Origin of the sequence: Ruminococcus sp. J1101004sp1_RTP21198st1_B9_RTP21198_201120, assembly GCF_040924245.1 — a bacterium.
In the GTDB taxonomy this organism is placed as follows: Bacteria; Bacillota; Clostridia; order Lachnospirales; family Lachnospiraceae; genus Blautia_A; species Blautia_A faecis.
The window spans coordinates 115,343-166,522 of sequence record NZ_JBCOMI010000007.1; the positions used below are offsets into that span (position 1 = coordinate 115,343).

Annotated in this window: 41 protein-coding genes, 1 other RNA gene and 2 other annotated features (1 of these 44 running past the window's edge); of the genes, 30 read left to right on the forward strand and 12 right to left on the reverse strand. The window is 39.5% G+C overall.

What is annotated here, in order from left to right; translation table 11 throughout:
- The 10 genes from pheS to AB5618_RS06525 all read right to left on the reverse strand — a co-directional run.
- Window positions 1–788 carry the 5' portion of a phenylalanine--tRNA ligase subunit alpha gene (gene pheS, locus AB5618_RS06480; protein WP_148462629.1) on the reverse strand. The gene continues 232 nt to the left of window position 1, outside the view, so the window shows 788 of its 1,020 coding nt (coding positions 1–788); the start codon lies at window positions 786–788; the stop codon falls past the left edge of the window.
- Between the two features lie 9 nt (window positions 789–797).
- Window positions 798–1,058 (reverse strand): DUF6783 domain-containing protein, encoded by a 261-nt coding sequence (locus AB5618_RS06485; RefSeq protein WP_148462615.1) that lies wholly within the window; start codon window positions 1,056–1,058, stop codon window positions 798–800.
- Window positions 1,059–1,111: 53 nt separating this feature from the next.
- Window positions 1,112–1,331, reverse strand: a binding site (T-box leader).
- A 42-nt stretch (window positions 1,332–1,373) separates the two neighbouring features.
- Window positions 1,374–2,369, reverse strand: a complete 996-nt coding sequence (locus AB5618_RS06490) for a YihY/virulence factor BrkB family protein (protein ID WP_148462616.1) — start codon at window positions 2,367–2,369, stop codon at window positions 1,374–1,376.
- 255 nt (window positions 2,370–2,624) lie between these two features.
- Entirely contained in the window at window positions 2,625–3,806 is a 1,182-nt protein-coding gene (locus AB5618_RS06495; protein WP_148462617.1) for a SpoIID/LytB domain-containing protein, read from the reverse strand.
- A gap of 132 nt (window positions 3,807–3,938) precedes the next feature.
- Window positions 3,939–4,997, reverse strand: coding sequence for an aldose epimerase family protein (locus AB5618_RS06500; RefSeq protein WP_148462618.1), 1,059 nt, complete (start codon window positions 4,995–4,997; stop codon window positions 3,939–3,941).
- A gap of 21 nt (window positions 4,998–5,018) precedes the next feature.
- Window positions 5,019–5,196, reverse strand: a non-coding RNA gene (ssrS, locus tag AB5618_RS06505) — 6S RNA.
- 73 nt (window positions 5,197–5,269) lie between these two features.
- Complete coding sequence (gene thrC, locus AB5618_RS06510; RefSeq protein WP_118578462.1) at window positions 5,270–6,760, reverse strand: threonine synthase; 1,491 nt, start codon at window positions 6,758–6,760, stop codon at window positions 5,270–5,272.
- A gap of 218 nt (window positions 6,761–6,978) precedes the next feature.
- The gene (locus AB5618_RS06515) at window positions 6,979–7,908 is read right to left on the reverse strand and encodes a cell wall hydrolase (protein WP_148462619.1); all 930 of its coding nucleotides are present in this window, start codon (window positions 7,906–7,908) and stop codon (window positions 6,979–6,981) included.
- A gap of 466 nt (window positions 7,909–8,374) precedes the next feature.
- Window positions 8,375–10,030, reverse strand: a complete 1,656-nt coding sequence (locus tag AB5618_RS06520) for a 2-isopropylmalate synthase (RefSeq protein WP_173718951.1) — start codon at window positions 10,028–10,030, stop codon at window positions 8,375–8,377.
- Window positions 10,031–10,198: 168 nt separating this feature from the next.
- Window positions 10,199–10,467, reverse strand: a binding site (T-box leader).
- A gap of 194 nt (window positions 10,468–10,661) precedes the next feature.
- On the reverse strand, window positions 10,662–11,939 hold the full coding sequence (locus AB5618_RS06525) for a tyrosine-type recombinase/integrase (protein ID WP_173770855.1): 1,278 nt from the start codon (window positions 11,937–11,939) through the stop codon (window positions 10,662–10,664).
- 374 nt (window positions 11,940–12,313) lie between these two features.
- Between AB5618_RS06525 and AB5618_RS06530 the strand changes: the two genes are divergently transcribed.
- From AB5618_RS06530 to AB5618_RS06625, 20 genes are all read left to right on the forward strand, one after another.
- Window positions 12,314–15,358, forward strand: coding sequence for an SrtB-anchored collagen-binding adhesin (locus AB5618_RS06530; protein WP_002347269.1), 3,045 nt, complete (start codon window positions 12,314–12,316; stop codon window positions 15,356–15,358).
- Between the two features lie 238 nt (window positions 15,359–15,596).
- A complete protein-coding gene (locus AB5618_RS06535; protein WP_032684675.1) occupies window positions 15,597–15,923 on the forward strand; it encodes a YdcP family protein in 327 nt (108 codons plus the stop codon).
- 15 nt (window positions 15,924–15,938) lie between these two features.
- Entirely contained in the window at window positions 15,939–16,328 is a 390-nt protein-coding gene (locus AB5618_RS06540; protein WP_002347262.1) for a YdcP family protein, read from the forward strand.
- A gap of 69 nt (window positions 16,329–16,397) precedes the next feature.
- Entirely contained in the window at window positions 16,398–16,814 is a 417-nt protein-coding gene (locus AB5618_RS06545) for a DUF523 domain-containing protein (RefSeq protein WP_002322983.1), read from the forward strand.
- 73 nt (window positions 16,815–16,887) lie between these two features.
- A complete protein-coding gene (locus AB5618_RS06550) occupies window positions 16,888–18,282 on the forward strand; it encodes an FtsK/SpoIIIE domain-containing protein (protein WP_002347261.1) in 1,395 nt (464 codons plus the stop codon).
- Window positions 18,283–18,465: 183 nt separating this feature from the next.
- The gene (gene mobT / locus AB5618_RS06555; RefSeq protein ID WP_002322986.1) at window positions 18,466–19,662 is read left to right on the forward strand and encodes a MobT family relaxase; all 1,197 of its coding nucleotides are present in this window, start codon (window positions 18,466–18,468) and stop codon (window positions 19,660–19,662) included.
- A 12-nt stretch (window positions 19,663–19,674) separates the two neighbouring features.
- Window positions 19,675–19,809, forward strand: a complete 135-nt coding sequence (locus tag AB5618_RS06560; RefSeq protein WP_002322987.1) for a DUF3789 domain-containing protein — start codon at window positions 19,675–19,677, stop codon at window positions 19,807–19,809.
- Window positions 19,810–20,550: 741 nt separating this feature from the next.
- Complete coding sequence (gene ltrA, locus AB5618_RS06565) at window positions 20,551–22,461, forward strand: group II intron reverse transcriptase/maturase (RefSeq protein ID WP_003436850.1); 1,911 nt, start codon at window positions 20,551–20,553, stop codon at window positions 22,459–22,461.
- Window positions 22,462–22,564: 103 nt separating this feature from the next.
- Window positions 22,565–22,789, forward strand: coding sequence for a hypothetical protein (locus AB5618_RS06570; protein WP_032548346.1), 225 nt, complete (start codon window positions 22,565–22,567; stop codon window positions 22,787–22,789).
- Window positions 22,790–22,867: 78 nt separating this feature from the next.
- Complete coding sequence (locus tag AB5618_RS06575; RefSeq protein ID WP_002322989.1) at window positions 22,868–23,374, forward strand: GNAT family N-acetyltransferase; 507 nt, start codon at window positions 22,868–22,870, stop codon at window positions 23,372–23,374.
- A gap of 60 nt (window positions 23,375–23,434) precedes the next feature.
- Window positions 23,435–23,854, forward strand: a complete 420-nt coding sequence (locus AB5618_RS06580; RefSeq protein ID WP_002322990.1) for a nuclear transport factor 2 family protein — start codon at window positions 23,435–23,437, stop codon at window positions 23,852–23,854.
- Between the two features lie 91 nt (window positions 23,855–23,945).
- Window positions 23,946–24,242 (forward strand): hypothetical protein, encoded by a 297-nt coding sequence (locus AB5618_RS06585; protein WP_032544498.1) that lies wholly within the window; start codon window positions 23,946–23,948, stop codon window positions 24,240–24,242.
- A complete protein-coding gene (locus AB5618_RS06590; RefSeq protein ID WP_002322991.1) occupies window positions 24,161–24,664 on the forward strand; it encodes an antirestriction protein ArdA in 504 nt (167 codons plus the stop codon). The genes AB5618_RS06585 and AB5618_RS06590 overlap by 82 nt, the downstream gene beginning before the upstream one ends.
- 17 nt (window positions 24,665–24,681) lie before the next feature.
- Window positions 24,682–25,185 (forward strand): antirestriction protein ArdA, encoded by a 504-nt coding sequence (locus AB5618_RS06595; protein WP_008977178.1) that lies wholly within the window; start codon window positions 24,682–24,684, stop codon window positions 25,183–25,185.
- Between the two features lie 109 nt (window positions 25,186–25,294).
- Entirely contained in the window at window positions 25,295–25,693 is a 399-nt protein-coding gene (locus AB5618_RS06600; RefSeq protein ID WP_003061368.1) for a conjugal transfer protein, read from the forward strand.
- Window positions 25,671–28,121 carry an ATP-binding protein gene (locus AB5618_RS06605; protein WP_368366588.1) on the forward strand — a complete coding sequence of 817 codons (2,451 nt, stop codon included), beginning with the start codon at window positions 25,671–25,673 and terminating at the stop codon, window positions 28,119–28,121. The genes AB5618_RS06600 and AB5618_RS06605 overlap by 23 nt, the downstream gene beginning before the upstream one ends.
- A complete protein-coding gene (locus tag AB5618_RS06610) occupies window positions 28,121–30,319 on the forward strand; it encodes a CD3337/EF1877 family mobilome membrane protein (protein WP_021390039.1) in 2,199 nt (732 codons plus the stop codon). The genes AB5618_RS06605 and AB5618_RS06610 overlap by 1 nt, the downstream gene beginning before the upstream one ends.
- On the forward strand, window positions 30,316–31,323 hold the full coding sequence (locus tag AB5618_RS06615; protein WP_368366589.1) for a lysozyme family protein: 1,008 nt from the start codon (window positions 30,316–30,318) through the stop codon (window positions 31,321–31,323). The genes AB5618_RS06610 and AB5618_RS06615 overlap by 4 nt, the downstream gene beginning before the upstream one ends.
- A 15-nt stretch (window positions 31,324–31,338) precedes the next feature.
- On the forward strand, window positions 31,339–32,241 hold the full coding sequence (locus AB5618_RS06620; RefSeq protein WP_032544460.1) for a conjugal transfer protein: 903 nt from the start codon (window positions 31,339–31,341) through the stop codon (window positions 32,239–32,241).
- A gap of 102 nt (window positions 32,242–32,343) precedes the next feature.
- Window positions 32,344–32,574: a hypothetical protein gene (locus tag AB5618_RS06625; RefSeq protein ID WP_002322999.1), complete on the forward strand. Its 231-nt coding sequence runs from the start codon at window positions 32,344–32,346 to the stop codon at window positions 32,572–32,574.
- A 57-nt stretch (window positions 32,575–32,631) separates the two neighbouring features.
- On the opposite strand, the gene AB5618_RS06630 is transcribed toward AB5618_RS06625, so the two are convergent.
- A complete protein-coding gene (locus tag AB5618_RS06630; RefSeq protein ID WP_003436079.1) occupies window positions 32,632–32,955 on the reverse strand; it encodes a helix-turn-helix domain-containing protein in 324 nt (107 codons plus the stop codon).
- 125 nt (window positions 32,956–33,080) lie between these two features.
- Between AB5618_RS06630 and AB5618_RS06635 the strand changes: the two genes are divergently transcribed.
- The 10 genes from AB5618_RS06635 (at window position 33,081) to AB5618_RS06680 (ending at window position 41,492) form a co-directional block, all read left to right on the forward strand.
- Window positions 33,081–33,599 (forward strand): nitroreductase family protein, encoded by a 519-nt coding sequence (locus AB5618_RS06635; RefSeq protein WP_003436077.1) that lies wholly within the window; start codon window positions 33,081–33,083, stop codon window positions 33,597–33,599.
- Window positions 33,600–33,798: 199 nt separating this feature from the next.
- The gene (locus tag AB5618_RS06640; protein WP_002323002.1) at window positions 33,799–34,569 is read left to right on the forward strand and encodes an ABC transporter ATP-binding protein; all 771 of its coding nucleotides are present in this window, start codon (window positions 33,799–33,801) and stop codon (window positions 34,567–34,569) included.
- Window positions 34,559–36,538, forward strand: a complete 1,980-nt coding sequence (locus AB5618_RS06645; protein WP_002323003.1) for an ABC transporter permease — start codon at window positions 34,559–34,561, stop codon at window positions 36,536–36,538. The genes AB5618_RS06640 and AB5618_RS06645 overlap by 11 nt, the downstream gene beginning before the upstream one ends.
- A gap of 58 nt (window positions 36,539–36,596) precedes the next feature.
- Window positions 36,597–37,256, forward strand: a complete 660-nt coding sequence (locus AB5618_RS06650; RefSeq protein WP_009264385.1) for a DNA-binding response regulator — start codon at window positions 36,597–36,599, stop codon at window positions 37,254–37,256.
- Window positions 37,253–38,254 (forward strand): sensor histidine kinase, encoded by a 1,002-nt coding sequence (locus AB5618_RS06655; protein ID WP_002323005.1) that lies wholly within the window; start codon window positions 37,253–37,255, stop codon window positions 38,252–38,254. Before AB5618_RS06650 ends, AB5618_RS06655 begins: the two co-directional genes overlap by 4 nt.
- A 47-nt stretch (window positions 38,255–38,301) precedes the next feature.
- Window positions 38,302–38,676 (forward strand): GntR family transcriptional regulator, encoded by a 375-nt coding sequence (locus AB5618_RS06660; protein ID WP_002323006.1) that lies wholly within the window; start codon window positions 38,302–38,304, stop codon window positions 38,674–38,676.
- Between the two features lie 291 nt (window positions 38,677–38,967).
- Window positions 38,968–39,387, forward strand: a complete 420-nt coding sequence (locus tag AB5618_RS06665) for an RNA polymerase sigma factor (protein ID WP_002322726.1) — start codon at window positions 38,968–38,970, stop codon at window positions 39,385–39,387.
- A 3-nt stretch (window positions 39,388–39,390) separates the two neighbouring features.
- Window positions 39,391–39,645: a helix-turn-helix domain-containing protein gene (locus AB5618_RS06670; protein ID WP_002322727.1), complete on the forward strand. Its 255-nt coding sequence runs from the start codon at window positions 39,391–39,393 to the stop codon at window positions 39,643–39,645.
- A 374-nt stretch (window positions 39,646–40,019) separates the two neighbouring features.
- A complete protein-coding gene (locus AB5618_RS06675) occupies window positions 40,020–40,223 on the forward strand; it encodes an excisionase (RefSeq protein ID WP_002322728.1) in 204 nt (67 codons plus the stop codon).
- Window positions 40,224–40,301: 78 nt separating this feature from the next.
- Entirely contained in the window at window positions 40,302–41,492 is a 1,191-nt protein-coding gene (locus AB5618_RS06680; RefSeq protein ID WP_002322729.1) for a tyrosine-type recombinase/integrase, read from the forward strand.
- A gap of 223 nt (window positions 41,493–41,715) precedes the next feature.
- On the opposite strand, the gene AB5618_RS06685 is transcribed toward AB5618_RS06680, so the two are convergent.
- A complete protein-coding gene (locus AB5618_RS06685; protein ID WP_368366590.1) occupies window positions 41,716–50,019 on the reverse strand; it encodes a phage tail tape measure protein in 8,304 nt (2,767 codons plus the stop codon).
- Between the last annotated feature and the right edge of the window lie 1,161 nt (window positions 50,020–51,180).

Genomic DNA, 51,180 nt, shown 5'->3' on the forward strand with positions numbered 1-51,180 from the left:
CAGGAAACATCAACCTCTGCACTTGGCTCTGTAAACGGGAAGTGATGTGGTCTGAATTTTGTTTTGGTTTCTGGTCCGAAAAGTTCTTTCGCAAATACTTCAAGAGTTCCTTTCAGGTCTGCGAACGTAATATTTTTATCTATTACAAGGCCCTCAATCTGATGGAAGGATGGAGAATGAGTTGCATCTACTTCATCAGAACGGAATACTCTTCCAGGTGCGATCATACGGATCGGCAGTTTGCCTTTTTCCATGGCACGTGCCTGAACCGGAGATGTCTGGGAACGAAGAAGTATGGAATCATTGATAAAGAAAGTATCCTGCTCGTCTCTTGCCGGATGATTCTCCGGAATATTCAGCTTAGTAAAGTTGTAATCTGCATATTCAACTTCCGGTCCTTCTACAACTTCATAGCCCATTCCAATAAAAATGTGCTCAACCTCTTCCAACGCAATGCTGTTGGGATGGCGATGACCGATTCTGGATTTCTTTGCAGGAAGGGTAACATCGATTACTTCTGCTTTCATCTTCTCTTCTCTGACTGCTTCTTCCAGTTTCTGTCTGGACTCTTCAAGAAGAGTTTCAATCTTAACTCTGGTCTCGTTTACAAGCTGGCCAACCTTCGGTCTCTCCTCCGGGGAAACGTCTTTCATTCCTTTTAAGATTGCGGTAAGCTCTCCTTTTTTTCCAAGATATGCCACACGCACATCATTTAATTTATCCAGGCCTTCGGATTCTTCAATCCGTACTCTGGCGTTCTCAGCCAGTTCCTGAAGTCTTTCTTTCATATCCATGGTTTATTTCTCCTTTATTTTTATAATCTGCCAGGTGAGGGAAGGCACGGAAGGGAAGAAAATATCTACATAGCAGATTTTTTCTTTCGTAAAAGCGGATTGTTCCACGCTAGAGCGTGTTTGAAAAAGGCTTTCTGCAAGATGTGCGTCACAATTTGTGGGAGATTTTGTCCGGATGAGGGCGTCGTAGCGGGCTACGACAACCGAATTCGGGCAAAATATACCGCAAAGTGGGGCTTGCAGATTACGGGAATGATTTTTCAAACAGGCTCTAGCGCTCCCAGGACTTTACAACGTAAAAAAGCTCCGTCCCCAATAAAAGGGACGAAGCATATTCCGCGGTACCACCCTGATTCCTGTATATACAGGCTCTCTCGCCGCTTAACGCGCAGCTTCACGTCGCTTCCTACTGAAAATTTCAGAAACGCGGCTCCGGTGCGAAACTCAGAAACTATCTGAACTTAAGGAAGCTTACAGCCGGTGGCTTCCTCTCTCTGAAAGAAAATAATTTCCTAAAAACACCTTCCTGGCTTTTTCTCTTTTATAACTATGCCACATCAGAGTAAATCTGTCAAGAGGTTAATTTGTCTGTTGCTCTTCCTTCTTTTTCTCAGCTGAAACTTTCATCTCAGTCTTTTTCTTTCTTCCATTCTCTTTTTCCAGATATTTTTTCTTCTCCTTATTAAGCTCTTTTTCCGCCTCATCACGCTCGCGGCTGAGCATTTCCCTCATGGATGCCTGGGCCATTCTGAATTGCTTTTCAAAGTAAGCGTTAATCTCTGCTCCATATAGCAGAAGATTCATACAGATATACAGCCACAGCATCACCATGATCAACGCTGTCAGGCTTCCATACATATTGCTGAAGCCTGGAAACATGTCAAAATAAATAGAAAAGAAATAGGAAAACAGGGACCACCCTGCTGCGATCAGAAGAGCTCCCGGCACCTGACTTTTAAAAGTAGCTTTACGGTTTGGAAGCATTTTATACAAAATCAAAAAAATCAGAAACAATCCAGCAAATACAAGCGCCGTCCTGGCTCCAATGATCTTTCCGATAATTCTCCCAAGGAATGGAACGTACTTTCCCGCCATAATCTGAATCTGATTTCCAAGAACCAGAAGCAGAAGACTTGCAATAATTGCAATGCTGAACAGAAATGTATAAACAACTGCATACATTCTGGTAATCAGCCAGTTACGGGTCTCATGAACGTGATAAATGCTATTCAGTCCATTCGTAAGGGACTGCATGGCTTTTCCTGCAGACCACAATGCCATGATAGCAGAAATCGGAACTACCGCCGTGCTTCTGCCATATACTTCTGATACAATGGTAAGCACAAAATTCTGTATATTATGGGGCACAAATGCCCGGATGGTTTCGCTGACCATATTGTATGTTAAAGGTGTATATCGAATTATAGTCGTGAGAAACAGAATAAACGGAATAAAAGACATAATCAGGAAATATGCTGCCTGTGCCGCATAAGCTCCCACATGGTCTCCATTTGCCCTGTCCATAAAACCGAACAGAAGCTGGAGAACGCTCTGTTTTTCTTTCTTCTTATCCATATGATTGCTCCTGTTACATTTTCGTAATCATTTTTTGTATCATATCACGAAACATGCTTTCTGTCTACTTTTTCCTGGTGTTACTGTTCTTTCCGTTCACAGCAACAATTACTGTTCACTCCATAATCAGTAAACGCTTCGCGATGCACAAAAAGACGAACCTTCCTGTGACAAGCACAAACAGCAGCGTTTGCTGCGCAAACTTAATTCTCGGGTTTTCTGTGAACTTTGTTCACAAAAATACCTTGCAAAATGTCATGTTTCCCGCTTTGACAGGTTATTCCCCACCACTTCCAACGTAATATCCTTAAAAAAATAATTTAGGATTTCCTGCCAGCCATAGCCTTCCCTGGCCATTTCATTTGCCCCGTTCTGGCTCATTCCCACACCGTGTCCATACCCTTTCCCTTGAATCTGTACTGCCTTACCTGATTTCACGTTCAGCTCAAAATAGGCACTTGGCAGAAGATTACTGCCGTTCACAATACTTCCATCTTTTTCTGTAATCAAACACCCTGCCGGGGAAAGAAATTGCCGTATTTCATATTCGCCTTCCAGCTGTATACTTTTATTTTCCGTCACAATCTCCATTCCCGTAACTGCACCACTGATATTCTTTTTAATAACCTGAAGTCCTATAAATTTCCCACTGCCTTCCAGATTTCCCGATCGTTTCTCCAAAGTTTCCCAGGGAATTTCCACGCTCCAGCTGCTCCATGGCATATTCTGGTCAAAATCACATTCTACACTTTTCAGATAAGCTGCCGACCTGTCTGCTCCCCATATCTCATCTGTGCTTGTCCTGCCTGCTGATGTAGAAAAATAATAAGCCGTGATCGGTTCTCCATTCTGGCATAGGATCTGACCTTTTGTATCCTGTACTGCTTTATTTGTTCTTTTATCTGCCCCAAAATTGTTGTAAACCTGATAATTCACGCTATCATCTACATCCGCCCCATATTTTTCCAGACTGTTTTCCTGTATCTGGCAAACTGCATAGGTTCTGGCACATACTGCCTGGGCCATTAATGCCTGTTCTTCATAGGATGCAGGCATTTCACTTGGAACTACACCTTCCAGATAAGCTTCCAGAGACAATTCATTAATAACCAACAGCCCCTGCGCTGTCTTTTGAATTTCCAGAGTACCATAATAAACAGGAGGATTCTGAGCTCTTTCAATAGAGGGAATCGCAATGCCATCAACTCCCCCGTCCAGAAGCAGACTATCATTCTGGAGTTCCTGTGAATCCGGGGTGTAGGTATGTTCTTTTCCTTTTTGTTCTATAGTTACTGATGGGTGATAACAGGATTGCCAGGACGAGTCTGTGAGAAGGACACGAATGGAAGGCTCTTGTTGTTGCACCTTATTTTCGGCAGTCTCCTTTTCTTTTTCTTTCAGCTCCCTTTTGGCACCTTCTTCACTCCTCTTGTTCATTTCTGCGGCTTTTCCAAACAGAAGCAGCCAGCCCAGCAGTACAAGCAAAAAATAATTCAATTCATAAAAAAATCTGGTCTTCTTCATACAAAAGTATATGAAGAAAACCAGACAAAAATATCTGTATTATAATTATTTTCTTACGTCAAATTTATATGCGGTAAAAGACTGATATTTCTCACCAGCTTCCAGTACTGGTGAATGGAATGCTTCCACATTTACTGCATTTGGTTCAACCTGTGTCTCAAGGCAGAAGCCTTCACGCTTATTGTAAACATGTCCATTCTTACCCTTCTCGTCAATAACAAAATTACCAGCATAGAACTGCACACATGGACAATCCGAAACCACATCCATCGTAATACCAGAGGTCTCATTGTATGCAACTGCAACCGTTCTCCGACTGCCTTTCGCGTAATTGTCAGTCACATAATTGTGGTCATATCCGCCAGTGAACTTCAACTGCTGGAAGTCTGCCTCGATTTCCTGGCCAATCTTTTTCGCCTTATTAAAATCCATAGGAGTACCCTCTACTGCTGCATATTCGCCTGTAGGAATAGAGAACTCATCCACCGGATTATAATCTCTGGCATGGATCGTAAGATATGTATCAAGAACCTTGCCGCTTCCCTCCCCTGTAAGGTTGAAGTAGGAATGGTTGGTCATATTTGCCAGTGTCGCCTTGTCACTGATTCCGCTATAGTAAATCTGCAAGGTATTGTCCTCTGTAAATTCATATGTAACAGACACCTGGAATTCTCCCGGGAATCCATTCTCGCCATCCGGGCTGATTCTGGAAAAAGTAATGGCATTTTTGTCAGAATCTGTATTCTTAACAGTCCAAATCTTCTTCTCGAAGCCATTGGGGCCGCTGTGAAGATTATTGTCATTCTCATTCTTGTCAAGCTGGTATTCCTGTCCATAAAGGGAAAATCTGGCACCTGCGATACGGTTTCCGCTTCTTCCTATGATTGCACCAAAGAAGCAGCCATTTACTTCGTACTGCTGAACATCGTCATAACCAAGCACTACATCTGTAAGCTCCCCATCTTTGTCCGGAACGCAAAGCTTCACAAGAATGGCACCGTAATCCATCACTTCTGCATATGCACCGGATTTATTCTCCAGATGGTATAAAGTAATCTCTTCCCCAGAGGTTAAGTTTCCAAATTTCTTTGCTGTAACACCCATATTACCTACCTCCCTGTTCTAAAAAATCCCAGAATGCCGTTCCCTTTCTTTTGACGCCTAGCTAACCGCTAGGTGGGTATCCTCAACAGGACTTCTGCCTACCACAACGAGAGGTCTGACATCCGCACTGCGATATTGGATTCCCTTGATGTCAATGTAGGTTCAAAAATAAAAGGGGCCTCGCACATCCCAGGATTCATTTTCTAAAAATAATTATACTCTAGTATATACTGTTTTTCAACAGAAAATGCACAAATTCTTTTTACTGATTTTTAACTGATTTTTAGAATCTCTTTCACAGTTGCAGGCATATCTTCTGCATCTACTACCCGGTCATGAAGTACTGGTGCAGTACGGATATCGTTGACTGCCTTCGGAACTGCCACCCCGGAAAGCTTCTCAAGTGCGTCTGCAAGCCCGAAATCGTCCAGATTCTCATGTCCCTCGGAGATTGCATCCATAACACTTCTGGTAAACTTGTATGGACTTGCTGTAGAAGCAATAACTGCCGGAATCTTATCTCCGGTATCTTTCACATATTTTTTGTATACGCCAGCAGCAACTGCAGTATGTGTATCAATCACATAATCACTTGTCTTATATACTTCGCGGATAGCTTCCTTCGTCTCTTCTTCGGAGCAGTAGTTTCCATAGAAATCCTTCAGCTGGGCTTTCATCTCAGGTGTAATAGTGTATTCACCACCCTTGGAAAGATTTTCCATAAGTTTTGCACACTCCTCAGGATTTCCGCCTGTAATGCGATAGATCAGGCGCTCCAGATTGCTGGAAATCAAAATATCCATAGATGGAGAACTGGTAAGGATAAAATCTCTCTTTCTATTGTATGTACCTGTGGAGAAGAAATCAAACAGAACCTTGTTCTCATTAGAAGCACAAATCAGCTTGTTCACCGGAAGTCCCATCTGTTTTGCATAAAATGCTGCCAGAATGTTTCCAAAATTTCCTGTAGGAACTACTATATTGATCTCCTGTCCGGCTTCGATCTTGTTCTGGCGCACCAGCGCAGCATATGCATATACATAATAAACGATCTGGGGAACAAGACGTCCAATGTTAATGGAGTTTGCAGAAGAGAACTGGAATCCAGCCTGGGAAAGCTCTGCTGCCAGTTCTTTATCATTGAACATTTTCTTTACAGCTGTCTGGGCATCGTCAAAATTACCTGTGATACCCACAACGTAAGTATTGGCACCTTTCTGGGTTACCATCTGCTTCTCCTGGATCGGGCTTACGCCATGTTTCGGATAGAATACAATAATCCTGGTTCCCGGAACATCGGCAAAACCTGCAAGTGCTGCTTTTCCAGTATCTCCGGAGGTCGCAGTCAGGATAACGATTTCATTTTTTACATTATTCTTTCTTGCTGCAGTCGTCATAAGATATGGCAAAATGGAAAGTGCCATGTCTTTAAATGCAATTGTAGGACCATGGAAAAGTTCCAGATAATATGCCCCGTCAGCTTCCTTAAGAGGTGCGATCACATCTGTGTCAAACTTCTTGTCATATGCTCGGTTGATACAAGTGCGCAGCTCTTCTTCTGTAAAGTCAGTAAGAAGGCGGCTCATTACCTGATAAGCAGTTTCCTGATAAGTCATTCTGGAAAGTTCATCCATAGAAACATCAAGTGCCGGAATCTGTGTTGGTACAAACAGTCCTCCATCTTCAGAAAGTCCCTTTAAAATAGCCTGGGAAGCGGTTACCGGTTCTCCTTTTCCTCTGGTGCTCTGGTACATTACCTGCATTTGTTATTCCTGCCTTTCGCTTATTGTTATGAGGTACACATTCCGGAATCTGTAACCTTCCGACAGTCATCCTCTCTTTGTTATCATATTTTAACTTTACAGGTATTATACATACTTCACCGTGCTAAATCAACACCCAATTTGAAAAAGCCACCTGGAATTGTAATTTCCTGGCGGCTTATATCTCTTTATTACAGAATGTTACTGTTATTAAAATATTATTTTTTCACCATCTGAACAACATTTGTGTCATCTTCTGAGGTTTCATTCTCAGTGTTCTGTGACTTAGCTTCATCCGGGTAGGTGTAAAACTCGTGAACACCATATTTAAATAATTTTTTTAAATCCTTATCAAACCAGGACACGTTCTTTTTGTCCGCAGCAGAACGCTGAACAAAGAACAGAGCTCCTTCTGAATAGTCAGTTCCCTCTAATGCCTGTTTCACAGCTTCCCTGGTCTCATCTGTTACCGTTACTTCATAAAACTTACCATCGTAAACAGGTGAAAACTGAGGAATTCCATTTCTCTGATCCAGAATAACACCTGTAATGGTATCTGGAAATTCCTCATGGGAAAGGCGGTTCATAATTACATTTGCGATCAGTACACGACCTTTAATGTCCTCTGTGCCCGCCTCTGCCTCTACTATATGAAGCAAGTTATCATAATCTGCGTCCGACATGATCTTCGGATTTGCAGACATGGATACTGCAGCTGCATCAAGGCTCGCAACTGTATCAGCCATAGAGTCCCCTACATTCAACTCATCCACGTTTCCTTTTATCTGCTTCACGCGCTGGCCTACCATGACTCTCTCGCATGAAGTTCCAATTCTTGTTACAGATGTTCCTGCTGAAAGAGTATCTGCAACACTGGTTACCATACCGGCAATTCCGGTAGGCAGATCATACTCTACACTTCCAAGGTCAGTCCAGGCATCCGCGGATCTATTCTCTTTGTCCGAAGCTGCATATACCTGGCTCCGTGGACCAAACTCCGCCACCTTCGTTCCAACTGCCAAAATCATTGCCAACGTGGCGCAGGCGCTAAGAGCTACAAAATTATGTACAAGAGCATTTCCATTCTTTTTTTTCTGGGCATCGCTCTTGCAAGTTGTTACATGTTGTAAACTTCTTTTTAATTTCATATTCTTCTTTCCTTGCACTTCTGTTATGTTTTGATTTCTTTTATTATTTATTCTGTAACATTTCTGTAATTTATAGGAAAATTATATTTAATAAACTCCAAAATGTCAAGTTTTTTTTGCTTTCTATAGCTTTTTTCTCTAAAAACAGGTAAAAAAAGAAAGGCAACAAGAAAGAAATAGGATGATTCATTCAAAAATCATGTAATATTTTTGATAAATTTACCCTGTTTCTATTTGTCCCCTTTTATTCTTAGGTATGGTTATTTCTCCCCTTCTTATGGATTTTATTATAGCTTTTCTTTTTCTGTTCGTCAAACCTTTTTTATCGCCGAATTCTGACAAAAAGCGCCGTTACCTTTCAAAGCAGCAAACCACCGCACAGTCTTTTTTATGAACTGATTTGCGGTGGTTTGTCTTTTTGTTATCAAATATGCTTCTTATTATAAATAAGGTTTAAACAAATCTCTCAGCGGTTATTAATTGCTGTTACAAGTGCATCAATGGAAGCACGGATAATATCCGGGTCTACGCCTGCTCCCCACGCCATAGTTCCGTCAGGTTTCTTGATTCCAACATATGCTATAGCCTTAGAACTGGAGCTGCGCTCTAACGCATGTTCCTGGTATACTTCCAGAGAATACTTCAATTCGTATGCTTTCTTCAGGGCATTGCTCACTGCGTCAAGACGTCCATTTCCCACAGCCTCTGTGGTAATTGTTTTTCCATTAAATGTGGAGATTACCTTAGTTGTAATTCCCTCGCTCGTCTGCTGGAAGTGCACTTCATTAATGCTGTACGGCTGTCCCACATTCTCAAAAGTCTTTTTGAACAGATCAAAGATTTCATCTGGATGAAGCTCTTTATGAAGGTGATCAGAAACACCCTTGGCTGCGTAACCCATTGCCTCACGCATTTTTGGCGGAAGGTTCAGACCGTATTTTGTTTCCAGAATGTAGCCTACGCCGCCTTTGCCAGACTGGCTGTTGATACGGATAACATCTGCATCATAATTACGTCCAACATCTGTGGGATCAATTGGCAGATACGGAACTGTCCAGCGGTTCGGATCTTTTTCCTCGATCCAGTGCATACCTTTGGCAATTGCATCCTGATGGGAACCAGAAAATGCTGCAAAAACAAGTGCTCCACTGTATGGACTTCTCTCTCCAACTGTCATTCCCGTGCAACGCTCATACACCTCGCAGATGTGAGGCATATCGGAGAAGTCAAGCTTCGGATCTACTCCCTGGGAATACATGTTCATTCCAAGTGTTACAATATCAACATTACCAGTACGCTCTCCGTTTCCAAAAAGAGTTCCCTCGATGCGGTCTGCTCCGGCAAGAATTCCCATTTCAGAATCTGCCACACCACAACCTCTGTCATTGTGAGGATGTAAGGAAACGATTACATTTTCACGGCGAAGCATATGTTTGCACATATATTCAACCTGACTCGCATATACATGCGGCATGGAATGCTCCACTGTTACCGGAAGGTTGATGATACATTTGTTGTCCGGAGTCGGCTGCCATACATCGATAACCGCATTGCAGACCTCAAGGGCATATTCCGGCTCAGTTCCTGTAAAGCTCTCCGGACTATACTCAAACTGGAAGTTTCCTTCTGTCTGTTCAGCCAGTTCTTTTAATAATTTCGCACCTTCTACGGCAATCTTTAAAATCTCTTCTTTGGATTTCTTGAATACCTGTTCACGCTGTGCAACAGATGTGGAATTGTATACGTGAACAATAGCTTTGGGCGCACCTTTTACGGCTTCAAAGGTTTTACGGATAATATGCTCCCTTGCCTGTGTCAGTACCTGGATCGTAACATCTTCAGGAATCAGTTTGCGATCGATCAGGGTACGAAGGAACGTATACTCTGTCTCGGAAGCAGCTGGAAATCCTACTTCAATCTCTTTAAACCCAATCTGTACAAGAAGTTTGAAAAACTCAACCTTCTGTTCCAGGCTCATTGGGATGACAAGTGCCTGATTTCCGTCACGAAGGTCTACAGAACACCATGCAGGTGCCTTATCAATATAGTCCTTTTTTGCCCAGTCCATACAGGTTTCTGGTGGAAGATAATACTGTTTTTTGTATTTGCTTACATTCATCATTTTTTATTCCTCCATATTGTAAATTTAATTTTTCTCTTTTCTGTGACGGAAGGATTCTTTGTCTGCTGGGTCAGAGCTCAGTCTGATAAAGCAGCTTTATGTGGTATTAAATTCCAATGGAATTACTATCACATAAAAAAAGTCCTCCAGCTCTGCACACATACAGGTGCAAGAGACGGAAGACATACATCTTACGCGGTACCACTCTTATTTCATGAATAGAATCCATACACTTATCGGATACGGGATTACTCCTTATATCCTTTCCCTGTAACGGTGGAATCCGGCTGTGTCTACTCTCGCTTCTTCTAATCATTCGAAGTAATTTCAGACAGCTGCTCCAAGGCGAGTTCTACAGTTTCCTTCCGTCATCTCACACCACCCGATGACTCTCTGCGCTCCGATACCTGTGTACTACTCCTTATCAAAGCATTTCTCTTATATGTTCTTTGTGGTTATTACCTTAACATTTTTCAAGTCACTTGTCAATGACTAATCGGGGCAACAGGATTTGAACCTGCGACCTCACGGCCCCCAAATGACTTTCTTACTATACCCTATAATCCCTTAAAAATCAAGCATTTTATTTGTTTGATAGTAAAATAATTTTGATTACCTTGATTACTTTTTGTTATTTTACTTCAATTTCTTCAATAATTTTTGTTTTATATTTCAAATCTGTTGTATCAAAAGTGTAATATTTTTCATTTACTTCTTCAGTATGACCAAGCAAAGAAGCCGCGACTGTTGTAGAGACTCCATTACATTTCAATTTAGAATTTACTGTTTTTCTAAAAGAATGAATTCCTCTGTTCCTTATTCCTTGCTGCTTGCATTTATTTTTTATACAAGAAGATACTTTTGGAGCATGAATTCTACCGTCTTTATCAGCGAAGACCCATTCGCATAAAAATCCATTTATCTGTTCAACATACTTTACTGTGTTAAACAGCTTCTCAATCTCTTTAGTCTTTGGGAAAACTCTGTCTTTCTTATTCTTAGTCTTATCAATAATATACTCTTTTGTAATCCTATCGTATTTTTCAGACTTGTTAATGACAATGTAATCCATCTTAATGTCTTCCCATTTAAGCGCAACAATTTCTCCTACCCTCATCCCTGTTAAAGAAGCTAACTGTACTGCATATGTAGGGATATAATCTGGTTTTTTCTCATGGTCAAGATCAAATCTCTCATGTAGACTGTTCAAATCCAAATCAGAAAAAATTTTCTGCTCTAAAGGCTTTTCTTTCTCTACACAATATTGATAGAACTGTTTTGCCTGTAAGAATTCCATAGGATCACCAACAATGGCTTTATTCACTCTTGCGCTGTAGATTGTGTTCTTAATATAACTGAATAATGTTTTACATGCCTTTTTGCACAGTTCTTTTTCCTTAACCGTTTTTACGATAAAAACCTTTATATCTTCTTCCGTTATGTCCTGAATATTCTTTTTTACAAATGGGGTGCCATCGAAATATCTTTTGCGGTCTGTATTATACTTGCATACGGTATTGTGACAAACCAGAGAATCTTGGACACTACGCCAATGCTCATATGAATCTTTAAAAGTTTTTATCTTGCGTTCTTCTTTTTTGGGATTTTGGCGGTAATACTGAATCACTGCTTTTTCAATGGCTGCCTTTGTAGACCTTTTCACCTGTTTACGTCCATCTTCGCCATCTGGTAAATATGTATACCACTTTTGATTATTTCCTTGCCAAATCTTATATTGATGATTTTGTAAAATTTCCGCATTCTTCATCATCTCAACTTGATCCTGCAAATGTGGTAAGTCGATGATACCATTTTTGATTGCAAAATTCAACATTTCCTGTTCATTTGATCCAAGTCCCATTACTGCTGCATTTGTTGTTTCATGTGTTACACAATTTGTTATTTCCATAAAAATTACCTCAATATATTCAAAAAGAGCTTCCAAGAAGCCATTACCAGTTGCAGTAATTTCTTCTTAAAAGCTCTTTGTTTTATAAGAAAAACACAATAAAAATCTGATTATCCGCTAAAACACAGTATCTATCAGCATTTTCAAGGAAACAAACACATCAATTTACTACTTATTTACTACTAACGAATGAGCCTTGATACGCAAGTTTTCCTAGATATGCAAAGATATGGTACAGCACATCAGTATTGAAACAAGAAAAAATTGAATAACTTATAGACTATGGAACGCCTAAAATGACGTTCCTTTTCTATTTCCAGCCGTTCTTATTGGACGGCTATTTTATTACCCAAAATGAAAGGAGCATTAGATTTATGAAAAAGACATGGAAACGATTGTGTACGGGCTTCTTAGCTCTTGCAACTGTCGTTACTGCTTTACCGACTACACCCGTTCATGCAGAAAGTAAGCAATACTGGACGGAGTCAAACGAGCGTGTCGGTATCGTTGAAAAAGTAATGAATGACGGTTCGATTGGTTCTACCTTTAATGAGGGACATTTAACTGTTGAGGGCGAGGACGCTTACTGTATTGACATTAACACAGACTTTAAGAATGGTTACAAGACCAGAGCTGACGCAAGCTCACGCATGAGTATCGACCAGATAAGCGACGTTGCCTTATCTATCGAATATGTAAAACAGTACACAGACAGCCACAGCGGAATAGGCAAAAATCACGCTTACCTTTTAAGACAGCTTGTAGTCTGGCAGAGATTAAGCGTACATCTTGGCTGGCAATGTGATAACGTGCGAGCTTCTTATGATGAAATTCCAAAGGCAACGCAGGACGAAGTTTTCGCTGGTGCGAAAGCCTTTGTCAAAGAAAATAAAGGACGCTATGAATGTGGCGGTTATATCTACTCTGGCGAGGGGCAGGAATTGGGACAATTCTGGGCGAAGCTGAATGTCGGAAATGCGAAACTGCAAAAGACTTCCAGTAATACCAGCATTACAGACAGTAACGGGAATTACTCTATTGCAGGTGCAACCTATGGTGTCTTTTCTGATAAGGACTGCACGAAACAGCTTGCCACCCTTACGACTGATGAAAACGGCAATACAGATGTTGCAGAGGTAAAAGCTGGCACAGTCTATATCAAGGAATTATCCGCACCAGCAGGATATAAAGTAGATAAAACTGTATATTCCTTAAAGGTTGAAGCTGGAAAGACAGCTACCTTGAAAGTATCAGATACACCGAAAGTAACAGACACTTTGATTGAGCTTTTCAAGATTGATATGGAAACACAGAAAGACAATCCGCAAGGGAACGCTTCTTTAGCAGGTGCGGAATTTACATGGAAGTATTATGCTGGCTTCTACAATAAAGAAAATCTTCCTGCCGAAGCTACTCGTACATGGGTTACAAAGACAATCGCTGAAACAGACAGCGACGGGACAACTCATTACATCACAAAATTAGCGGACGCATACAAGATATCTGGCGACAGCTTCTATATGCAGGACGGTAAGGCGGTTCTTCCACTTGGGACACTTACTGTTGAGGAAACAAAAGCTCCAAACGGCTACTTGTTAGACGGTGCATATATGCAGGCTGGCGATAAGCCCGAACAGATTAAGGGCTTATATGTAACACAGATTACCGAGGACGGCGACCTTGCCGTACTATCTGGAAGTAACCAGTTTTCCGTATCAGACAAGGTTATCCGTGGCGGTGTGAAAATTCAGAAACGAGATTTAGAAACGGGCGATACGAAACCACAAGGAAGTGCTACCTTGAAAGATACTGCCTTTGACATCATTTCCTTAAATGATAATGCGGTATTGGTTGAGGGCAAGCTATACAAGAAAAATGAAGTGCTAAAAACAATCCATACAGACATTGAGGGTGTCGCTTCTACTTCCGCTGACCTTTTACCTTATGGAAAATTCCGTATCGTTGAGAGTGAAGCTCCAGACGGTTACTTGACAGACGGTGCGAAACCGATTGATTTTGCAATCACAGAAAATGGAAAAATCGTGGACTTAACAGACGAAGCCCATTCTATCTATAATCAGATTAAGCGTGGAGATATTGAGGGTATAAAAATAGGTGCGGGCACACATAAGCGTCTTGCTGATGTTCCTTTTAGGATCACAAGCAAGACAACGGGCGAAAGTCATGTTGTGGTAACTGATGATAACGGTCAGTTCTCCACTTCTGCTGACTGGGCTTCTCATAAGCACAATACCAACGCAGGAAAAACAAGCGAGGACGGCGTGTGGTTTGGAACTTCTGAACCAGACGACAGCAAAGGTGCGTTACCTTACGATACTTACATCATTGAAGAAATGCGTTGCAACAGTAACAAAGGCTTTGAACTTATCCCACCTTTTGAAATCGTGGTATCAAGAAATAATCTTGTGATTGATTTAGGGACTTTGACTGATGAATACGAAAAAGAAATCTCTATCCATACCACAGCGACCAGCAAGGACGGCGAAAAGACTATCCTTGCAGGAAAAGAGGTTACAATCGTTGATACTGTCAAATTAGACGGACTTACAAAAGGCACAAAATATCAGCTCAAAGGCTGGCAGATGTTAAAGGAAGAAAACGCAGAACTTCTTATTGACGGGAAACGTGTAGAAAACGATTATACCTTTGTCGCTGATGATGAAGAAATGAAAGTGGAAATTTCCTATATATTCAATGCGTCTGCTTTAGGTGGCAAGAACCTTGTTACCTTTGAAGAATTGTATGATTTCAGCAATCCAGACGAACCCGTAAAAGTTGCGGAACACAAGGACATTGAGGACGACGGGCAAACCGTACTTATCACAGAGCGTATCATCAAAATTCATACGACTGCTACGGATAAGGACGGCAACAAAGAGCTTGAAGCTGGAAAAGAGGTAACAATCATTGATACCGTAACCTTAGAGGGCTTAGAAGTCGGTACACAGTACAAACTTGTGGGCTGGCAGATGTTGAAAGAAGAAAATGCAGAACTTCTTATCAATGGAAAGCGTGTGGAAAGTGATTATACTTTTACTGCTGACAGCGAAACTATGAAAGTGGAAGTTGCTTTTACGTTTGACGCTACTTCTCTTGACGGCAAACAGCTTGTAACTTTTGAAGAATTGTACGATTTAAGCAATCCAGACGAACCGAAGAAAGTTACCGAGCATAAGGATATTGAGGATAAGGGACAGACGATTACCTTTAAGGAAAAGCCAGAAGAACCAGAGAAACCCGAAACACCACCGACACCAGAAAAGCCTAACAGACCTAGCGACAGTCCCAAAACGGGCGACAGTACAAATGTAATGGCATTTGTCGTGATGTTGCTTGCGTCTGCTGGTGGACTGGCTGGAACATATCTTTACAAACGCCGTAAAATGAAGAAATCGTAAGGCGGTAACGGTATGATGAAAGAAAAATCACGCTCTCCGCCGAAGCTGTCAAACGGCAGACTTCCGCTTATTCTGGCTTGTCTGCCTACAACCTGCAAGAACACGGATAGTCAAGGGTGCGTAAGCATTGATTTTACCCTTTACTATCTGGGGGATTGCTGGTACTTCCTAAACCGCCAGAATAAGAAATCACAATCAAAAAACTTATCAAAAATAAAAAGAAACGAGGTAAAACAATATGGAAATGAAATATGTCGTGCCAGATATGGCACAGTCTTTTGGAACTCTTGAATTTGCAGGCGAAAGCGACCATGTTTTTGACAGAGATAAAGATAACCGCAGATTTTTCGCAAGAAGAAGCTATAACCTTTATTCAGATGTGCAGAGAGGGGAAAATGTTGTGGTGGAAATTCCCGTGCAGGCTGGCGAAAAGCATTTCAAGTATGAACAGAAAGTAAAACTTGTCAATCCGAAGTTATACGGCAGAGGTTACGCAATCGGGGATATGGGACATACCGATTATGTGTTAGTTGCTGATGATATTGTAGCAGTTGAAGAAAAATAAAGGAGTGAAGAATTTATGAGATTATCAAACGGGTTTGTTATTGACAAAGAGAAAACATTTGGAGAATTAAAATTTACAGCGGTGCGTGATGTGTTCTTGCAGAATGAGGACGGGACACCGAGTACCCAGCTTAAAAAACGTATCTATGATTTGAAGTGCAGTCTGCATGGTGGAATTATCCCCGTGTCTGTACCGCCAGAAGTACCGTTAAGGGATTTTCCGTACAATGCAGTTGTGGAGCTTGTCAATCCCGTAGCAGATACGGTATCAAGAAAGACGTTTGGTGGTGCAGATGTGGACTGGTATGTAAGGGCAGAGGATATTGTGTTGAAGAATAAAGGCAACCAGAACGCAGGCAATCCACAGAATAATAACACGCAGGGACAACCGAAAAAACAAAATTAGAGATTAGATTTTTATTGTGAGGTAATTCGTTGAATGATATAATTAGGATAAATTGTGAGGTGCTTATCTATGAAAGTATTAGTTAGTTCATGTATCATGGGAAAAAACTGCAAATATAACGGTGGGAATAATCTCAATCCGAAAGTTGTAGAGTTTCTAAAAGACAAAGAGGTTATCGAAATTTGTCCAGAATTATTAGCGAATATGCCTACACCACGTCCTAGTGCGGAAATAGTAAATGGTATTGTCATGGATATAAATGGAAATATTGTTGATGAGGAATATCGTCATGCGGTACAGTTGGCTCTAAATGAAATAAGAAGTATGGAAATAGATTTAGTTATTCTGCAATCAAGAAGCCCAACTTGTGCAGTCAAGAATATTTATGATGGTAGTTTTACGGGAAAATTGATAAAAGGTCAAGGTCTGTTTGCACAAGCGTTAATTGAGGCTGGATATAAAGTGTTGGACTCAGAAGATTTTTAATGAATGGTAATGAAAAGGCAGTTAGTCTTAGGATTGACTGCTTTTTTCATACCCAGAAAGGAGTGATTGATTTATGCAAAAGATTTGGAATAAAGGACACCGTATCAGAGCCAGCGACAAGCACCTTGTCTACCACTTTTCCATAGGGACGCTTCTGTTTGTATTTGTGACGGTTCTTTTGCTACTGAATATCAAACAGCTCATGTGTACCGATTGGGAACATTTCAGTTTGTTAGAGAACGGCTTGACGCTCTCCCCTTACAACTTCATAACCATACTGATAGCGACTGGTGTTTGTGCATTGGTCGCTTTTCTGTATTACCGCTTCTGTTACGACAATTTCAAGAAGCTCCTGCACCGTCAAAAGCTGGCAAGAATGATACTGGAAAATAAGTGGTATGAAGCTGATACCGTGCAAGACAGCGGTTTTTTTACTGACCTGCAAAGCAGATCAAGAGAAAAAATCGTCTGGTTTCCAAAGATTTATTATCAAATGGAAAAAGGACTGCTTCATATCCGCTGTGAAATCACGCTGGGGAAATATCAAGACCAGCTTTTACGGTTAGAGGATAAATTGGAAAGTGGCTTATATTGCGAGCTGACCGACAAGACCCTGCATGACGGCTATATCGAATATACCCTGCTTTATGATATGATAGCGAACCGTATTACCATTGATGAAGTACGAGCAGAAAACGGCTGTCTTAGACTGATGAAAAATCTTGTCTGGGAATATGACGCACTTCCTCATGCTCTGATTGCTGGTGGGACTGGTGGCGGTAAAACTTATTTTCTGCTGACACTCATTGAAGCCTTACTGCATACCAACGCTGTTCTTTACATCTTAGACCCGAAGAACGCTGACCTTGCGGACTTAGGGACAGTTATGGGAAATGTATATCACACCAAAGAAGAAATGATAGATTGCGTCAATGCCTTTTATGAGGGTATGGTACAGCGAAGTGAGGAAATGAAGCGACACCCGAACTATAAGACGGGCGAAAACTACGCCTATCTGGGACTTCCCCCCTGCTTTCTTATCTTTGATGAATATGTGGCGTTTTTTGAAATGCTGGGGACAAAAGAAAGCGTGAGCCTACTTAGCCAGTTAAAGAAAATCGTTATGTTAGGGCGACAAGCAGGTTATTTCCTTATCGTCGCCTGCCAGCGTCCAGACGCAAAGTATTTCTCGGACGGTATCAGAGATAACTTTAATTTCCGTGTGGGATTGGGGCGTATCAGCGAATTAGGTTACGGTATGCTGTTCGGTTCAGATGTAAAAAAGCAGTTTTTTCAGAAGCGTATCAAGGGGCGTGGCTATTGTGATGTGGGGACAAGCGTTATCAGTGAGTTTTACACGCCTTTAGTCCCGAAAGGACATGATTTTTTGCAGACTATCGGCTCTCTTGCACAAGCAAGGCAGGACGGGACGGCGACGTGCGAAGCGAAAGGCGACGGCACGGACTAGCCGTTGCTGGTGTGGCGTTAGCCACGCCAGCAGGTAAAACCCCTCGGTATCTAACAGAGGGGTACGTTTGCAAATAGACAATAGACAAAAAACATAGGAAACATAAGGCTTCTGATATGGTTTTCTAGTAAAAATCAGTTGTGAAGTCGCCTTAAAAAACTTCACACTTTACAGATTGGGGGTATGGTTCTGAATGAAGAACAATGGATAAAAGAATTACGGGAGAAACGGATTGCTTACGGTATCTCACAAGGCAGGCTGGCGGTGGTTTCTGGTATCACAAGAGAATATCTTAACAAGATAGAAAGCGGAAAAATGAAGCCGTCAAAAGAACTTCTGGAAACTTTGAATAAGGAACTGGCAAGGTTCAATCCAGAAGCACCGCTTACCATGCTGTTTGATTATGTGAAAATTCGTTTTCCCACGCTGGATATACAGCACATCATCAAAGATATATTAAAACTGAATATCAATTATATGCTCCATGAAGATTACGGACATTACAGTTATACGGAGCATTATTCTTTAGGGGACATCTTTATCTATACGTCGGCTGACGAAGAAAAAGGTGTCCTTTTAGAATTAAAGGGGCGTGGTTGCAGGCAGTTTGAAAGTTACCTGCTGGCACAGCAAAGAAGCTGGTATGACTTCCTCATGGACGCACTCATAGACGGTGGCGTGATGAAGCGTATTGACCTTGCTATCAACGACCATACGGGCATTTTGGATATTCCAGAGCTTGCGGAAAAATGCAGGAAACGGGAATATATCGGAAAGTCCAGAAGCTATAAGTTTTATCAGTCGGGCGAGCTTATCAAGCACAGAGAGGACGACAGAGAATATATGGGACGTACCCTTTATCTTGGTTCGCTGAAATCAGATGTGTATTTCTGTATCTATGAAAAGGACTATGAGCAGTATGTCAAGTTAGGGACACCACTTGATGAAGCCGACATTATCAACCGTTTTGAGATACGGCTTCGCAATGAACGTGCTTACTATGCAGTACGAGATTTGCTGACCTATTATGACGCAGAGCAGACCGCCTTTTCTATCATCAACCAGTATGTGCGGTTTGTTGATGAAGAACCAGACAAGCGAAAAAATGACTGGAAACTCAATGACCGCTGGGCTTGGTTTATCGGCGATAACAGACAGAGTTTGAAGCTGACGACAAAGCCAGAGCCTTATACCTTAGACCGCACATTGCGGTGGGTACAAAGGCAGGTAGCACCGACCTTGAAAATGCTGAAAAAGATTGATAAAGGAAACGGTACAGATTACATGGAAACAATCGAACAGCAGGCAAAGCTCACAGAAAAGCATGAAATGATAATCAAACAGCAGACGACCCCTGCAAAAGATTTAGTAGAAAGTTAGGAGTGATAAAAAATGTGGGTATTATTAAAAGACTTCCTGCTGGTATCTATGGGAATGGGTATCGGCGTAGTCTTGATGTGTATTTTGAATGTCGGCAAAGAAGCTGACTGTGAAATGAAACAATTAAAAGAAAGTGAGGACAATTAAATGAATTTCGGACAAAATTTATGTGCGACTCGTTCCTTAGTGAAAAGCTAAGGCACTAATAAAAGAACGAAAAAGTTTGATTATTAGGAGAACTGATAATCTGACAGGTGGAATGATGAAGTAACGCTCTGAAACGCCTGCCCTGAGCCTCCGACAAGCATTGAATGAGGAAACTCAGAATGTTTGAAGCTCGGTAAAGACGGCTGAAAGATACCGTAATAGTTGATGAACATATATCTTCTATCGAAAACTATCCAGAGGTGGGTAGCGTATCCAACAGGTCGGGGGTCTATAAAATATCTATGGTTAGAATGTTCCACAAGGGACTGACGAAACAGCGAATGTACGGGTCTAAATTTGTACTTTGTAGAAATGCAAAGGTACGAGAAATCGTAGCTGGTGTGGCAAAGTAAGAATATAGGTTATGAAATGCCATATACCGTTACAGGCGGTATCAAGCCAGCAGGCTTATAGCTAGTGACCTAAGGATATATATGTATAGATAAGATTATCGGAACGAGGAAAGGTATTGGGTTCTCATCAAGAGAATAAGCTGACGAAGAACAATAAGCAGTTGAACCAATGCTGAAAAGCAGAGGGCGAACCTAAGAAATTCTTGTAATGGGAATGGAGGAATACCCTCAAGTCGTGTATATATTAGAAAAGTATTATGTTGCTTTAATAAGGATTACGAGTAAGATAAAAAAGCTCACTCAATTTCAAGCAAAGGAGTGAAGCCTTATGCCTAAAAATAAAAATGAAACATTGTGTGTAGAAGATTTAAGACACGCTGAATATTACGAAATGCAAAACACCTTTGATGATTTATATGCCAAAAGTAAGAATGGAGATATTTTCACTCATCTTATGGATATTATCCTATCGAGAGAAAATATATTACTGGCATATCGAAATATCAAAGCAAATGCAGGCAGTAAGACAGCAGGAACAGACGGTACAATAATTAAAGATATTGGCAAATTGCCAGCAGAAACAGTTGTCAAAAAGGTAAGATATATTGTCGCAGGCACTCCGCACGGGTATCGACCTAAGCCAGTAAGGCGAAAAGAAATACCAAAACCAAATGGGAAAACCAGACCTCTAGGCATTCCTTGTATGTGGGACAGGCTTATACAACAATGTATCAAACAAGTATTAGAACCAATCTGCGAAGCTAAATTTAGTGAAAACAGCTACGGTTTCAGACCTAATAGGTCGGTTGAAAATGCAATAAAAGCAACCTATAACCGCCTACAAATCAGCCAGCTACATTATGTGATTGAATTTGATATTAAGGGTTTCTTTGACAACGTGAACCATTCCAAACTGATAAAACAGATATGGGCTATGGGAATACGGGACAAGCACTTGATATTCATTTTAAAAAGGATATTAAAAGCTCCAATTAAAATGCCTGACGGCACAATAACATATCCAGAGAAAGGAACTCCACAGGGGGGAATTATATCCCCACTACTAGCCAACATTGTTCTTAATGAGTTAGACCATTGGGTAGAAAGTCAATGGCATGAAAATCCTGTTACAAAAAACTATGTGGTTCATATCAATAAAAGCGGTAGCCCATGTAAAAGCAACGCTTACAAAGAAATGAAGAAAACAAAGTTAAAGGAAATGTATATGGTTCGTTATGCAGATGATTTTAGAGTTTTCTGTCGCTACAAAGAAAGTGCTGAAAAAACCAAAATAGCAATTACTCAATGGATCGAGCAACGACTAAAATTGGAAGTATCACAAGAAAAAACAAGAATTGTAAATGTTAGAAAAAGATACTCCGACTTTCTTGGTTTCAAGATTAAAATGATACCGAGAAGAAAGAAGTTAGTTGTTAAATCACATATAAGTGATAAACAATTCAAGACCCAAAAAGACAAGCTGGTATCACAGGCAAAGAAAATTGCTTCTCCCTCAAAGGGAAAAACAGAATTAGAGGAAATAAGACTTTATAATTCAATGGTATTAGGTATGCAAAATTATTATCAGATTGCAACAAATGTAAATCTGGATTGTATGAAACTTAATAGAGCTGTAATGGCTATCTTCACTAACAGATTAGGTGCAAGCAAAAAGGGCAGATTGAGAAAAACAGGCAGACAACTTACAACAAAAGAAGCAACAAGATATGGTAAATCTAAAATGCTTCGATATGTTGCTGGCGAGGGCGAACCTATATTCCCTGTTGGATATATCCAACACAGAAAACCAATGGCAAAAGTGTATTCAGCAAACTGCTATACTCCAGAGGGAAGAAAATTTATCCATACCAATCTAAGTGTTGATAAATTACTGATGTATCAGTTGATGAAATTATCTTTGGAAAATCGCACAATAGAATACGCAGACAATCGAATTTCGCTATTTTCTGCCCAACATGGAAAATGTGCTATAACTCTGGAAGAATTTCAACAAGCTAATGAAATACACTGTCATCATATTGTACCAACTAGGGCTGGTGGTAATGACGATTATAAAAATCTTATTTTGGTAAAAGAGGCGGTACATCGTCTAATACACGCAAAAACAGAAGAAACAATACAAAAATATATAGCTCTATTGAAACTAAATAAAGTCCAGCTCATAAGACTAAATAAATATAGAGTATTAGCTGGCAATCAAGAATTAAACTTGATATAGGTCTACTACATAAATACTTTTCAATATAAACACGATGGAACGCGGAGTGCGGTGAAAGTCGCACGCTCCGTGTGAATGGGGGGAAAAGTTTGAGATATTTATAATATCAGGAACTTACCTATCCATATATCAATGGTTTTTATCAAACGCACAGAGCTTAGTGCTTATGGCAATCGTGGTTATCGGTATCTACTTAGGGTTCAAGCGTGAGTTTTCCAAACTTATCGGCTTCTTGGTAGTTGCCTTGATTGCTGTTGGTTTGGTATTCAACGCTGGCGGTGTGAAAGATGTACTGTTAGAGCTGTTCAATAAGATTATCGGTGCATAAAATTTTATTGTTGTGCTGATATGAGAATGGTATAATTTAGAATATGAAATAAAGTGAATACGATTTGAGGTTGAAAATATGATTATTTATAGCAAATTGGAAATCAATAGAATAAAAGATTTTTGGGAGTTATTAAATCGTTTAGATACTGAAACAGATTACATGATGTACGAACCAAATGAAAGAAAAGCGAAAACTACTATTCAAGAATTAAAATTAGATATTCAAGACAATGTAATTCAAGGTTTTGATTTTTTGCAAGTGGCAACAGAAAATGACAAAATAGTTGGTTATATTAGAGCAGAAAGAGGAAAATTTGAAAGAAATTTTCATACTGCATATATTGTTATAGGTATCTTAAAAAAATATAGAGGAAAAGGTATTGGAACTACTTTTTTTAATAATTTAGATTTATGGGCTAAAACAAATAATATTGTCCGTTTGGAACTGACAGTTGAATGTTGTAATAATACTGCAAAAAATTTGTATGAAAAAAATGGTTTTAAAATTGAAGGAATAAGAAAAAAATCAATGTTTGTTGCTGGTTCCTTTGTTGATGAGTTTTATATGGCAAAAATTCTATAAAATAAATTTTCAACTTCATTATTTACAAAGTAATTGGTCTTAGGATTGAGGTGTTTTATTATGAATGAGAGAGAAAAAATCATTCGCTTATGGTTCGATATGTGGCTTAAACAGCAAGATTTAGGAATGGATAAAATTTTTACAGAAGATGTTGTTTATACGGAAAGTTGGTGTCCTAAATATAAAAATCTTAAAACAGTAAAACATTGGTTTAATGAATGGAATACTCGTGGTAAAGTCATTATTTGGGATATTAAACAGTTCTTTCATAAAGAAAATCAAACTGTCGTAGAATGGTATTTTAAAAATGAAATGAATACGGGAAGTGTTGAAGAATTTGACGGTATTTCCTTAATTGAATGGACAGAAGATAACAAAATCAAATCATTAAAAGAATATGGTTGCAATTTGAATAACTACAATCCATATCAGCACAGCGATAGCCCTCAATTTAGAGATGAAAAAATAAGCTGGTTTTAAAACTTAATCAAATTATATCTATACACACAAAGCAGTTAGTCTTAGGATTGACTGCTTTTTTCTTACCAAAATTTCAGATTGGAGTGATGAAATGAACGATATTTTTAAGGATATGCAGGCAAAAGTCGGCTGTGATTATCTTTCCGACCTGCCCTCTTACAAGCGTAAGGTGTGGCATGAAATGAAACGACTGAACCCTGCCGATCATGAAGAAAGACAGTTAGAAGATTTTTCTAAATATGTGTTTGGTATGTCGTACCAGACCTTAAAAGATGTGATGAAACAACAGAAAGGACGTGAGGAACAATGCAGGAAACAAGGGTGCTGGTGGAAACGAAAGGAACAACTGGCGAAGAAACAACATCATACTGGTTCGACCTGCCGATAGATGTTGCCGAGTTTGAAGAAAAGTTAGGTGTCGGTGCAGAAAGTCAAGATTATTGTATTATCGAAAAGGTACTGCCCTTTGCTGATGAAATCCACGAACATACAAGTGTGTATCAGCTCAACGAATTAGATTTTATGTACCGCCAGCTTTCAAGCGATATGCAGGAAGAATATACAGCACTTCTTACCGTGTGTGAAAATTTAGAAGCACTTTATATTTGCAGGAACGTGATTACCGTTTATCCCGACTGCAAAAGCATGATAGATGTTGCAAGGCAAAAGCTGATGAACGACCCGACGTTCAAACATTTATCCGAGGACTGTCAAGAATACTATTTTGACTTTGAAGCCTACGCTTCTCACTTGCAGGAACACGGGAAATTTTTAGTAACAGAACACGGTATTTTTGAACTGCCAGAGTAGGAAATGAGGTGGTGCTTATGATTGATGATATGGCGGTTTACATTGCTAATCTTGGCAAATACAATGAGGGCTATTTAGTTGGTGCTTGGTTCACGTTCCCCATTGACGAGGAAGATGTGAAAGAAAAAATCGGATTGAATGAACAGTATGAGGAATACGCAATCCATGATACCGATAACTTTCCCATTGCGATTGGCGAGTATGTTTCCATTGAAGAACTTAATGAGATGTATGAAATGATAGAGGAACTTCCCGACTATATCGTAGAGTGTCTGGACGAATTTATCAGCCACTACGGGACTCTGGAAGAAGTCGTGGAACACAAGGACGATATTTATTATTATCCCGACTGTGAAACCATGACAGATGTTGCCTACTACTACATAGACGAATTGCAGGCACTTGGCGACATTCCACCCAGCTTACAGAACTACATTGACTATGAAGCCTACGGGCGAGATTTGGATATGGGCGGTTACTTTATTGAAACAAGCCGAGGTATGTGCGAGATACCATACTAACGCTGGAAGATCAGCGACAAGCATTGTTGCTACTGACAGCGTATTTCTCTTTTAAGGGACAGTCTGAAACATGGCTGTCCTTTTCTATTTTGAAAGGAGCTGAAAGAACTTGAAAAAGATTAAATCTTATACGGGTATCTGGAACGTGGAAAAAGTCTTGTATGCAATCAATGACTTTAACTTGCCCTTTCCCGTTACCTTTACACAGATTACATGGTTTGTGATTACGGAATTTATCATCATTCTGTTTGGGGATATTCCCCCACTTTCCATGATTGAGGGAGCATTTCTCAAATACTTCGGTATTCCCGTTGCTCTCACTTGGTTTATGTCGCAGAAAACCTTTGACGGAAAGAAGCCGTACAGCTTTTTGAAATCACAGATAACCTATGCCCTGCGACCTAAAATCACTTATGCAGGAAAAGCCGTAAAACTGCATAAGCAGATACTCAATGAAACAATCACGGCAGTAAGGAGTGTGAACTATGTTCCCGATAAAATATATTGACAATAACCTTGTCTGGAACAAGGACAATGAGGTATTCGCCTACTATGAGCTGATACCGTACAACTATTCTTTCTTATCCGCAGAGCAGAAATTTATCGTGCATGACAGTTTCCGACAGCTTATCGCACAGTCCCGTGAGGGTAAAATTCATGCGTTGCAGATTGCCACAGAAAGCTCAATCCGCAGTATGCAGGAACAGTCAAAGAAGCTGGTAACTGGAAAATTAAAGGAAGTTGCCTATCAGAAGATAGACGAACAGACCGAAGCGTTAGTATCTATGATTGGGGACAATCAAGTGGACTACCGCTTTTTTCTTGGCTTTAAGCTCATGGTTACGGAAGAACAGCTCAATCTGAAGAACATCAAAAAATCGGCGTGGCTGACGTTCACAGAATTTCTTCATGAAGTGAACCACACGCTGATGAATGATTTTGTTTCCATGCCGAATGATGAAATCAACCGTTACATGAAAATGGAAAAGTTACTGGAAAATAAAATCTCCCGTCGCTTTAAGGTGCGTCGCTTGGAAATCAATGATTTTGGGTATCTCATGGAACATCTTTACGGCAGGGACGGTATCGCTTATGAAGATTATGAGTACCAGCTACCAAAGAAGAAATTGAACAAAGAAACGCTGATAAAATACTACGACCTTATCCGTCCGACAAGGTGTGTGATTGAGGAAAGCCAGCGGTATTTAAGATTGGAACATGAGGACAAGGAAAGCTATGTGTCCTATTTTACCGTCAATGCGATTGTCGGCGAGCTTGATTTTCCGTCAAGTGAAATCTTCTATTTCCAGCAACAGCAATTCACATTCCCCGTTGATACTTCTATGAATGTAGAAATCGTGGAAAATCGGAAAGCATTAACGACAGTCCGCAACAAGAAAAAGGAATTGAAAGACCTTGACAATCACGCTTATCAAGCAGGAAGTGAAACCAGCTCAAATGTGGTGGACGCATTAGATAGCGTGGACGAGCTGGAAACGGACTTAGACCAGAGCAAAGAAAGTATGTATAAGTTAAGCTACGTCATACGGGTGTCTGCACCCGATCTTGACGAGCTGAAACGCCGTTGTGATGAAGTCAAGGACTTTTACGACGACCTCAATGTAAAGCTGGTGCGTCCTGCTGGGGATATGCTGGGGCTTCATTCTGAATTTTTACCAGCCAGCAAGCGATATATCAATGATTATGTGCAGTATGTAAAATCAGATTTTCTAGCAGGGCTTGGTTTTGGTGCGACACAGCAGTTAGGAGAAACTACGGGTATCTATATGGGCTATTCTGTTGATACGGGAAGAAATGTGTACCTGCAACCGTCCCTTGCCAGTCAAGGTGTAAAAGGTACAGTTACCAACGCTTTAGCGTCTGCTTTTGTCGGTTCGCTTGGCGGTGGGAAATCGTTCTGTAACAATCTTCTGGTGTATTATTCGGTGCTGTTTGGCGGTCAAGCACTTCTGTTAGACCCTAAAAGTGAGCGTGGCAACTGGAAAGAAACGCTCCCAGAAATCGCCCATGAAATCAATATCGTAAACCTAACAAGCGACAAGGACAATGCAGGACTTCTTGACCCGTTTGTGATTATGAAGAATGTAAAAGACGCTGAAAGTCTGGCAATCGACATCTTAACATTCCTTACGGGTATTTCTTCAAGGGACGGAGAAAAGTTCCCCGTACTTCGTAAGGCGGTGCGTTCCGTTACCCAGAGCGACAAACGGGGCTTGCTTCATGTGATAGACGAGTTACGCCGTGAAGATACGCCAGTATCAAGAAATATCGCAGACCATATCGACAGCTTCACGGACTACGACTTTGCACACCTGCTGTTTTCAGACGGTACGGTGGAAAATGCTATCAGCCTTGATAACCAGCTCAATATCATTCAAGTAGCGGACTTAGTATTGCCAGATAAGGACACGACCTTTGAGGAATACACGACCATTGAATTATTGTCGGTGTCTATGCTGATTGTGATTAGTACCTTTGCTCTTGATTTTATCCATTCAGACAGAAGCATTTTTAAGATTGTCGATTTGGACGAAGCGTGGGCGTTCTTAAACGTGGCACAAGGCGAAACTTTATCAAATAAGCTGGTTCGTGCTGGACGTGCTATGCAGGCAGGCGTTTATTTTGTTACACAATCTTCTGGGGACGTGTCAAAAGAAAGTCTGAAAAACAATATCGGCTTGAAGTTTGCCTTTAGAAGCACCGACATCAACGAGATAAAACAGACCTTAGAGTTTTTCGGTATCGACAAGGACGATGAGAACAACCAGAAACGCTTGCGTGATTTGGAAAACGGACAATGCTTATTGCAGGACTTATACGGGCGTGTCGGTGTGGTGCAGATACACCCAGTCTTTGAAGAACTGCTACACGCCTTTGATACCAGACCGCCCGTACAGAGAAATGAGGTGGAGTGATGAAAGAAAGGATAAAAGGTGCGTTCACAAAAAAGAAGATACTTCACGTTCTCAAAATGGCTCTGTTTGTCGTGGCACTCTCCCTTATCCTGCTTTCACTTCTGGGGACGGTGGCTCATGCGACGGGGCTTGTGGACGATACCATAAACGCAGAAAATCTTTACTCAAAATATCCCCTTTCCAACTACCAGCTTGATTTTTATGTAGATAATAGCTGGTCATGGCTTCCGTGGAACTGGCTGGACGGGATTGGAAAATCAGTACAGTACGGGCTTTATTGCATTACCAACTTTGTCTGGACTATCAGTTTATATTTGAGTAATGCAACGGGCTATGTGGTGCAGGAAGCCTATAAACTTGATTTTATTAACGATATGGCAGACAGTATCGGAAAGAGCATACAGACCCTTGCAGGCGTAACACAGAACGGCTTTTCTTCCACGGGCTTTTATGTCGGTTTCCTGCTTCTTATTATCTTGGTGGTGGGACTTTATGTTGCTTATACGGGACTGATAAAACGGGAAACAAGCAAGGCACTTCACGCTGTTATCAACTTTGTGGTGGTGTTCGTGCTGTCCGCTTCATTTATTGCCTACGCTCCCGACTACATCAAAAAGATAAATGAGTTTTCAAGCGACATCAGTACCGCTTCTTTGGACTTGGGAACAAAAATCATGCTCCCCAACTCTGACAGCGAGGGCAAAGACAGCGTGGACTTGATACGGGACAGCCTATTTTCTATTCAAGTGGAACAGCCGTGGCTACTTCTGCAATTCGGTAACAGCAACGCAGAGGAAATCGGAACAGACCGTGTCGAAGCTCTTGTATCGGCAAGCCCAGAGGACGAGGACGGGAAAACCAGAGAGGAAGTCGTGAAAACAGAAATCGAGGACAATGACAACAACAATCTAACAATACCGCAGGTCGTGAACCGTTTAGGTATGGTGTTCTTCCTACTGTTCTTCAATTTAGGGATAACGATATTTGTATTCTTGCTTACGGGCATGATGTTGTTTAGCCAGATACTTTTTATTATCTTTGCAATGTTTTTACCTATCAGTTTTCTACTTTCTATGATACCGAGCTATGAAAGCATGGCAAAGCAGGCAATCGTAAGGGTGTTTAATACCATAATGACAAGGGCCGGAATAACGCTCATTGTAACGGTGGCGTTCAGCATTTCCAGTATGTTTTATAACATATCCACGGACTATCCGTTTTTCATGGTAGCTTTCTTACAGATAGTGTGTTTCGCTGGTATCTACATGAAGCTGGGCGACTTAATGAGTATGTTCTCTTTGAACGCTGGCGACAGTCAAAACATGGGACGCAGGATATTCCGCAGACCATATCTGTTTATGCGACATAGAGCTAGGCGTATGGAAAGACGGCTTGCTGGTGCGGTTACTGCTGGCGGTGTTGCTGGTGCGGTGGCAGGTAGCACGATTTCAAACAGAAAACCGACAAGGAACACAGCCACAAAAGACAGTCGGGGCAATACATCTACTTCCAGCATGGGACAGCGTGCAGGCTCAAAGGTGGGGGCTGTCTTAGATACGAAAAATAAAGTGAAAGACAAGGCAAATGCTGTCAAAGAGAATATCAAGGATATGCCGACACAGACCGCTTATGCGGTGTATTCCGCAAAGGAAAAGGCAAAGTCCAGCGTGTCCGACTTTAAGCGTGGCATGGTGCAGGAACAGCTGTCCAGACAAACGGGACGCTTGGAAAGGCAAGAACAGCATAGGCAGAATATCGCTGACAAGCGTATGGAGCTTCAAAAGGCACAAGAAGCAAGGCAGGCACAGCGAAAGGCTGACGGATCAGCGACAACGGGAGCTACCCGTCCCCATGAGCGACCAGCCACAGCTTCAACCATTCCAAAGCCGAGTGCAGAAAAAATGCAGGAAGTCAAACGTCCTGCCACAGCAACCACTTCTAAAGCAAGTGAGCCAGTCAAGACAACTGTTATCAAAGAGCGTCCGTTATCTTCTGGTGCTTCTGATAGGAAAGCGACCCAGTCGGCACAGATAGCACATAGGCAGAATGTAGAAAAAGTGGTATCGCAGGAAACACGCCAGAATTACACCAAAGACCGCAGGACAAAGGTTCAGCAGACCCAGAGCGTCCAGAAGAACCAGCAGACCACAGAGAAAACCCGTAACCTTGTAACGAAGAAAGGACAGAAGAAAAAATGAAACTGAAACATATCGCTCTTATCGGCAGTCTGTTTCCTCTCCTCTTTTCTCTGGTGCTTTTCTTTGGTGTCCTCATTAGTGCGGACAGCGACGACGAGAACAGCAATTTTTCTTCTGGCATTACGGGTATGAACTTACCCGCAGAAGTCTTGAAACATCAGCCTATGGTGGAAAAATATGCCAAAGAATACGGTATTTCCGAGTATGTCAATGTATTGCTGGCTATCATTCAAGTAGAAAGTGGCGGTACGGCAGAAGATGTTATGCAGAGTTCGGAAAGTCTTGGTTTACCGCCTAATTCCTTAGATACAGAAAGTTCAATCAAGCAGGGGTGTAAGTATTTTGCGTCCCTGCTTTCTTCCTGCAAAAATCAAGGTATCGACGATTTGAATGTAGCGATACAGTCCTATAACTATGGCGGTGGCTATGTGGGCTATGTGGCAGGTAAAGGAAAGAAACATACATACAATCTTGCAGAGATTTTCGCCCGTGAGAAATCGGGTGGAAAGAAAGTAACCTACACCAACCCGATAGCCGTTGCGAAGAACGGGGGCTGGCGGTATGGCTATGGAAATATGTTCTACGTCGAATTAGTCAATCAGTATTTAACTGTTCCGCAGGTATCGGGAGAGCTGGCACAAAAGGTAATGAATGAAGCGTTAAAATATCAAGGCTGGAAATATGTCTATGGCGGTAGCAATCCCAACACTTCTTTTGACTGTAGCGGACTTGTTCAATGGTGCTATGGAAAAGCTGGTATCTCTTTACCGAGAACAGCACAAGCACAGTATGACGCTACCCAACATCTTCCTCTTTCGCAGGCAAAGGCTGGGGACTTGGTGTTTTTCCATTCTACCTATAACGCTGGTACTTATGTAACGCACGTTGCAATTTATGTAGGGAATAACCAGATATATCATGCAGGCGACCCGATAGGATATGCAGACCTAAGCAGTAGTTACTGGCAACAGCACTTAATCGGTGCAGGACGAGTAAAACAATAGAAAGGACTTGAAAATATGTTTAAGAAGAATAAGAAACAGACAGAAAATGTCAAAGAAAAAATGGTGCGTACTGTCAAAGTAGGCACACATAAGAAAACCGTGATTGCGTTGTGGGTGGTGCTTATCGCAAGCGTGAGCTTTGGGGTGTATAAGAATTTTACCGCTATCGACCAGCACACCACCCATGAAAAAGAAATCATTGAGCTTCGCTTGCAGGACACCAACGGGATAGAAAATTTCGTAAAGAACTTTGCGAAGTCCTATTACACATGGAGTAACAGCAAAGAAGTGATTGAAGCAAGGACGCAGGCAATCAGCGGTTATCTGACAAAGGAATTGCAGGACTTGAATGTGGATACAATCAGAATGGATATACCGACCAGCTCCACGGTTACAGATGTGATTGTGTGGAGTATCGAACAGTCGGGAACGGACACTTTTTCTGCCACCTACGAAGTAGATCAGCAGATAAAAGACGGAGAACAGACAAGCAATGTCAAGGCAACTTATACCGTGAAAGTCCATGTAGACGCTGACGGGGATATGGTAATCGTGCAGAACCCTACCCTTGCACCAGCAATCGAAAAATCAGACTATGAGCCTAAAACACCAGAAACCGACGCAAGCGTGGACGCTGATACTGTCAATGACGCTGCCGCATTTCTGGAAACATTCTTTAAGCTGTACCCGACAGCCACAGAAAAAGAACTTGCCTACTATGTATCGGGAAATGTGCTTGAACCTATCGGCAGGGACTACCTTTATTCTGAACTGGTAAACCCTATCTTTACAAAGGACGGGGGCAATGTGAAAGTCAAAGTATCCGTGAAATTCCTCGATAATCAGACAAAGGCAACGCAGGTATCACAGTATGAGCTTGTGCTACATAAGGATAGTAACTGGAAGATTGTAGGATAATCAAGAGAGTTCATTTATTGATTTATTTTTTCTTATGCGGTATATTTGAAAGGAAATATACCGCATTTGGTGTAACAGAAAATTTAATTTAGGAGTGATATTTTGATAGGACTTAAAAAACGAGATATAAAAAAAGCATTGAAAGCAGGTGCAAATGCTAGCGGTGTGTCTTTAGCTGATATACGGGCTGATATTGAAGCGACGATTGATGAAGCTATGAACAGTACAGACCCAGAGGTGCAGGCAAATTTCAAAAAGTATTTTGGGAATAAACGTCCTACGCCAGAAGAATATATTTACAAGATTACGAAAAAAACAAAAGTTAAGCTGTAAATAAAAACGCCGTGGTAAACAACTCACAGCGAGAAATCTGATTATCACGGCTTACAATCAGTTTTGGAGTAAATAATTTTCGCCCCAGTTACAAAGTTCATCAAGAATTGGTGTTAAGGTTTTTCCAAATTCAGTTAAGGAATACTCTGTTTTTGGTGGGACGACAGGATAAACCTTACGGTTAATCAATCCGTCTTTTTCCAGTTCACGAAGCTGTTGTGCTAACATTTTGTCTGTTGCTTTTGGAATGAGCTTATGAATTTCACTATACCGTAATGTTTTATTCATTAAGTGCCATAAAATGACCGCTTTATATTTTCCGCCGATTAGTTGAATGGTTGCTTCAACGGGACAACTAAAACCACAACAATTATTTTCCATGATGTTCTCTCACTTTCTTTTTAGGTAGTATATTACAAAATAGTGCGTTCTTGTCCAATAGACTATTACGGATATAATTATAGTATAGGTTGACCTAATTCACAAGAACAAAGGAGATTAAAAAAATGAATGTATTAGATATTGCAAAAAAGAGATATTCCGTTAGAACATACGAAGATAAGCCCGTAGAAAAAGAAAAGCTGGATAAAATACTTGCTTCTGCTCATGTTGCACCAACTGCGGCGAACTTACAGCCAGTTAAATTGTTGGTGGTGCAGGACAAAGAACGATTGAAAAGCATTGCAAAAGCTGGAAATATATATAATGCTCCATTGGCAATTATTGTTTGTGCAGACCATTCAAAAGCGTGGAAACGACCTTTTGATAACAAACAGACAACAGATATTGACGCTACTATTTTGACAGACCACATGATGTTGCAGGCAACAGAGTTGGGATTAGGTACAGTTTGGGTATGCTTTTTTAAACCAAATGTAATCAAACGAGAATTTCAATTACCAGATAATTTAGAACCAGTCAATATATTAGTCATTGGTTATGGGAAAGAAACACCAGCAGACCCAGAACGTCATTTTGCTACACGTATTCCTATGGAAGAATTGGTTTCTTACGACTATTTATAAAAGGTTTGTAATTGTAATTTTTTAGACAATGAAAGTAACGGGTCGTGAAAATGCTTCACAGAATTGTGATCTGCATTATCACGGCTCTTTTACTCTCTGTTTACTTTCAAAACTGTAAGTGTAATTGAATACTGCCCTTGCTATAATTTAATCGTATTCCAAAACAAATAAATGTGGCAGGAAGAAAGGAGCGATTTTAATGGAACACATTTTAAATTTAGAACAAGTAAAAAAATACTACGGGGGTAACTCTGGAAATATCACAAAGGCAGTAGACGGTATTTCTATGTATGTAGACAAGGGCGAATTTGTCGCAATAATGGGAGCTAGTGGTTCTGGAAAGACTACCCTATTAAACTGTATCTCTACGATTGATACCGTAACCAGCGGACACATTACAGTCAACAATCAAGATATTACCAAAATCAAAGATAAAGATTTTGCTGATTTCAGACGTGAAAATCTAGGGTTCATTTTTCAAGATTTCAACCTTTTAGATACCTTAACGATTGAAGAAAACATTTCTTTGTCATTGGTAATCAACAAACAGAACCCTGCTGATATTGACAAACGAGTTCATGCTATCGCTGATAAATTGGGTATTCGTGATATTTTATCGAAATTTCCTTATGAAGTTTCTGGCGGACAAAAACAGCGTTGTGCTTGTGCAAGAGCCTTAATCAATGAACCGAAACTGATATTAGCTGATGAACCGACGGGAGCTTTGGACTCAAAATCTTCCAGATTGTTACTGGAAACAATGTCTGACATCAACAAGAAAATGCAGGCTACTATTTTAATGGTAACACATGACCCGTTTAGTGCGTCTTTTTGTAAACGTATTTTGTTCTTGAAAGACGGTAAAATATTCAATGAAATTTTCAGAGGGGAAAAAAGCAGAAAAGATTTCTTCAATGAAATACTGGATATATTAACCTTGCTCGGAGGTGAAGTGGGAAATGTTAGGTAAATTAGCGGTTAGAAATACAAAAAGAAGCATTAAAGATTATTTGATTTATTTGATAACTGTTACTATCGCATTTTCTCTTATATTTGCTTTTAACTTAGTGGCAAGTTCTGAAGAAGTAATAGAATTATCGACAGGCATGGATACGTTTAAGTATATTCTAGCTTTTGTGAATGTTGTTATTATATTTGTTATCTGTTTTTTGATTAACTACACCACAAAATTTATGTTTGAAAAGCGAAGCAAAGAGCTTGGAACATATATGCTTCTTGGAATTAGAAAAAAAGAAATTGCTCGATTGCTTGTAATTGAAAATGTGTTATTAGCGATATGTGCTTTGGTTTTGGCTATTCCTCTTGGGTTCATATTTAGTCAATTTGTATCATTGGTAATTGTAAACTTATTAGGTATTCCAGAAGTAATCTTTATTTCAATAAATTTTGTTTCCATAGGATTGCTTGCTATTTACTTTTTGGCAATATACGTATTGGTTCTGCTTAATCTTTTACGAAGAATTAGAAAAATGACGGTACATGATTTTCTTTATTTTGATAAGCAGAATGAAAAGAAAATGTTCCGTAGCAATAAAAAGAGAAATATTATTTTCATTGTTAGTGTTATATTAGGAATTACTGCTATTTTGCTTTGGGCTTCACGTTGGACAATGGAAAACAGCGGTAAACAAGAAACTCTTACGTATTTGATGATTAGCATGATGATGTTGATTATCAGTATTTATGGTGTATCAGCTACTTGTGCAGATATGTTGTTGTCGGTTTTATTGAAAAATAAAAAACTTAAATATCAAAAAGATAACCTTTTTGTAACAAGAACTTTTGCGTCAAAAGCAAGAACAATGAGTTTTACGTTCGGGACACTTTCCATGTTGATATTACTTTCTTTGTTATGTTTAAATTTTTCAAGTATCAATAAAGGAGTGTATAAAGCAAGCATAGAAATGACAGCTCCGTTTGATGTTCATGTGTTTGAAGAAAAACAACCATTTAAAGATTTTAAAGAATATGTGAATGTTGTTGATGAAGATTATACAATAAATAAAGCAATCGAATTTGATGTTTATAAAGAACCGAAACATCAAATGCAGAATTATTTTGACGTGCAATTTTATGATTATGACCCAGTAATGAAATTAAGTGATTATAACGAAATACTGAAATTAAAGAATATGGACACCATAGAATTAAGTAATGACGAGTATTTTCTTGTAACTAGCAAAGATTTGTTATATAAAGTTGAAAACAACAAGGATATTGAAAAAATTCAGTTGACAAGTGGAAAAGAATTAAAACTAAAGGGCATTGATACAAAAACGTATTGGTATCAAATAAATAATACTGGAAGATTTGCTGTTATTGTGCCTGATGAATATGTTCAAGGCTTGGAAGTATCTGAGCAACATCTGATTATAGATACCATAGAAGAAACAGATACAAAACTTAGAGAAAAAATCAAACAAGATTTGAAACATCGATTAGTAATAGTAAATGATGATGGTGAAACAGTCGTACAATATTATAGACTTTCTGTAAGAGGTTCTGCTATTGAAGAACAAAATACGATGACCGCTATGATTGCAAGCATTTGTCTTTATATTGCCTTTATTTTGATTTCGGCAGTTGGAACAGTTCTTGCTATTCAATCACTAAGTGACTCTACAAAGTACAAATATCGCTATCAAACATTAAAAAGATTGGGAGTGAATGATAAATCATTATTTAAAACAATCAGAAAGCAATTACTAATATTATTTGGTGTTCCAGTTATTTATTCAATTCTTGCAAGTTTCTTTATGCTGGTATCAGTCAATAATGTTTATAAAATTTATTTAGAAAGTGAGTATAGTTATTTAATTTACTTCGTAGTAGGTTTGGCGATTTTCTTCTTTATCTATGGAATTTATTGGATAGCAACGTATATCGGTTTCAAACGAAATATCAATGAGGAGAGTTAGATTTTTCTTGCTCTCCTGCTGTGGAATTATTATAATGGTAAATCAAGGGGGTGTGGAAATGAGAATAGCAATTATCGAAGATGATGAAATCACTCGTCTGGAGCTTTCTAAACTATTGAACACCCAAGGATATGAAACAGTCTTGTTGACTAACTTTGAAAATCTGACAGAGGAATTAAAGCAATATTGCGTAGAGCTGGTTTTGCTTGATATTAACCTGCCGTATGAAAATGGCTATGAAGTATGCAGGAAAATAAAACAAGCTATGCCAGTACCTATTATCTTTGTAACAAGCAGAGATACAAATGCTGACGAATTGAAAAGTATTCAAGTGGGTGGAATTGACTTTATCACAAAGCCGTATGACACGCTTATTCTTCTTGAGAAGATCAAGCGTGCATTGCAGTTATCAAACCCGAATAATTTCCGTGAGCTTGTTAAAAAAGATTGTACCCTTGATTTACATTTATCTATTTTGAAGTATCAAGAGAAAAGCATTGAATTGACAAGAAATGAATTTCGTATTTTATACTACTTCTTTATGAACGAAGATAAAGTTATCAGTAAGGAAGAACTATTGGAAAAGCTGTGGAACGACAAATATTATTTAGACGAAAATGTATTACTGGTTAATATGACCCGTCTAAAAAAGAAAATGAAAGAAATCGGTATTGTTCATTTATTGGAAAATATACGAGGAAAGGGTTGGAAACTGTGAGCTTTTTTACATTCTTAGAAGAAAAAATAACAGAGATATTGTTTCAGCTTTTCTTTCTTGCCTTAGTAGCATTTCTCTTGATTTTCTACGGTGTAGATACGCTATTTGTTGTATTGCTGGTAATTCTGTTCATCAGCATACAAGGGCTTTTTCAATGGTGTTTGTATCGGAAGAAACGTAAGGCTTCGCAACATATTATTGATTTAGTAGACGGATTGGAAGAAACCTACTATATTGCAGATGTTTTACCAAAGCCAAAAGAATTTCAAAATGAAGCCTATTACTACGCACTAAAAAAAGCCTGCAAATCTATGAATGATGAAATCGGTAAAATCACAGAGGAAAAGCAGGATTATCAAGAATATGTGGAAAGTTTCGCCCATGAAATTAAAATACCGATAGGAGCATTGTCTTTGACGTTCGATAATACGAAAAATTACACGTTAAAAAAAGAAACAGACAAGATATTTCAGTTGGTGGAACAAATGCTCTACTATGCAAGGAGTGAAAATACGGAAAAGGACTATTTTGTAAAACAGTTGCAGTTAGACGAAGTGATACATAATGTCATTCTGAAATTTCGTCATTCACTTATGGAAAGGAAAGTAATTATCAATATCCATGACATAGAGAATGTTGTATATACTGATGAAAAATGGCTGACATTCATTCTATCTCAAATCGTGCAAAATGCGATTAAGTATTTTGACAAGCAGGAAAACAAACTGACGATATACAGTCAAGACAACGGAACAAATATACTGCTTGTGATAGAAGATAATGGCTGTGGAATAAAAACGTCTGATTTATCCCGTGTATTTGAAAAAGGCTTTACTGGTTCTAACAGAAACAAGGCAAATGCAACGGGCATGGGACTGTATTTATCGAAAAAATTATCTGATAGACTAGGTTTGAAATTGGATATTACTTCTAAAGAAACGGAATATACAAGACTGACAATTACATTCCCAAAAGGAACAGTCCATAATTTACATTAAGCATTGAATAGTTGCTTATTGATGATAAAACAAAGGAAGTGATACACATGGAGTTATATCTTAATGATGTTTACCCTTATGCACAACAAATATCAAATTATATAGAACGAGAAATTTTTCAACAGAAATTAAAAGCAGGTCAAAAGCTACTTTCAATAACAAATTTAAGTAAAGAATTAAATGTTAGTAAACATACAATTCAATTATCTTATAAAATACTGAGAAAGAAAGAGTTAATCGTAAAAAAAGGAAATGATTTTTTTGTTACAAAAGATAACTGCTGTATAATAACAAAAATGAAAGAAGAAACAGATTTACAGATAATCAAATGTCTGCATGAATTAGCAGAAATGGGATATTCAAGAGAACAAACAAAATCCTTGATTTTAAGAAAATTAGAAACTTTAAAATTTCCTCAATAAGTTCGATTAGGCATTGCATAGTATTTTGCTGTAAGGGGGCTTGAGTTATGGAATGTTTTAAGTGCAATTCTTTACAATTTAATTCCACCTAACAGTACACTATTAAAAAATAAATATTATTTAGCTTTAAAAGCTCGTACAGACTATATGTTTTGTGCGGGCTTTTTTCATACCCGAAAAAAACTTAAAAATTTTTCAAAAGAGGTCATTAAATCACACCTAGCTGTCCTTATATGGTGCGGAAAGAGGGATAAACACTTTTCAAATCATAAAGGAAAGGAGGTGAGATTGATGAAACCGTCTGACTTCCAGAAAACAGTTCAATGTCGTTTTGAAAGTTGTTTAAAGAAAGTTGTTCGTAGTGTCGTGAAAGATTATTACAAGGAATTAAACCGTCGTAAAAATAAAGAAATATCTTTCAGCGAATTGCCAGATGTCATTGTTGATAAAATGACTGTTTGGGACGACTACGAAACAGATTATACAATCTTTTCAGTATGTGGCATTGATATTCGTGTCCTTGATGATGAATTGGCAGAAGCATTGAAGAAACTTCCAGAAAGAAAACGCAATACTCTGTTGATGTATTACTTTTTGGAAATGACAGAAAGTGAAATTGCCAACTTGCAGAAAATCACGCAAAGCGGTGTATTTAGAAATCGACATCACGCTTTGGAAATTATGAAAAAAATACTCAAGGAGGAACATTAGAAAATGAAACAGTTATTTAAAAAGCCGTCCTATTACTTGATTTCATCAGCTATGGACGGAAACGAAAAAGCGATTGAGAAATTGCTGGCATTTTATGACCCGTACATATCAAAGTGCTGTTTACGTTCACTTTATGACGAATATGGCAATGTTTATATTGTTGTAGACATGGAATTAAAAGGACGTATCAGAGAAGCACTTATCAAAATGATTTTAGGTTTTGATATTGAAGATATGGACTTAGAACCAGAAGAATAAGCAGTTTTTAGCGGAGCATGATTTAATATCCCCCCCTCTTTCCTGCTCTGCCACCTGCTTTTATATGAAAGCAACACGCTTTCGCCACAGCTCTTTGACAACTGAATAAAGCAGACAGATACGTTTGTGAGATGGCGAGCCACGGGGACTGTACGCCACGACCTTTTCAAAAGAAAGCGAGCGACCCACGCAGTGATCCGAGAGCGACTGTTGGAAAAGTTGTTTTGCCACGACCTATCCTCACAGAATAATGATACGTCCGCATGGTGCGGTTCTGCCCACAAGAATGGGAATAGTTGAGATACTAATGGAGCTTTCCAAAGCCGTCTGCCTGCTTGTAAAAAACGACACACAGTAAAGGGGGTGCATAGATTATGAACAATACTGATGTGCCTATTTGGGAAAAATATACGCTGACGGTTGAAGAAGCGTCCAAATACTTCCGCATTGGCGAAAAGAAATTGCGTAAATTAGCCGAAGAAAATCTTGACGCTGGCTGGGTTATCGTGAACGGCAACCGTATTCAGATTAAGCGAAAACAATTTGAAAAAATCATAGATACATTGGACGAAATCTAATGTCATTGAGCCGTAGATATGGTATAATAAGATATAGCGTATCACGGCTCATTCCATGACGGAAAGGAGCTTTACACTATGTCTAATGTGAAACGAAAAGACAGTAAAAATCGCAATTTGCGTAATGGAGAGAGCCAGCGAAAAGACGGAAGATACGTTTATAAATATACCGATATATACGGAAAGCCACAATTTATCTATTCTTGGAAACTTGTACCGACAGACAAGACACCTGCTGGAAAGCGTGATGATATATCGTTGAGGGAAAAAGAAGCACAGATAAAAAAAGACCTTAACGACGGTATCGACACAGTCGGTGGTAAAATGACAGTCTGCCAGCTTTATGACAAGAAGAACAGCCAAAGAAAGAACATCAAGAGGGCTACTGAAAAAGGACGACAGTATCTTATGAACGCTCTGAAAAATGACCCGTTGGGTATGAGGGCGATTGATACTGTTAAGCAGTCGGACGCTAAAGAATGGGCTATCAGAATGAGCGAAAAAGGATATGCCTATAAAACGATTGATAACTACAAGCGTTCCTTGAAAGCGTCATTTTACATGGCGATACAAGACGACTGTATCAGAAAGAACCCGTTTGAATTTAAGCTAAGTGATGTTCTGGAAGATGATACGGAGCAGAAAGTTATCCTTACACCAGAGCAGGAAGAACGCCTGCTTGCCTTTATGGAAAAGGACAAGATTTACAGCAAGTATTATGATGAGGTTGTGCTTCTGCTGGAAACGGGACTTCGTATTTCTGAATTTTGCGGATTGACGACGCATATTGATATGCAGAATAGAATACTCAATATAGACCACCAGTTATTGAAAGATAGCGAAATGGGCTACTATATTGAAACGCCAAAGACCAAAAATGGAAAACGGGAACTTCCATTGACAGAACGTGCTTATCAAGCAATCCAAAGAATACTAAAGAACAGAGGAAAAGCACAACCGCTGATTGTAGGTGGTTACAGCAATTTCCTATTCTTGAACCGTGAGGGCTTACCTAAAGTTGCAGGAAACTATGAGGGCATGGTGCGAGGACTGATTAAGAAGTATAACAAGTATCACACAGACAAGTTACCGAACATCACACCACATTCATTCCGACATACTTATTGTACGAATATGGCAAACAGAGGAATGAACCCAAACACCCTGCAATATCTCATGGGACACGCTAACATAACCATGACACTTGGCTATTACGCACACGGTACATTTCAATCTGCAAAAGCAGAGCTGGAAAGACTGGCTTGTTAATATCGGAGCTTATATTTACTACTCATTTACTACTTTTGGTTGCATTTTCATGCTGGTAAATGCCAGCTTATGCAAGGTATCTTCCAAAAAGAAAATACCGATAAAGCTCTAAAATACGGGATATATCGGCATTTACCAACTTATGAAAAGATAATCAGAAATTTAGTAAGTTTTTAATTCTAAAAAATTACATCCTTCAAAAATCACTCATGCAGCATTTCGCTCATCTCAAACTTTTGAAATCTCTTACCTGTTTCTTGTCATGTGCCTGGATTTTCTTGTCCAAGTGTTTGTCAATTTCCCTCAGAATAGACTCTGTATCTTGCGCACCATCAATATAGAAGTTATTTACATAAGTGTTTCCACTTAGATTCTGAATATTTTGGATATTCTTTTCTATAGCTTTTGCCATTCCAGCATAATCAGGCATGTTTTTTTGTGTAGCAATAGTTGAATTATCTAACAACTGTTTCGTAAAATTAGCGTCAAACACCTTGTCTCCCTGGTTTAAAAATGTGAGCGTACCGTACTGCTTGGAAAAGACAGATTCCATGCCTTTCTCATTCACTCTGTAAATTCCAGATTTATTTACATAGTTTGTTCCAGAAGCATAACCGGTAATATTTGTAAGTCCAGACTGTGAAATCTCACTATCAGATAATCTGTAATGTCTTAATATTGAAGAAATAGCATTGATTGTTCCGGCTGTGGATAGTCCTGCATTCTTCACAGCATCATTAATAGCTGTAGTCATTTCTTCCATATTAGAGCTTATAGTATTAATCCATTTATCTAGATCTTCACTCATATCAGCAGACAACTTGTCAAGTGCGTCTGTCTGCATACTATAAGCATGATCTGTGATTGTATCATTCAGATCTTCTTTTGCACTATCCAATTGCTCTTGGAGCTTGGCTTTTCTTGCCTTATCTTCTGCACTGGTGCTTCCTTCCAACGCCGCAATCTGTCTCTCCAACACTTCAATATCTTTAGTCTTATTTTTCAGTGTTTTGTCATAGTCATAATAGTTTTTCTTGGCTGACAAAGCTTCTTTCCTCTTATCAATGACCTTGTTCAGCACATCCAACTCAGCCTGAGACTGGGATTTCACCAGCTCCAAAATGGAATTCCTGGAAGAATAAATATTTGCAGTGGTACTCTTGATATTTGCGTCAACATCCTTGAGCTTCTGGTTATATTCATCCTCGCCAAACTTCCCAGCGTTGTAGTCATTGATAATCTGCTGTCTTTCCTTTATATAGGTTTTCAGATTTTCTGTGGAAGCATTGATATCATCTACATCCAACGTAATTGACAATGCACCTGATTCTGTAAGAAGTCCTGTGTTCTTATCAATTTTCATATCATCAGAAATCAGAGATTTAAGACCATCCAGCTTATCACGGAACCTGTCAACCTTTTCTGCAGCTCTTTTAAACTGTTCTTCGTAATAAACACCAATCTGAGATTGCTTCAATTCCTCAATTTGTGTGTCATAGTCTGCCACAGCATTTTGCGCTTCTTTGATTTTTGTCTGCATGTCCAGCCATTCTTGTGAATTTTCCACGATTGTTCCAGCTTCAACGCCATCATCTAACTGCTTAGTCAATTCATCAAGCTCATTCTGTTTAATTGCCATCTCAGCCTGAGTGTTGCTTATCTTTGTGTCATAGTCAGAAGATTTTTCGTAATCTCCGTGAGCTTTTGCCAGGTCTATATTCTTTTCCTGATATTTACTCAATTGCTCTTGGTAACTTAGAAGTGCTTCGTAATATGTCTTCGCATTATCAAATTTCGTAGATACCGCTTCCACTGTAGCCTGAGCAGATTCCACCTCGGCTGTCATAAGGTTTTCATTAGCTTCTGCAAGAGCATTTGTGGCAATGGTTACATTCTCTTTCTTCTTTTTACTGTCTGCTAAGGCATTATTGTAGGCGGTCAGAATTTTTAACTGCTTTGCATCAGTGATTCCAGTTGTATCAATTTCTTTGCCAGCTGCAATCTTTTTTTTCTGAGCTGCTGTAAGCTTCTTACTGTTCTTATATTTCTTCTGAAGCTTTGCAAATTTTTTGTCAGCTTCTTTCTTCTGCTTATTAGCTGTAGCGACATTGGCATTTGCTTGCTCAACAGCAGTTTTTCTTGCATTCTGTTCTAACTTCTTTCCAGAGACTTGCTGGTCCACCAGGCTATTCATATATGATAATGAATCACCGGAATCATACGCGGTTAGAGCTTCATTTACATTTGATTTCATGGAGTTATATGTAGAATTAGAAGAATTATAATTAGATTTTGCCGTAGATAATTTAGATTTTGCAGATGTGGCTTTCTTATTCGCTTTGCTCTTGTTTGTCACAGCCTTATTATAAGCGTCAGCTTTTTTCTTCTGGGAACCTGACATACCAGTAGTATCAAGCTTCTTACCAGATTTCACCTGTTTCTTCTGTTCATCAGTAAGATTTGTTTTCAGTAAGGATTTAGCAGTAGATTTAACCTTATTATCAGCTTTTCTCTTTTCACTGGAAGCTTTTTTATTAGCAGTCTTCGCAGATTTCAACGCTTTGTTATCTGATTTCTTCTGATCCTGAGCTTCAGCCAGATCCTCTTTCATTGTCTGCGCAAGAACAGCCTGAGTAGATCCCCCTTTTGTTGCAGCGGTTAATCTGGAAGAGACAGCATTAATACCATTATATCCAGTAGTCAAACGATCAATCTTTTTCTCAGCTTTCTCTGTAGGCATGTTAGCCCATTGCTCAAACAACTTCTGTTGTTCATTTCTCAGATCAATAACAGCCTGTTTACAATCTTGTGCTTTCTCATACCAACTCTGATATTCTGAGATAGCTTCTGCTAAAGCCTTACCCTCATCTGTGCTAGTGTCCATATCTTCAATATGATAAGCACCGGACTGTACCAATTTTTGATATTTCTTAGGAATTGGTACATTTATTTCTCCACCATCACTATTGTAATAAGTGTATTTTTCAGCAACAGAATTGGCTTTCTTCATGTAAGCAAGCTCACCTTTGGTGTTAGCTTTCATCTCATAGTTCATGGTTTTCATCTGTTTCTTTAATAAAGATGTCTTTAATGCAGATGTGATATAATCCGTAATCTGATCTGATATTTTCTTAACCTTTTTCTCCCATGTTTCCAGCTTCGTAGCAACCCAGTCAAATGTTTTCATAGACTTCTTTACGGTTTCTGTGGATTCTTCCGTAGCTTTGGTATGACTTGTAGTAGCTTTGGTATCTGCATTGGTAGCACTGGTAGCCTTTGCAGTGTTACCACCGGATACGACAGATTTTTGCGCTTGCTTTACACTGATCCCACCTGTTACCATAGCATTGCCTGATACAAGAGCTTTCCCGGATATATCAGGACTTGTACCAGACGCTAACGCAATTGCTCTTGAAGCTGTAAATCCATTGCTTAACAATTCCTCGGTCTGTACATGGTTAAATACAATTGCATTCTGCGGAATACTTGTAAATTCTGCTCCGTTATCACCAACTGTATACCATCTTCCAGTATGTGGGTTAACGATCATCTCTCTGCCTAATTCTCCCACAAGAGTAGTACCAGGGTGCTTATTTCCCCAATCACCTGTAACTTTAGCAGTTCCAGATACGTGAGCCGTTCCATTCACGCTATTAGCCCCATTAGTAGGAGCAGAAGTGTTTCCCCAATTAATGTGTCCTACAGCCTGAAATTGAGTTTTTACCTGTGAAATATCATTACTCCACAACACCGTACCGTCACTTTTCTTTTGAGCAGCGGCGTAAGCATCAACTTTTGTCGTATCATTATCCCAATCAACTTCACCTTTTGCATCATGCTTTGTTTCTTGGAATCCAATAATAGCAGAATCATCTATACCGGCTTTTACCATGACTTCATTTGTAAGCTTATTACTAATGCTGTCCTGGATCGTATCAATTGAACTATCATCTATAGATAATGTAGCTTTTACATTTGTATCAAGCCCTTTAATCTTATCTGCTACAGCTTCCACATTTGCCTGGGCTTCTGAGGTGTCCATTCCAAGTGTCTCTTGCATCTGCAATGTGTTCTGCGCTGTCTGGAATTCTTGCAACAATCCAACAGCTTCTCCAATCTTACCGGAAACCTGGCTTACATCAACATTCATTACAGCTGGTGCTTCTAATTGTTGTTTCTGAGCAACGCAATACTGAATAATTGTATTCGCCTGATCTACTTCTGATGAATCCACGCCTACCTTTGCTTTAACACTGTTCATCTCTGATATGGTATCATCCAATGCAGAACATTTTTCTTCTGTTGTCTGTAAATCAGACACATCAAGATTAATCTTCAGGTCTTCATTCCCAGCAACACTACGTAATGCCTCTGAAGCTTCAGTGGCAGCTACAGCAATATCACCCATTGTCTGAATGCCTTCATCCGACCAATCGAAGTTGGCTCCAAATTCCTGCATCTCACCGAACATTGCTTGAACCATAGGCATTGAAAGATTCATACCCTCAGCAAAATCTTCCATGGTCTTCCCACCTGCTACCTGGTAGTTTTCACCAGCTTCATCCAGGACCATAAGACCTTTATCCATAGCATTTTTGCAGAACTCTTCTATATTAAGTCCGGCTCTTTCACCATCTTCATTGCGTGTAAATAGGTTATCTATACTGCTCAAATAGGAATTGATCGCATTTTCATCTGTACTGTCTACTGTATCTGGAATGAGGAAGTCTAAAGAAGCTTGATAATCTTTACGTCCCACTCTACCATAAATGTCTGAGTCTGTGTTATTTAATGTATCGTCAATCTGCTTAGATGCCGTAATTGCATCGTCAAACATATCACCGCTCTCAGAGCTATTCTGCGCATCCTTCCACTGTTGATAAATTCCAATAGATTCCATCAATGAAGAATTTAACAAATCAAGCTGACTACACTGATCCACGATAGCATCATTACATGCAAGTAATCCATCAATCTGTTCCTGGATAGATTCTGCACTCTTTCCAGTAGCATCCGTATTATCAAGGAGCTTCTGACGTAAGGCTTCAATCTGCTTGGCATTTTCTAAGTATTCTTGCTGTTTCTGAGCTTTTGCCGTGTTATTTGTGGCAACTTGTTCTTCCACTTTTGCATTTGTTAATTTTTTAACATTCTCTTCATTTAGAACTAAACTGCCATTAACGTATTCAAGGCAATCCCTATAGTCAGCCAGCGCATCTGAAGAAAAATCATCATAGCTTACAGATATGCCAATAGACTGAGAGTCCAACGCCTCTTGCACAGAACTAATTTCCTGTAACAGATTTGAACTGTCCTCTTTGGCAAGATCAGAGAAAGACATCTCCACATTGCTTGCACTATCAGCTACATTATTCAATCCATCAGCAGACATATTACTGATATAACCCAAATTTCCAAGTGCTGTAATAAGTGGTTGAATTTCACTAGCAGATGTACCGGAAATTATTCCTGCTTGTTCTGCTGCCTGAACGAGATAATTAATGGAATCCACATCACCTGAAGACACAGCAGCCTTAAAATCAGCATCGTCCATATTTAACTTCTTGATTTCTTCAGCTACAGATTGTAAATGCTTCTGGAATCCATTTTCACCCTCACCGGAAAGAGCTTGATTGAACTCATTCGCTTTAATAGCCGCAGTATTCAGCTGATCTCCAATTTCTTTGAACTGTGAGGAATACTTAGATGCGTCTGTGTTCATTAACACTTGAACGCTTTTATTTATATCATCATAATACTGCTTTGCATCTGCAATCTCGTCTGCATTTCCACCTGATATTGCATCATTGTATTTATTTACAGCGTCTTCATATTTGTTCAACCATTCCAAAGCAGTCTTACCAGAATATTGTTGTTTATCGGAAAATAACTCAGCTTGTTTCGCCTGATTGTATAAATCCTGATATTCTGTCAAAATGTCATTGGCTTCTTCCAAACCACCAGAAGCATAATCAGATAAACTCGTCAGCACATCACTTTCACCGTATTGCTCTTGGATTGATCTTATTTCGTTCATAAAATCATTCAGAGCATCTTTAGCAGTAGAAGCGTCTGCATTGAACTCAATTTCAAAATTACCAGTTCCTTCCATGCCTTCCTGAAGCTTGAATACATCATCACCATACTTCTTTTTGAGCTTGGCGATTGCCTGGTTAATAGCATTAGACTCTTCAGATCCGTTATCAGAATACTGTCCAAGATAAGCATGGCGCTCTTTCTCCATCTGCTTCTCTGCTTCTTCAACGCCTTTTTTATTCTCATTGAGGAATCGCTTTGATTCTCCAGTAGAAAGTTCCTTCAGTTTTGCAATCTGTGTATCAAGAGAATCATTAATTAAATCCAAACCTTGTACTTGGTTTCCGTAACTCTCTGTTAATGAGTCTTGGATTTCCAGCAGATCAGACTTAGCCTGATAAGCTTCCTCTTCAGAAAGTGTACCATTATCCAGCGCAGTACGAAGTTCCGTAATCTTATCAATGTTGCTCTGCAATGAGGTATTATTATCCTCCCAAGCGTTTCCAGCTTCTTGCGCTTTGTCAACAGCTTCTTCAATTGATCTTTTATATGCGGAAAAAGCTGATACGACAGCTGTTACACTTGCAGCAATTAAGATCAGAGGATTGGCTAACAATGTAGACATTAAGCCTGATAGCGCAGAGCTAAGAGAAACTGTTGCTCCGGTAGCAGTCGTTTCAGCACTTGCTAATCCCATTGAAGCTACAGCAGCACTCGCCTGTGCTTCCGTCATTCCTTGCCCCATTAACACCGCTACTCTTTGCGCATCTGATAATGCTGTACTGGATAATACAAGTTTAGTTTGGGATTCTGAAAGACCTTTCGTGAGATTAATTAGATTTGCCATATTAGAAACGTCAAATGTTCCAGCGGATTCCGCTGCTTTTACCAACTTCAGAGCATTAGACAGATTTGAAAATTCTTTTGTTGCACTGGTAACCATAGTTACTAACTGACTAAGAGCATATGTAGCACCAGCTGTTCCAAGTCCTGCCAATGCTCCTTTTAGAAGTCCTGTTTTCTCCGTGAAGTCTACAACTGCTTTGGAACCATCCAAGAATCCAGCATATAAATCTCGGGAGATCACACTAGATGACAATGATTCCAGGGAGGCTTTTAAGGAATTAGTCTTTGCCTCAAGTCCTTCCAAGTAGAGATCAAACTTTTGCTCACCACTGCCTTCTGAGTTAGCAGCAACATCAGTATATTTTTGTACTCTGTCGTAGTATTGCATTAATATACGAAATTGATTCTGCATGCGTTGGCCACCAAAAGCAATTGAGGTGGCGTTCTGCTGTGCCTGGTTCATGGTGTCCCACTTAGAAGCAAGTGCATCTAATACATCAGAAGCACTGTTGTATTCCGTCATAGTTTTTCTAAGATTAATTCCTACATTTGCAAGTGTGGTCTCAACATCAGACAGCTTTTCAGTCGTTCCATCTTCATCTACCAACTCCAACTTACCGGATTTAATATTAGTCATACGAGCCAAAATAGACTTCATAGCAGTTCCCACAGTAGACATACTTTGCTGTGTGACTTCACCGATAGTTGCCACATAACCCAATAAACGGTCCATAGAGATTCCGGCTTGATCCGCAGTAACAGCAACTCTTGACATTGCTTCAGCTAGACCGGCTGAATCTGTAGCCGAAACGAGGTCAACTGACGAAATCTTATCAACTACCGACTCAGCAGCATCAGCCTGTAATTTATATCCATTCAAATTTGCTGTAAGATATTTTGTTGCATCTTCAGAGGACATGTTACCAACCTTAGAAAGAACCATTGATGATTTTACAAGATTATTGACTTCATCAATTGATTTTCCCTGTCTAATCCAGGCATCTGCTCCTTCACTGACCTGTGTGGTAAGTGATCCCAACTCTTTTGCCAGTGCATTATAATCATTCATCATACCGTGTACTGTATTATAATTAGCACCTGTCGCAAGCTGCAAAGCTACTGTGGCATTGTCTAGCTCCTTGACCGTGCTCACTGCATCTCTGGCAGCATCACCTACTTTATAAATAGCATCTGTCAACAAATTAGCAGCTGTAAATGTGCTAAAAGCGTCTTTCAGTGTACTGCCAAAACTCTGGAACACACTTTGTCCCTGAACACCTGCGCTATTAAGACCATTAATGATATTCTGCATCTCAGCATACCCGGATGTATCAATGGTTGGAACGCTATTTCCACCACTGTTCACAGCCCTCTCAACAGAGCTTCGCAGACTATCTGTATTAACCCTCAAGTTGATTTCAACGTCTGTAATCTGATTAACAGCCGCCTGAATATCAGCTGCCATTTGTTCTGAGTCAATCTTAAATTTAATAGGTAACTCTACATCTTTCAGTGCAACTTCCAGATCAGATTCCAAACTCTGCTTATTTACTTGAATGTCTACCTGAACTGGCTCGTCCCCAGTTGCCAATTGACTAATTGCAGACCTCATCTGAGACAGCAACTCTTCATCATTGATCTTCACATTAATCTGAACCGCATCTTCAGCACCAGAGGTAGCAGACTGAATAGCATTCCGGATATCAGATACAATTTTTTCTGTATTAATATCCACATCAAGATCGTATGTATTCTTCACACCTTCGGAAGCAGTCTCAATATTCTGCTGAAGTCTTTCCCGAATCTGGTTCGACATTGCTATCACATTGTCAAAAGCATCAGCTTTAATCCCAGCTGCCTGATCTGGTGTCATATTTTCCGCAGATATAACCTGAGTCATGTCCTGTCGTGCCTGAGCCAGAACTTCAAAAGCTCTTTTAATCTGGTCTGCTTGTGTAACAATGTTATCGGCAAAGTGTTCAGGAAACATGCTTGTCATTTCTCCCCAGATGGAGTCAATAGACACACCTTTACTTGCTTCTCTGACAATATGACCAATGTTATTATTTAGAAGCTCCTTGTAATCATCACCGGACAAAGCTTTCTTCAAATCATCTGATACATAAATCTTCTTATCTTTGAAATAGCTGTAGAACTGGTCGTAAATCCCCATTTTGCCCTGAATAATGTTGGCATTCTGAGAAACACTGTTCGCAAGATCACTCAGCCCAGATATAAAAGCATTACCTTTTCCACCTTGTAAATTAAATTCCTTACCATTCCAAGTCTTACTTAACTCAGACATTACGCTGTTGATCTGTCCTTTAAGTTTACTGATTGCTGATTTATCCGTTATATTAAATGCGTCCGCTAACTGTTTACTCAGCCCAGATGTATCAATTTTTGTGGCTTTCAGTCCTTTTTCAATGCTCTTTGCCAGATTGTGTGCATCATCATTACCTTTAATATCAATATCAAGAGTTACTTTTTGTTTTTTTATAGAATCAAGCTGTTCCTGGACTTTAGATAAATCCAGGTCAGCTCCAATTTGCATTACAAAATCACTCATCTTTTGCATCCTCCTTTATTCTGTTTATTGTAAATATATTTATATTTTTCATAATAATAAAAGATATATAAATATATATTTATGCTATTTTGTTATAAAATCATTGGGTTTTATAAGATAATAAATATAAATAAATGAGTATTATTATATTTTTATATATATTTATTTTTTAAATAAATGTATGAATTTTGCCGATAATATATGGCTTTTTGATGTCTTTATAGATATATTTATTTG

What these genes read in the sequence shown, in the direction of transcription:
- AB5618_RS06605 (WP_368366588.1), top strand. Translation starts at nt 25,671, where the DNA reads ATGTTCCCGATAAAATATATTGACAATAACCTTGTCTGGAACAAGGAC.
- AB5618_RS06680 (WP_002322729.1), top strand. Translation starts at nt 40,302, where the DNA reads ATGTCTAATGTGAAACGAAAAGACAGTAAAAATCGCAATTTGCGTAAT.
- AB5618_RS06595 (WP_008977178.1), top strand. Translation starts at nt 24,682, where the DNA reads ATGATTGATGATATGGCGGTTTACATTGCTAATCTTGGCAAATACAAT.
- AB5618_RS06575 (WP_002322989.1), top strand. Translation starts at nt 22,868, where the DNA reads ATGATTATTTATAGCAAATTGGAAATCAATAGAATAAAAGATTTTTGG.
- AB5618_RS06490 (WP_148462616.1), bottom strand. Translation starts at nt 2,369, where the DNA reads ATGGATAAGAAGAAAGAAAAACAGAGCGTTCTCCAGCTTCTGTTCGGT.
- AB5618_RS06620 (WP_032544460.1), top strand. Translation starts at nt 31,339, where the DNA reads ATGTTTAAGAAGAATAAGAAACAGACAGAAAATGTCAAAGAAAAAATG.
- mobT (WP_002322986.1), top strand. Translation starts at nt 18,466, where the DNA reads ATGGTTCTGAATGAAGAACAATGGATAAAAGAATTACGGGAGAAACGG.
- AB5618_RS06560 (WP_002322987.1), top strand. Translation starts at nt 19,675, where the DNA reads ATGTGGGTATTATTAAAAGACTTCCTGCTGGTATCTATGGGAATGGGT.
- AB5618_RS06525 (WP_173770855.1), bottom strand. Translation starts at nt 11,939, where the DNA reads ATGGAAATAACAAATTGTGTAACACATGAAACAACAAATGCAGCAGTA.
- AB5618_RS06495 (WP_148462617.1), bottom strand. Translation starts at nt 3,806, where the DNA reads ATGAACAAGAGGAGTGAAGAAGGTGCCAAAAGGGAGCTGAAAGAAAAA.
- AB5618_RS06660 (WP_002323006.1), top strand. Translation starts at nt 38,302, where the DNA reads ATGGAGTTATATCTTAATGATGTTTACCCTTATGCACAACAAATATCA.
- AB5618_RS06650 (WP_009264385.1), top strand. Translation starts at nt 36,597, where the DNA reads ATGAGAATAGCAATTATCGAAGATGATGAAATCACTCGTCTGGAGCTT.
- AB5618_RS06530 (WP_002347269.1), top strand. Translation starts at nt 12,314, where the DNA reads ATGAAAAAGACATGGAAACGATTGTGTACGGGCTTCTTAGCTCTTGCA.
- AB5618_RS06520 (WP_173718951.1), bottom strand. Translation starts at nt 10,030, where the DNA reads ATGATGAATGTAAGCAAATACAAAAAACAGTATTATCTTCCACCAGAA.
- AB5618_RS06585 (WP_032544498.1), top strand. Translation starts at nt 23,946, where the DNA reads ATGAACGATATTTTTAAGGATATGCAGGCAAAAGTCGGCTGTGATTAT.
- AB5618_RS06580 (WP_002322990.1), top strand. Translation starts at nt 23,435, where the DNA reads ATGAATGAGAGAGAAAAAATCATTCGCTTATGGTTCGATATGTGGCTT.
- thrC (WP_118578462.1), bottom strand. Translation starts at nt 6,760, where the DNA reads ATGCAGGTAATGTACCAGAGCACCAGAGGAAAAGGAGAACCGGTAACC.
- AB5618_RS06610 (WP_021390039.1), top strand. Translation starts at nt 28,121, where the DNA reads ATGAAAGAAAGGATAAAAGGTGCGTTCACAAAAAAGAAGATACTTCAC.
- AB5618_RS06550 (WP_002347261.1), top strand. Translation starts at nt 16,888, where the DNA reads ATGCAAAAGATTTGGAATAAAGGACACCGTATCAGAGCCAGCGACAAG.
- AB5618_RS06500 (WP_148462618.1), bottom strand. Translation starts at nt 4,997, where the DNA reads ATGGGTGTTACAGCAAAGAAATTTGGAAACTTAACCTCTGGGGAAGAG.
- AB5618_RS06635 (WP_003436077.1), top strand. Translation starts at nt 33,081, where the DNA reads ATGAATGTATTAGATATTGCAAAAAAGAGATATTCCGTTAGAACATAC.
- AB5618_RS06665 (WP_002322726.1), top strand. Translation starts at nt 38,968, where the DNA reads ATGAAACCGTCTGACTTCCAGAAAACAGTTCAATGTCGTTTTGAAAGT.
- AB5618_RS06670 (WP_002322727.1), top strand. Translation starts at nt 39,391, where the DNA reads ATGAAACAGTTATTTAAAAAGCCGTCCTATTACTTGATTTCATCAGCT.
- AB5618_RS06675 (WP_002322728.1), top strand. Translation starts at nt 40,020, where the DNA reads ATGAACAATACTGATGTGCCTATTTGGGAAAAATATACGCTGACGGTT.
- AB5618_RS06545 (WP_002322983.1), top strand. Translation starts at nt 16,398, where the DNA reads ATGAAAGTATTAGTTAGTTCATGTATCATGGGAAAAAACTGCAAATAT.
- AB5618_RS06590 (WP_002322991.1), top strand. Translation starts at nt 24,161, where the DNA reads ATGCAGGAAACAAGGGTGCTGGTGGAAACGAAAGGAACAACTGGCGAA.
- AB5618_RS06515 (WP_148462619.1), bottom strand. Translation starts at nt 7,908, where the DNA reads ATGAAATTAAAAAGAAGTTTACAACATGTAACAACTTGCAAGAGCGAT.
- AB5618_RS06640 (WP_002323002.1), top strand. Translation starts at nt 33,799, where the DNA reads ATGGAACACATTTTAAATTTAGAACAAGTAAAAAAATACTACGGGGGT.
- AB5618_RS06540 (WP_002347262.1), top strand. Translation starts at nt 15,939, where the DNA reads ATGAGATTATCAAACGGGTTTGTTATTGACAAAGAGAAAACATTTGGA.
- AB5618_RS06535 (WP_032684675.1), top strand. Translation starts at nt 15,597, where the DNA reads ATGGAAATGAAATATGTCGTGCCAGATATGGCACAGTCTTTTGGAACT.
- AB5618_RS06645 (WP_002323003.1), top strand. Translation starts at nt 34,559, where the DNA reads ATGTTAGGTAAATTAGCGGTTAGAAATACAAAAAGAAGCATTAAAGAT.
- AB5618_RS06615 (WP_368366589.1), top strand. Translation starts at nt 30,316, where the DNA reads ATGAAACTGAAACATATCGCTCTTATCGGCAGTCTGTTTCCTCTCCTC.
- AB5618_RS06630 (WP_003436079.1), bottom strand. Translation starts at nt 32,955, where the DNA reads ATGGAAAATAATTGTTGTGGTTTTAGTTGTCCCGTTGAAGCAACCATT.
- ltrA (WP_003436850.1), top strand. Translation starts at nt 20,551, where the DNA reads ATGCCTAAAAATAAAAATGAAACATTGTGTGTAGAAGATTTAAGACAC.